Source organism: Streptomyces regalis (genome assembly GCF_001509475.1).
Taxonomy (GTDB): Bacteria; Actinomycetota; Actinomycetes; order Streptomycetales; family Streptomycetaceae; genus Streptomyces; species Streptomyces regalis.
This window is the reverse complement of sequence record NZ_LLZG01000420.1, coordinates 1-55,546: the sequence shown is the minus strand read 5'-3', so window position 1 is coordinate 55,546 and position 55,546 is coordinate 1. Positions and strand designations below refer to the sequence as shown.

Annotated in this window: 52 protein-coding genes and 5 pseudogenes; 29 read left to right on the top strand and 28 right to left on the bottom strand. The window is 70.8% G+C overall.

Translation table 11 applies throughout. From position 1 onward, the window contains the following. Positions 1-248: 248 nt before the first annotated feature. The 3 genes from ADL12_RS48415 to ADL12_RS48405 form a co-directional block, all read right to left on the bottom strand. A complete protein-coding gene (locus ADL12_RS48415) occupies positions 249-530 on the bottom strand; it encodes a hypothetical protein (RefSeq protein ID WP_159053519.1) in 282 nt (93 codons plus the stop codon). Beyond that, positions 527-736 carry a hypothetical protein gene (locus ADL12_RS48410; RefSeq protein ID WP_079052691.1) on the bottom strand — a complete coding sequence of 70 codons (210 nt, stop codon included), beginning with the start codon at positions 734-736 and terminating at the stop codon, positions 527-529. The genes ADL12_RS48415 and ADL12_RS48410 overlap by 4 nt, the downstream gene beginning before the upstream one ends. A gap of 198 nt (positions 737-934) precedes the next feature. Then, entirely contained in the window at positions 935-2,119 is a 1,185-nt protein-coding gene (locus ADL12_RS48405) for a helix-turn-helix domain-containing protein (RefSeq protein ID WP_062715620.1), read from the bottom strand. Between the two features lie 303 nt (positions 2,120-2,422). Between ADL12_RS48405 and ADL12_RS54765 the strand changes: the two genes are divergently transcribed. Both ADL12_RS54765 and ADL12_RS52220 read left to right on the top strand, forming a co-directional pair. Then, entirely contained in the window at positions 2,423-3,106 is a 684-nt protein-coding gene (locus ADL12_RS54765) for a hypothetical protein (protein WP_159053518.1), read from the top strand. 223 nt (positions 3,107-3,329) lie between these two features. Then, a pseudogene (locus tag ADL12_RS52220) lies at positions 3,330-3,485 on the top strand (RNA polymerase sigma factor); the annotation flags it as partial. Positions 3,486-3,505: 20 nt separating this feature from the next. Here the strand turns inward: ADL12_RS52220 and ADL12_RS48395 are convergent. Together ADL12_RS48395 and ADL12_RS48390 are read right to left on the bottom strand one after the other, a co-directional pair. After that, positions 3,506-4,282: an Fpg/Nei family DNA glycosylase gene (locus ADL12_RS48395; protein ID WP_062715618.1), complete on the bottom strand. Its 777-nt coding sequence runs from the start codon at positions 4,280-4,282 to the stop codon at positions 3,506-3,508. Positions 4,283-4,357: 75 nt separating this feature from the next. Further along, positions 4,358-5,392 carry a medium chain dehydrogenase/reductase family protein gene (locus ADL12_RS48390; RefSeq protein ID WP_062715617.1) on the bottom strand — a complete coding sequence of 345 codons (1,035 nt, stop codon included), beginning with the start codon at positions 5,390-5,392 and terminating at the stop codon, positions 4,358-4,360. Between the two features lie 121 nt (positions 5,393-5,513). Between ADL12_RS48390 and ADL12_RS48385 the strand changes: the two genes are divergently transcribed. Then, positions 5,514-6,170, top strand: coding sequence for a TetR/AcrR family transcriptional regulator (locus ADL12_RS48385; protein ID WP_062715616.1), 657 nt, complete (start codon positions 5,514-5,516; stop codon positions 6,168-6,170). A gap of 186 nt (positions 6,171-6,356) precedes the next feature. Further along, a complete protein-coding gene (locus ADL12_RS48380) occupies positions 6,357-7,130 on the top strand; it encodes a polysaccharide deacetylase family protein (protein ID WP_062715615.1) in 774 nt (257 codons plus the stop codon). A gap of 34 nt (positions 7,131-7,164) precedes the next feature. Here the strand turns inward: ADL12_RS48380 and ADL12_RS48375 are convergent, their stop codons facing one another. Continuing rightward, complete coding sequence (locus ADL12_RS48375; RefSeq protein WP_062715614.1) at positions 7,165-7,755, bottom strand: hypothetical protein; 591 nt, start codon at positions 7,753-7,755, stop codon at positions 7,165-7,167. 127 nt (positions 7,756-7,882) lie between these two features. On the opposite strand from ADL12_RS48375, the gene ADL12_RS57955 reads away from it, so the two are divergent. The 6 genes from ADL12_RS57955 to ADL12_RS48350 all read left to right on the top strand — a co-directional run bounded on the left by ADL12_RS57955 (position 7,883) and on the right by ADL12_RS48350 (position 12,321). Then, a complete protein-coding gene (locus tag ADL12_RS57955) occupies positions 7,883-8,008 on the top strand; it encodes a hypothetical protein (protein WP_279617202.1) in 126 nt (41 codons plus the stop codon). Between the two features lie 384 nt (positions 8,009-8,392). Continuing rightward, complete coding sequence (locus ADL12_RS48370) at positions 8,393-8,596, top strand: cold-shock protein (RefSeq protein WP_030648194.1); 204 nt, start codon at positions 8,393-8,395, stop codon at positions 8,594-8,596. Positions 8,597-8,771: 175 nt separating this feature from the next. After that, positions 8,772-10,289, top strand: a complete 1,518-nt coding sequence (locus ADL12_RS48365; RefSeq protein ID WP_062715613.1) for a DEAD/DEAH box helicase — start codon at positions 8,772-8,774, stop codon at positions 10,287-10,289. Between the two features lie 208 nt (positions 10,290-10,497). Continuing rightward, entirely contained in the window at positions 10,498-10,767 is a 270-nt protein-coding gene (locus ADL12_RS48360; RefSeq protein ID WP_062715612.1) for an SCO5918 family protein, read from the top strand. A 341-nt stretch (positions 10,768-11,108) separates the two neighbouring features. Continuing rightward, entirely contained in the window at positions 11,109-11,459 is a 351-nt protein-coding gene (locus ADL12_RS48355) for a helix-turn-helix domain-containing protein (protein ID WP_062715611.1), read from the top strand. Positions 11,460-11,637: 178 nt separating this feature from the next. Beyond that, positions 11,638-12,321, top strand: a complete 684-nt coding sequence (locus ADL12_RS48350) for a DUF4232 domain-containing protein (RefSeq protein WP_062715610.1) — start codon at positions 11,638-11,640, stop codon at positions 12,319-12,321. Positions 12,322-12,388: 67 nt separating this feature from the next. On the opposite strand, the gene ADL12_RS49365 is transcribed toward ADL12_RS48350, so the two are convergent. Continuing rightward, the gene (locus ADL12_RS49365; protein WP_063806831.1) at positions 12,389-13,009 is read right to left on the bottom strand and encodes an FMN-binding protein; all 621 of its coding nucleotides are present in this window, start codon (positions 13,007-13,009) and stop codon (positions 12,389-12,391) included. A 44-nt stretch (positions 13,010-13,053) separates the two neighbouring features. Beyond that, positions 13,054-14,385, bottom strand: coding sequence for a ferredoxin reductase family protein (locus ADL12_RS48335; protein WP_062715608.1), 1,332 nt, complete (start codon positions 14,383-14,385; stop codon positions 13,054-13,056). A 570-nt stretch (positions 14,386-14,955) separates the two neighbouring features. Here ADL12_RS48335 and ADL12_RS48330 point away from each other — a divergent pair. Both ADL12_RS48330 and ADL12_RS48325 read left to right on the top strand, forming a co-directional pair. Further along, the gene (locus ADL12_RS48330) at positions 14,956-17,046 is read left to right on the top strand and encodes a bifunctional polysaccharide deacetylase/glycosyltransferase family 2 protein (protein ID WP_062715607.1); all 2,091 of its coding nucleotides are present in this window, start codon (positions 14,956-14,958) and stop codon (positions 17,044-17,046) included. Positions 17,047-17,062: 16 nt separating this feature from the next. Then, entirely contained in the window at positions 17,063-18,277 is a 1,215-nt protein-coding gene (locus ADL12_RS48325) for an LCP family protein (RefSeq protein WP_062715606.1), read from the top strand. Positions 18,278-18,290: 13 nt separating this feature from the next. Here ADL12_RS48325 and ADL12_RS48320 read toward each other — a convergent pair. After that, positions 18,291-18,946 (bottom strand): annotated as a pseudogene (locus ADL12_RS48320) (MOSC domain-containing protein). 73 nt (positions 18,947-19,019) lie between these two features. Next, positions 19,020-19,361 carry a transcriptional regulator gene (locus ADL12_RS48315; protein WP_062715605.1) on the bottom strand — a complete coding sequence of 114 codons (342 nt, stop codon included), beginning with the start codon at positions 19,359-19,361 and terminating at the stop codon, positions 19,020-19,022. A gap of 166 nt (positions 19,362-19,527) precedes the next feature. Here ADL12_RS48315 and ADL12_RS48310 point away from each other — a divergent pair, with 166 nt between their 5' ends. Beyond that, positions 19,528-21,093 carry a serine/threonine-protein kinase gene (locus tag ADL12_RS48310; protein WP_062715604.1) on the top strand — a complete coding sequence of 522 codons (1,566 nt, stop codon included), beginning with the start codon at positions 19,528-19,530 and terminating at the stop codon, positions 21,091-21,093. Positions 21,094-21,126: 33 nt separating this feature from the next. On the opposite strand, the gene ADL12_RS48305 is transcribed toward ADL12_RS48310, so the two are convergent. Further along, complete coding sequence (locus ADL12_RS48305) at positions 21,127-21,825, bottom strand: hypothetical protein (protein ID WP_062715603.1); 699 nt, start codon at positions 21,823-21,825, stop codon at positions 21,127-21,129. 214 nt (positions 21,826-22,039) lie between these two features. Between ADL12_RS48305 and ADL12_RS48300 the strand changes: the two genes are divergently transcribed. The 9 genes from ADL12_RS48300 to ADL12_RS48265 all read left to right on the top strand — a co-directional run bounded on the left by ADL12_RS48300 (position 22,040) and on the right by ADL12_RS48265 (position 27,018). Beyond that, positions 22,040-22,549, top strand: a complete 510-nt coding sequence (locus tag ADL12_RS48300) for a DUF5994 family protein (RefSeq protein WP_062715602.1) — start codon at positions 22,040-22,042, stop codon at positions 22,547-22,549. Next, positions 22,546-22,902: a PRC-barrel domain-containing protein gene (locus ADL12_RS48295; RefSeq protein ID WP_062715601.1), complete on the top strand. Its 357-nt coding sequence runs from the start codon at positions 22,546-22,548 to the stop codon at positions 22,900-22,902. The genes ADL12_RS48300 and ADL12_RS48295 overlap by 4 nt, the downstream gene beginning before the upstream one ends. Before the next feature lie 21 nt (positions 22,903-22,923). Further along, on the top strand, positions 22,924-23,094 hold the full coding sequence (locus ADL12_RS55355) for a hypothetical protein (RefSeq protein ID WP_167364487.1): 171 nt from the start codon (positions 22,924-22,926) through the stop codon (positions 23,092-23,094). A gap of 106 nt (positions 23,095-23,200) precedes the next feature. Continuing rightward, positions 23,201-23,539: a MerR family transcriptional regulator gene (locus ADL12_RS48290; protein WP_062715600.1), complete on the top strand. Its 339-nt coding sequence runs from the start codon at positions 23,201-23,203 to the stop codon at positions 23,537-23,539. A gap of 232 nt (positions 23,540-23,771) precedes the next feature. Further along, on the top strand, positions 23,772-23,975 hold the full coding sequence (locus ADL12_RS48285) for a cold-shock protein (protein ID WP_007383480.1): 204 nt from the start codon (positions 23,772-23,774) through the stop codon (positions 23,973-23,975). A 243-nt stretch (positions 23,976-24,218) separates the two neighbouring features. Beyond that, positions 24,219-25,751: a DEAD/DEAH box helicase gene (locus tag ADL12_RS48280; RefSeq protein ID WP_062715599.1), complete on the top strand. Its 1,533-nt coding sequence runs from the start codon at positions 24,219-24,221 to the stop codon at positions 25,749-25,751. 79 nt (positions 25,752-25,830) lie between these two features. Next, the gene (locus ADL12_RS48275; protein WP_062715598.1) at positions 25,831-26,238 is read left to right on the top strand and encodes a CBS domain-containing protein; all 408 of its coding nucleotides are present in this window, start codon (positions 25,831-25,833) and stop codon (positions 26,236-26,238) included. 57 nt (positions 26,239-26,295) lie between these two features. Continuing rightward, positions 26,296-26,583, top strand: coding sequence for an SCO5918 family protein (locus ADL12_RS48270; protein WP_062715596.1), 288 nt, complete (start codon positions 26,296-26,298; stop codon positions 26,581-26,583). A gap of 54 nt (positions 26,584-26,637) precedes the next feature. Next, complete coding sequence (locus tag ADL12_RS48265) at positions 26,638-27,018, top strand: hypothetical protein (protein ID WP_062715593.1); 381 nt, start codon at positions 26,638-26,640, stop codon at positions 27,016-27,018. A 51-nt stretch (positions 27,019-27,069) separates the two neighbouring features. Here the strand turns inward: ADL12_RS48265 and ADL12_RS48260 are convergent, their stop codons facing one another. After that, complete coding sequence (locus ADL12_RS48260; protein ID WP_062715592.1) at positions 27,070-29,136, bottom strand: RICIN domain-containing protein; 2,067 nt, start codon at positions 29,134-29,136, stop codon at positions 27,070-27,072. Between the two features lie 312 nt (positions 29,137-29,448). On the opposite strand from ADL12_RS48260, the gene ADL12_RS48255 reads away from it, so the two are divergent. Further along, entirely contained in the window at positions 29,449-30,447 is a 999-nt protein-coding gene (locus ADL12_RS48255) for a LacI family DNA-binding transcriptional regulator (protein WP_062715590.1), read from the top strand. A gap of 274 nt (positions 30,448-30,721) precedes the next feature. After that, entirely contained in the window at positions 30,722-31,279 is a 558-nt protein-coding gene (locus ADL12_RS48250) for a tellurite resistance TerB family protein (RefSeq protein ID WP_062715587.1), read from the top strand. A 179-nt stretch (positions 31,280-31,458) separates the two neighbouring features. Here ADL12_RS48250 and ADL12_RS48245 read toward each other — a convergent pair whose 3' ends face one another. The 7 genes from ADL12_RS48245 to ADL12_RS48215 form a co-directional block, all read right to left on the bottom strand. Continuing rightward, positions 31,459-32,181, bottom strand: a complete 723-nt coding sequence (locus ADL12_RS48245) for a maleylpyruvate isomerase family mycothiol-dependent enzyme (protein ID WP_062715586.1) — start codon at positions 32,179-32,181, stop codon at positions 31,459-31,461. Then, a complete protein-coding gene (locus ADL12_RS48240) occupies positions 32,178-33,848 on the bottom strand; it encodes a (2,3-dihydroxybenzoyl)adenylate synthase (protein WP_062715584.1) in 1,671 nt (556 codons plus the stop codon). Before ADL12_RS48240 ends, ADL12_RS48245 begins: the two co-directional genes overlap by 4 nt. Beyond that, positions 33,848-35,950: an acetate--CoA ligase family protein gene (locus ADL12_RS48235; protein ID WP_079052689.1), complete on the bottom strand. Its 2,103-nt coding sequence runs from the start codon at positions 35,948-35,950 to the stop codon at positions 33,848-33,850. Before ADL12_RS48235 ends, ADL12_RS48240 begins: the two co-directional genes overlap by 1 nt. Further along, positions 35,947-37,548 (bottom strand): FAD-dependent monooxygenase, encoded by a 1,602-nt coding sequence (locus ADL12_RS48230; RefSeq protein ID WP_062715582.1) that lies wholly within the window; start codon positions 37,546-37,548, stop codon positions 35,947-35,949. Before ADL12_RS48230 ends, ADL12_RS48235 begins: the two co-directional genes overlap by 4 nt. A gap of 2 nt (positions 37,549-37,550) precedes the next feature. Continuing rightward, positions 37,551-38,393, bottom strand: a complete 843-nt coding sequence (locus ADL12_RS48225) for a fumarylacetoacetate hydrolase family protein (RefSeq protein WP_062715580.1) — start codon at positions 38,391-38,393, stop codon at positions 37,551-37,553. Continuing rightward, a complete protein-coding gene (locus ADL12_RS48220; protein WP_062715579.1) occupies positions 38,390-39,463 on the bottom strand; it encodes a cupin domain-containing protein in 1,074 nt (357 codons plus the stop codon). The genes ADL12_RS48225 and ADL12_RS48220 overlap by 4 nt, the downstream gene beginning before the upstream one ends. A 120-nt stretch (positions 39,464-39,583) precedes the next feature. Then, positions 39,584-40,393, bottom strand: a complete 810-nt coding sequence (locus ADL12_RS48215; RefSeq protein WP_062715577.1) for a PaaX family transcriptional regulator — start codon at positions 40,391-40,393, stop codon at positions 39,584-39,586. 153 nt (positions 40,394-40,546) lie between these two features. On the opposite strand from ADL12_RS48215, the gene ADL12_RS48210 reads away from it, so the two are divergent. Further along, positions 40,547-41,272: an alpha/beta fold hydrolase gene (locus tag ADL12_RS48210; protein ID WP_062715575.1), complete on the top strand. Its 726-nt coding sequence runs from the start codon at positions 40,547-40,549 to the stop codon at positions 41,270-41,272. A gap of 302 nt (positions 41,273-41,574) precedes the next feature. Here ADL12_RS48210 and ADL12_RS48205 read toward each other — a convergent pair whose 3' ends face one another. Then, positions 41,575-42,846, bottom strand: a complete 1,272-nt coding sequence (locus ADL12_RS48205) for an MFS transporter (protein ID WP_167364486.1) — start codon at positions 42,844-42,846, stop codon at positions 41,575-41,577. A 390-nt stretch (positions 42,847-43,236) separates the two neighbouring features. Here ADL12_RS48205 and ADL12_RS54760 point away from each other — a divergent pair, with 390 nt between their 5' ends. Continuing rightward, a complete protein-coding gene (locus ADL12_RS54760; protein ID WP_159053517.1) occupies positions 43,237-43,395 on the top strand; it encodes a hypothetical protein in 159 nt (52 codons plus the stop codon). A gap of 191 nt (positions 43,396-43,586) precedes the next feature. Next, positions 43,587-44,843 (top strand): RNA-guided endonuclease InsQ/TnpB family protein, encoded by a 1,257-nt coding sequence (locus ADL12_RS48200; protein WP_062715573.1) that lies wholly within the window; start codon positions 43,587-43,589, stop codon positions 44,841-44,843. A 119-nt stretch (positions 44,844-44,962) separates the two neighbouring features. On the opposite strand, the gene ADL12_RS48195 is transcribed toward ADL12_RS48200, so the two are convergent. From ADL12_RS48195 to ADL12_RS58870, 5 genes and pseudogenes are all read right to left on the bottom strand, one after another. After that, complete coding sequence (locus ADL12_RS48195; protein WP_063806830.1) at positions 44,963-46,459, bottom strand: FG-GAP-like repeat-containing protein; 1,497 nt, start codon at positions 46,457-46,459, stop codon at positions 44,963-44,965. 124 nt (positions 46,460-46,583) lie between these two features. Next, a complete protein-coding gene (locus ADL12_RS48190; protein WP_062715624.1) occupies positions 46,584-47,840 on the bottom strand; it encodes a sensor histidine kinase in 1,257 nt (418 codons plus the stop codon). A gap of 123 nt (positions 47,841-47,963) precedes the next feature. Further along, positions 47,964-50,201 (bottom strand): MMPL family transporter, encoded by a 2,238-nt coding sequence (locus ADL12_RS48185; protein ID WP_062715569.1) that lies wholly within the window; start codon positions 50,199-50,201, stop codon positions 47,964-47,966. A gap of 217 nt (positions 50,202-50,418) precedes the next feature. Next, positions 50,419-50,931: a hypothetical protein gene (locus ADL12_RS48180; protein ID WP_062715567.1), complete on the bottom strand. Its 513-nt coding sequence runs from the start codon at positions 50,929-50,931 to the stop codon at positions 50,419-50,421. A gap of 131 nt (positions 50,932-51,062) precedes the next feature. Continuing rightward, positions 51,063-51,203 (bottom strand): annotated as a pseudogene (locus ADL12_RS58870) (DUF2201 family putative metallopeptidase); the annotation flags it as partial. Between the two features lie 490 nt (positions 51,204-51,693). Here ADL12_RS58870 and ADL12_RS48175 point away from each other — a divergent pair. Then, entirely contained in the window at positions 51,694-53,100 is a 1,407-nt protein-coding gene (locus tag ADL12_RS48175; protein WP_159053516.1) for an alpha/beta hydrolase family protein, read from the top strand. A 52-nt stretch (positions 53,101-53,152) separates the two neighbouring features. Here ADL12_RS48175 and ADL12_RS58825 read toward each other — a convergent pair. After that, positions 53,153-53,290 (bottom strand): annotated as a pseudogene (locus ADL12_RS58825) (DUF2201 family putative metallopeptidase); the annotation flags it as partial. A 137-nt stretch (positions 53,291-53,427) separates the two neighbouring features. Further along, positions 53,428-53,725: pseudogene (locus ADL12_RS57575) on the bottom strand (AAA family ATPase); the annotation flags it as partial. 220 nt (positions 53,726-53,945) lie between these two features. Here ADL12_RS57575 and ADL12_RS48170 point away from each other — a divergent pair. Beyond that, on the top strand, positions 53,946-54,908 hold the full coding sequence (locus ADL12_RS48170; protein ID WP_062715563.1) for an expansin EXLX1 family cellulose-binding protein: 963 nt from the start codon (positions 53,946-53,948) through the stop codon (positions 54,906-54,908). A gap of 43 nt (positions 54,909-54,951) precedes the next feature. Here the strand turns inward: ADL12_RS48170 and ADL12_RS48165 are convergent, their stop codons facing one another. Then, complete coding sequence (locus ADL12_RS48165) at positions 54,952-55,287, bottom strand: hypothetical protein (protein WP_208614779.1); 336 nt, start codon at positions 55,285-55,287, stop codon at positions 54,952-54,954. Positions 55,288-55,546: the final 259 nt, after the last annotated feature.

The following is a 55,546-nucleotide window of genomic DNA, read 5'->3' as shown; positions in this document are numbered from 1 at the left end:
GCTGCCAGGCGGCCCTGTCCAGACGGCTTCTCAAACGGTGACTGTGATACCCGGGACGAGTGGGGTCACCTCGACGAAGTCGAAGTAAGTGGCTGATCCGAACACTCCGGTCTAGCAGTTCTGACGATACCGGCTGGTCAGCGAGCATGGGAATGCCCCGCCCATGCGCCACGAGGTGTGGCGTACGAACGGGGCGCTTCCGATCCGCTGAGTGTTGCTCGCCGTCCAGCGGGCCGGGGCCTTGGGGGTTACTCGTCTCGCGTCACGCTGCCGTGATCAGGCACGACAAGGCCGTCCGGCGTCGTCCGGACAAACGCAGGTGACGCCATCAGATGCGCCGCCACCTTCTGCACCACGTCGGCGTTCCACGTCCCCATGGCCACCATCGGACGACCGTCCGGCGCCACACGCGGTGCCAGCCAGCCAAGATCCCGCCTCGGAACCCCGATCGCCAGCAAAGCCTGGAACAGCGCCTCATGCGCGTCAGCGGCAGCCTTCTTGCTGCTCCTGAAGACCTCCATCGGAATCACGAGCGCCGCCCCTTGCCCCGGTGCGGGTGGTTGCGGATCTCGATGTTGAGATCCGAGACCTTGGACATGTCGCGCTTCGCGCGTGCTTCCGAACGCTGCTCGTCCAACGCCTGGCACACGTCGCAATCCGTGTCAGGCTCCGGGTCGCCGTCGAGCCTCAACGGCAATTCAACGGGCGGACTGGGGTAGGTCCTGGGCAAGGTCACCCGCGCACCCCCGCTCGCTCGTGCAGCGTGAGGATTCTGGTTGTATGGGTCATGTCGTCAACCCCTTACCGGTTGGTGGCCACGCCCCCGGACCGGTCGCACGGTCGCGGGGGTCTTCTGACCCTGGCATCGTGCCGACATGCGACGGCCGGAACTATCAGACATCGCTGATAGCTCCGGCCGTCGATTGACGCTACGTCACATTCCCAGCCACGCCCCATAGTTGCTGAAGGTCTCTGGCATCCTGCGCCTGGCTGCCTCCAGCCCGGCGTAAGTCTCGCGCACCGTGGGGTGGTACCGCGTCTGCTGCGGCGCGAGCTTGCGCGCCTTCAACAGGCTCTTGAACGCTGCCTCCGTGCGCCCCGTCCACATCTGCGCTCGCGCCACCTCGGCGTGATGGTGCGCGAGTCGGGACGGCGGCCACCCGTCCGGAATCGTGACCTCCTGCGCGGAGTGCACGGCTTCGGGATACAGGTCCAGTTCGGCCAGCACACTGACCCGGTGCACGCCGACGTTGGTTGGGCCGAAGGACAGCCAATGAACCTTCTCAGCCGGGCCGGTCCTCTCCGCGATGCGCTCTGCCTCGCTGAGGTGTCCTTCTGCGGTGTCCTTGTCCTTGTCGCGTCCCGCCAGCACGGCGGCGCCGAGGTGGAGCTGTCCGGTGACGGCATCGGTCACGAGTCCCGGCTCCGCCTGTTCGAGGGTGGCCATACCCAACCGGACCAGCCGCTTACCCGTCCGGTAGTCGCTCGCCCGGAGATGGGCGAGTGCCCGCAGGTACTGACGCATCCCGCCGAGTACGGCGTCAGAGGCCCGCTGCGCTGCCCAGTCCATACGGTCAAGCGCCACCGTGCACAGGTCGGGAAACCCGAGTTTCGTCGTCACGTCGTAGGCGGTCCGGTACGTACTCGCGAGCAGTCGCCAGTTACGGTCTGCCGGGTCTGTGTGCGCCGTCGTCGTGGCCTCATGAATCAGGCTGGGGAGATCAGCGGCAACCTGCTTGATGTTCGTCGCGCGGACCATGGCACACAGCTTCTCTGCGTGCGCCTCCAGCTCCTCAACCGGGCGCGGGGTCACGTCCGGGTCGGGGCCGAGGTCGTAGATGTTCAGGGCCTCGCGAATCGGGTTGATCAGGCCGTCCAACTGATCTTGTCGCAGCTCTTCCAGGTAGGGCTGTCCGGTCAACTCGGTGACCGGCACCGAGAGGGCGCGAGCAAGCGCGCCGATCACCGAGGGACTCGCGGGCAAGACGCCCTGCTCCACCTTGGTCAGGGTGCTGTAAGAGATGTGCGAGAGATCGGCCAACTCGCGCTGCGTCAACCGGCGGACTTTGCGCACATGCGCGATGCGTGCGCCTGTGTGCTCATCAGTGTGCGGGGGCATACTGGTCTCCGTTCTGCATCGACACCAGAACGGTACCCCCGGCCCATTGCCGGGGAACTGCGATCGGTCCTCGCCGCTCCTTGGCGAGGACCGTTGCTGTCTGAACGTGCAGTGCTACGAGGGCTACCTCAAGCCTTGTAGGCCGTCCGCCCCAGCCCTCCCCCCGGGCATCACCAACTCGGGGCCGTCGCTCTTGGTTTCGCAGCCGGCGCTGGTCGCTGCGCTTCGGGACAGGGCCCGGCATGGTGTCACCTCCCCTTGAAGCACGCACAGTGCCAACTGCCGTGCTCCATAATGGTGTTCATGTCAGCTGCCCCCACTACGACGCTGTCCGGCTTCTACAAGTCCTGCCGCCTCGGACACTCCGATCTCCTTGAGTTGTTTTCGATCGCAACCGGGCCTATCCCAACCGGATACGTGAACGTGACCACGGAGCACAACAGCACCCGCCGGGTCGCCCATTCACTGACAGATCTGATTAACGACGTCACCACAGCGCCCGGCTATGACAGCCATGCTCCATGGAACAACCTTCAGTTCGAGGCTACGGACCCCAACGGAGCACTGGAAGTCCACATCGGCATCGTCCCCGCGGGCATCCACGTAAAGGTGACGGGAGAAAATGAAATCCTTGTCCATGGGCAGCATGCGCGTATCGAGTTGTTCCTGCGCAAGCGAGGCGGCCAGGAGCATAATCGTCCACGCACTTTCGAATTCATGCTAGGAATAACCACTGCTGCCGTATTTTGGAGCCTTACGCCTGGAGCCGCCCCCATCGCCACCATCATGGCTTTGACATTTATGGTCAGCCTCTACAGCAGGCGCGCTAAGCTGAAGATCCGCGAAGACATTCCGCAGGGGTCGACTTGGAGCCGCTTCACTCCGATCGAGAAAGTCACAGTGGTTGGCATCTACGTCACGGCACTCGGAGTGGTTGGAACCTTGGCCTCAGGAGCAACAGACGTACTCGACGCCTTTAAGAAGTAAGTACGGCCAAATTCTGCTGATCGACACACCCGTCGAGTAATCGTCGCCATTTCATACGACAGAAGGTGGCACAGGTGTCTGGTTGCATTGGATAGGCTCCGGCAACCGTAAAACCCGTACACGATCCGAGCCGCTATACGCGTGCGGTTCGGCGTTTCGGGCCGAGAGGGTATGTCCCCAGGTCAAAGTGTGATTACGCTCCGCCGTAACTACGCAGTCAGCACAGCGCAGCGTGGTGGTGCTGCGGTACTGGGAGGAGCTCACCACCGAGGAGACCGCCCACGTACTGGGCATCTCCCCCGGCACGGTCAAGAGCACCCTGCACCGGGCACTCACGCTCCTGCGCCAGGAACTGACCGAGCGCGAGGCGGCCGCCTGAGCTGGGGCGGCACCCCCGCGCTACTGGCATTGCGGACACCACACCGTGCCGCGGCCTGCCATGCGGGACCGGCGTAGGGAGTTGCCGCAGCGGGGGCAGGTCGGGGCGGGGTCGTCGCGGTGGCCGGTGAGCCAGGAGTCGCGCGGTGGGACGCAGCCGGCGGTAACCGCGGAGCGCAGGGTGCGGCGCATGTGCGCGTACAGGTGACGGCAGTCGGCCTCGGTGAGATCGCCCGCCTTGGTCGTGGGGCGCAATCTCGCCCGCCACAGGATCTCGTCGGCCAGCAGATTGCCGAGTCCGGCCAGGACGGACTGGTCGATGAGGGCCGTTTTGACGCTGCCGCGACGTGCGGAGAGCGCGTCCTCGAACTCCTTGCGGCTCACCGTCATCGCGTCGGGCCCCTGGCGGTCCAGGAGCCGTGCGACCTCCGACTCGTCGTCGGCCAGCCAGAGGCCCTGCAGCTTGCGCTGGTCGCGGTAGCGGAGCTGACGGTCACGGGCCACGGTGAACAGCACGCGGTCGTGCGCCTCGACCGCGTCGTCGGGACGACCGCAGACCAGTTCGCCGGTCATCCCGAAGTGCAGCATGAGGGTGGGACCGCCGGTGCGGGCGAGCAGCCACTTCCCGTGCCGCTCCGGCTCGGTGAAACGCCGGCCTTCCACCGCGTCACGCAGCCGCCTCGTGCTCACTCCGCGCAGTACGCCGGTGTCGCGCACGTCGACGCGTTGGATGATCCTGCCCTTCGCGCAGGACTTGAGCACGTTCCGGAATCCCTCGACGTCCGGCAGCTCAGGCATGGATACGTCCTCTCCGGCCGCAACCTCCCTCAGAACATGGTCCCTCCGGGCAGGTCCTTGTGTGGGACGCCGTGCCTACGGGTTCAGCACGACCTTTCCGGCGACCGTCCCCGACTCCGCGAGCCGCAGCGCCTGCGCGGCGCGGGCCAGCGGCAGCTGGGCGGCGATCTGGGCGCTGACCTCGCCGCGCTGGAGGGCGGCGAAGACCTGGGTGAGGTCGGTGCGGAGGCGGGCGCGGAAGCGGTTCTTGGCCAGGGCCCGGCCGGCCCAGACGTTGAAGAAGTAGGCGCGGCGGCGGTTGGGCAGCGCGTTCCACGTCCACACCCGCAACAGCAGCTTGAGGACGGGCCACTGCTTGGAGCCCTCGGCGTCCCGGGTGGAGGCGCTGCCGTACGAGACGAGCGTGCCGCCGGGGGCGAGGAGGCGCCAGGAGTCGACGATGCCGCGGCCGCCGACGTGGTCGAAGACGGCGTGTACGCCGCCGCGCGGGGCGAGTGCGCGGATCCGTGCGGCAACGTCGTCGGCGCGGTAGTCGACGGGAACGACTCCCCGTTCACGCAGGGCGTCGTGGTGGCGCTCGGACGCCGTGCCGATCACCTGCGCACCCGCGGCCTGGGCGAGCTGGACCAGGACCGAACCGACGCCACCGTTCGCGCCGTGCACCACGACGGTGTGCCCCGCCCGGACGCGGGCCTTGCGGTGCAGCATCTGCCAGGCGGTGATGCCGTTGACGACGAGGGTCTCCGCCGCCGCCGCGCCGATCCCGTCGGGCACCGGCACCACGTCCGCCGCGTCGACGAGCACGTGGCTGGCCCAGCCGCCGACCTTGACCAACGCGGCGACCCGGGTGCCGGCCAGGCCCGGCTCGACGCCCTCGCCGGTCGCCTGCACCGTACCGACGAGGTCGTAGCCGGGCACGAACGGGAACGGCGGCTGGTCGTAGTAGCGGCCGCGCCGCATCTGCTGCTCGGCGAAGGAGACACCGGTCGCCTCCATCCGGATCACGACCTGGCCCGGGCCCGCGGCGGGGACGGCTCCATGCCGGATCTGAAGTCCCTCGGGCTCGACCTTGCCAGGCAGTACGACCTCGACGAGTCCTTCGGCGTTCATGGCGACCTCCACTGAGTTCCCGATGCAGTTACTTGCCTGCAGTTACTTGCCTTCACGTTCGTTAGAAGTTGTAACCCGACGAGTGCGGGAGTGTCAATAACTTCAGTGATAACCTCTAACTATGGTGAATTCGGAAGCGAAGACCCCGCGCGAGCGCTACCGCGCCCAGGTGCGTACGGAGATCAAGGAACGCGCGTGGGAACAGATCGCCACGGCGGGCGCGTCCGCGCTCTCCCTCAACGCGATCGCCAAGCAGATGGGCATGAGCGGACCCGCGCTGTACCGGTACTTCGGCGGCCGCGACGAGCTGATCACCGAGCTCGTCAGGGACGCGTACCGAAGCCTCGCCGACACCTTCCACGCGGCCGCGCAGGCCGGTTCCGGCGTGACCGGGCTGGCGCAGGCCTTGCGGGGATGGGCCCTGCAGGACCCCCACCGCTACTTCCTCATCTATGGCACGCCCGTCCCCGGCTATCAGGCCCCCGACGACACCACCGCGATCTCGTCCGAGATCATGGCGACCCTTCTGGACGCCTGCGCCGCGCTGCCCTCGGACGGCCCGTCGACACCGTTCGACGCGCACCTCGAAGGCCACCGGGACTGGGCGGGTGGCCATCCCGCCCCGCCCGCGGTCCTCCACCGGGCCCTGACCTTCTGGACCCGGCTGCACGGCGTCCTGTCCCTGGAACTCGCCGGCCACTTCACCGGTATGGGAATCGACCCCGCTCAGCTCTTCGCCGCCGAACTCGACGACTTGGCGGGCCCGCCGCGCGGCTGAAGGACGTCACTCCGGCGGGCCGCCGCTCGCCGAGTTGTCCGCGAACTCCCCCGGGATTGTCCGTGATCGGTACGAGATTGTCCGTGATCGGTAACGGACGCATCCCGTGGCCCCCGCCCCTCGTCCTGCCAGGTGGTCGCAAGGCGACCGGGCATCGGCGAGGAACTGCGCGAAAGCGGGGCGGACATGGCACGGCACGGTGGCGGGCGGGGCTGGTACGGCAAGGTGGTCGGGGCGGCGCTCGGGGTGACGGTGCTCGCCACCGGTGCCGCGGTGTGGACCGCGCAGGCCGGTGCCGTGGGCGGCTCGGCGCCGAAGGCGACCGCGTCGGCCACGCCGGGCAGTGCCGTCAAGCCGGTCGCGGTGACCATCGTGCATGCGTCGGACGCGGGGGCGCGCGGCGTCAACATCACCATCGACGACGGGCCCGACCCCGTGTGGACCCCTCAAGTGCTCGACGTGCTGCGGGAGTACGGGGTGAAGGCCACGTTCTGCGTGGTGGGGACGCAGGCCGAGGCCCACCCGGACCTCGTGAAGAAGGTGGTCGCGGCCGGGCACCGGCTGTGCGACCACTCGGTGTCGCACGACGTCACCATGGACAAGCAGTCCCAGGCCTACCAGTCGCAGCAGATACTCGACGCCGAACGCATGATCACCAAGGCGTCCGGGGGCGTACGGCCGATGTACTACCGGGCGCCGGGCGGGGCCTTCACCCCCTACAGCCGCACGCTCGCCGCCTCCCGGGGCATGCGCCCGCTGGGCTGGAACGTGGACTCCAAGGACTTCGAGCGGCCGGGCGCGGACGCCATCGTCGCCACCGTCGAGCGGGAGCTGCCCAACGGGCCGACGCTCCTCTTCCACGACGCGGGAGGCGACCGCTCCCAGACCGTCGAGGCCCTGCGCCGGATCCTCCCCCGGCTCAAGGAACAGGGCTACTCCTTCGGCTTCCCGGTGCGGTGAGCCCCGGCCCGAGCATGCGGAGAGCGGCCACTGGTCATCCGAGTTCGCAGGTGCCGGACCTCGATGCCCCGTCCTGTCCCGTCAGCTCCACGACGACCTGGCCGTCGGCGTCCTGGCTGTAGGCGATCGTGCAGGTCAACTGGCGGAGAGCGGTGCCGTCCAGGCCCTCCAGGGCGAGGGGCAGGCGGGTCGTGACCCTGCCGTCCGAGGAGTGCTCGACCTCGACGGTGCCGCCGGGGCGGGCGGCGGGGAGGGAGGTGCCCAGGCCGGCGGCTCGGTCTTCCTCCCGCGGACCGTGGAGCAACGCCGTGACGACCGTCTCCGTCGGCACCGGTCCAGCCGTGTCGCCGGCGTTCTGGTCCGCGGAGCCGGCGTCGACATATCCGTCACCGAACACGGTCGACGAGGGCCCGGTCGTCCGGATCACGGGGCTCAGCCCTCCGTCGGGGGAGCGGAAGAAGAGCAGCATGTCGTAGTCGCGGTTGAGGAAGGCCTGGAAGCTGGCGGGACCGCCCGCCTCGATGACGTCGGTCTCCTGGATACCGCAGCCACCGAGCAGCGGTACGGCCACTGCCGTGACGGCGACGGCGACGGCCGTACGTCGGCGTGTCCGCGCACGCCTCATCCGCCGGCCTCCTCCGCGTGCGCGTGGAGCGGTATCTCGACGGTAGCAGCACCAGGGCCACGCCCGTCAGCGCGCCTGCCTCCGGATCCGGCCCCCCAACGCGAACGCCGCCTGGTTCTACGGGCAGGTGCGGCCGGGCGACCCGTTCGAGATCACCGGCAAGGACACCAAGGGCGTGGTCGCGCCCGGGAACGGCTTCGGCGCGTGGAACCTGTCGTGGAGCGAGTGGCAGCAGAAGAGCGCGCTGCGCTGAGCGGGAATGTGACTCTCATCGCGGGAGGGGCGTTTCGGGGCGTTCGCCGCTGTGCCGTCCGCTGACGCCGGTGGCAGCGGCACGTCTGCCGTCGGCCGAGGTCACAGGGCTGTGGACGGGCGGGCACGGCAGGAAGGCCGCGCCCCCGGAGAGGAATATCTGTTCCCGTGAAATGAGAAATAGGCGCGGGGCCTGGCAAGTATTCCTCGAACGCCGGACGGAGTGGAATTGGCGATCGTGCAGGGCCGATCGCCACCGTGCTACTGTCGATCTCAGTTGCAGGTGTGGTTGCCAGAAGGTTCATTTTCCGACGGGTTAATCAGCACGGCGACACGGAATTCACACAGGGTGAATTCCTGAAAACGCCTCCGAAGGAGAAATGACATGGCTACTGGCACCGTGAAGTGGTTCAACGCGGAAAAGGGCTTCGGCTTCATCGAGCAGGACGGCGGCGGCCCCGACGTCTTCGCCCACTACTCGAACATCGCCACCCAGGGCTTCCGCGAGCTGCTGGAAGGCCAGAAGGTGTCGTTCGACATCGCGCAGGGCCAGAAGGGCCCGACGGCCGAGAACATCGTTCCCGCCTGACACCTGCGCCGACGCGCATACTTCGCAGCTGGGGCCCGCACCTTGGGGTGCGGGCCCCAGCTCGCTGCATTTCAGGGCGCAGCACACATCGTCTCTGGCTCGTTCTCGCGATTCTCTGCGCCGCTCGTCTGCTGCGGGAATTCCTTGATACGCGCCGCATCAAGGAAGGTCCCGCATGGATCGCACGCGCACTACCCGCACCACCCGTACAACCGGTACCACCCGTGGCCGCTCCGGCGGAGGAGCCGCCGCCAACCGCTCCGGCGGTCCGCGCCGTTCCAAAACCCACGGAACTCGACCGGCCGTCCAGGGTGAGTTCGCGCCGCCGAAGACGATCACACCGGCGCTGCCCGCCGTCGAGTCGTTCGCCGATCTCGCCATGCCCGCACGGCTGTTGGCGACGCTCGGCCACGAGGGCGTGACCGTGCCGTTCCCGATCCAGGCGGCGACCCTGCCGAACTCGCTGGCCGGCCGTGACGTACTCGGCCGTGGCCGCACCGGCTCGGGCAAGACCCTCGCCTTCGGCCTCGCTCTCCTGGCCCGTACGGCAGGGCGGCGTGCCGAGCCACGGCAGCCGCTCGCCCTCGTCCTCGTCCCCACCCGCGAGCTCGCCCAGCAGGTCACCGACGCGCTCACGCCGTACGCCCGATCCGTGAGCCTGCGACTGGCCACCGTCGTCGGCGGGATGTCCCTCGGCAGGCAGGCCGGTGCGCTGCGCGCCGGGGCCGAGGTGGTCGTCGCGACGCCCGGGCGGCTCAAGGACCTCATCGACCGGGGCGACTGCCGGCTGGACGCCGTCGACATCACGGTCCTCGACGAGGCCGACCAGATGGCCGACATGGGCTTCATGCCCCAGGTCACCGCCCTGCTCGACCAGGTGCGTCCCGACGGGCAGCGGATGCTCTTCTCGGCCACCCTCGACCGCAACGTCGACCGGCTGGTGCGGAACTACCTGCACGACCCCGTCGTCCACTCCGTCGACCCGTCGGCGGGCGCGGTCACCACCATGGAGCACCACGTCCTCCATGTGCACGAAGCGGACAAGCACCGGACGACCACCGAGATCGCGGCACGCGACGGCCGGGTGATCATGTTCCTCGACACCAAGCACGCGGTGGACCGGCTGACCAAGCACCTGCTGAGCAGCGGTGTCCGTGCCGCGGCCCTGCACGGCGGCAAGTCCCAGCCGCAGCGCACGCGGACGCTGGCCCAGTTCAAGAGCGGGCATGTGACGGTACTGGTGGCGACCAACGTCGCGGCGCGCGGCATCCACGTCGACAACCTCGACCTGGTCGTCAATGTGGATCCGCCCACCGACCACAAGGACTACCTGCACCGCGGCGGTCGTACGGCCCGCGCCGGCGAGTCCGGCAGCGTCGTCACCCTGGTGACCCGTGACCAGCGTCGCGAGGTGAGCCGACTGATGGCGTCGGCGGGCATCACCCCCCGGATCGCCCAGGTGCGGTCGGGCGAGGCGGAGTTGAGCCGCATCACAGGTGCCCAGGCGCCTTCCGGTGTCCCGGTCGTCATCACCGCGCCGCCCGTGGAACGTTCCCGCGGCGCGTCTTCCTCGTCCCCGTCCCGGGGTCGTCGAGGGCGCCGGGGCCAGGCAGGCCAGGGCCGTCCCGCCGGCGAAGCGGCGCGCCGCAGGGCACCGCGGCGGGCCGGCTCCGGCTCCGGCTCGGCTGCCTAGAGCCGAGCCGCCGGGTTCACCAGCCCGCCCCTCCCCGCCCCTGCCCATCACAGGCCCACCCCTGGAGTGGATCCCTCCCTCATGGCCGGTGCCCGTGTCGATCACCTCGTCCTCTGCGACGGGGACGAGGTGAGCACGGGCCTGATCACCCTCGCCGGCTGATCCACATCGCCGGTCACCCCGCCCTCCTCCTTCTCTGTGAGGCATCATGCGCTGTGTCATCGCCCGGTACCCGTTCGAGCTGACCAAGAGCGGGGTGCTGGCCTCGATGAAGGGCGTCAAGCCCGAACTCGTCACGGGTGAGTCCGTGACCGTCGGCCGCCGCCGCTACCCGGTCAAGCAAGTGGGCCAGGTCATCACCCGACAGGACCGCCGCGACTTCACCAGCGGCGAGGTGGTCCGGGCCATGACCAGCCTCGGCTTCACCTGCCACGAGCACCCCGAGGCCGCGCCGGTGGGCGTCCCCGCGGAGATGTGAGGGACCGGCGGGAAGCCGCCATCACCGGCCCGGAGAGGGCCCTGCCGACGCGCGTCGGCAGGGCCCTCTCCGTCGTATCGCCGCCGGCCGCTCTCGCAGGACCCAGGATGCCTATGCCACCTGATTGCTGAAATCTACTCTTGTCAGAGTAGACATTGACTCTTGGCACAGTTACGCTTTTTCTCGTCAACACGGTCAAATGAGACCCGACAGCTCTCGGTCCGGATAGCGGAAACAGAAGGTCGGCACAGCATGAGGGCCGACAGATGGTGTTGAATTCCTTCGGGGCCCTGGTGCCGTACGGCATCGGGGCCCCTCGACGCGTTGCACAACGAGGTGACATGGCAGCAGATAATCCGCTCAGCGGTCGTCTGGACGACGACGACTACCCCGCGTACACCATGGGCCGGGCCGCCGAAATGCTCGGCACCACCCCTGCCTTCCTGCGAGCCATCGGTGAGGCTCGTCTGATCACTCCGCTGCGCTCGGAGGGCGGACATCGCCGGTACTCCCGCTACCAACTGCGGATCGCCGCTCGCGCCCGCGAGCTCGTGGACAGGGGAACTCCGATCGAGGCCGCGTGCCGCATCGTCATCCTCGAGGACCAGCTCGAGGAAGCTCAGCGCATCAACGCCGAGTACCGCCGTGCCGCGAAGGCGGCGTCCGACAGTTCCGGTCCCGGTTCGAGCTGACCACGCGGGCGGGAGCGGGTCGGCTCGAGTTCGTGTTCATGTCACCAGTCTGTGACAGCGCTGTCCTGGAACGAAGGCGCCGGGATCCTTTCTGCTCGCAGCCCCCTCATAGTGATCGAACAAGCACCGAGCAGCCGAAACCGCTTCGGCCTCGACCACTGATGACCTGGGGGATTTCATGTCCGGCAACCGTCGCAAGGCCTTACTCGTCTCCGCCGCCCTCGTGGGCGGCGCCATGCTGATGACCGCGTGCCAGGACACGGACGCGGACACGGCCAAGGACACCGGCGCCACGCAGGGGTCTTCGTCCGCCACCCCGGGCGGCGGTGCGGCCACCCCGTCCGGCTCGTCGACCGCGGGCAGCGGCCAGGGCACCGACAAGGGCGCCGACACGGCGGGCAAGGGGACCGAGGACGGGGCCGGCTCCGGCGCCGACACCGGCAACGGCGGGCGGGAGCCGGTCGGGCAGAGCTGCGGCGCCAACGACATCTCCTGGAGCACCAGGTCCGAGTCCCAGGCCGGCGGATACATCCTCATCATCGCGAAGGCGAAGTCGGGGATCACCTGTTACCTGCCCGCCGCCCTGCCGACCGTGGCGTTCGGATCCGACGGCACCCAGGCGGGCCCCGCCGAGCAGGCCGTCGGCAAGCAGATCAAGCTGAGCGGGAGCACCACCGCCTACGCCGGGGTGAACCCGAAGACCACCAACAGCAACGGTGGCAAGGAACTGGACAGCATCATCGTCGGCGTCGGTGACGACGACCCCAACCCGGTCTCCCTGCCGGTCGGCACCATCACCGTCGAGGACCCGATCGTCACCAACTGGCACACCGCCCCGACAGACGCCGTTCCCTTCAGCTGAACGGACCCTGGAGCGGACCTCAGGTCACGCCGAGAAAGCGCAGAACGCCGTGTGTCAGCGGCGGGTGTCAGACGCCGGCCCGGTCCAGGGCGCTCTGCAGAGACTGTCGGTAGCCGGCGCTGGTGTACGTGGCGCCGGACACCGTGTCGATGTCCGCGCTCTGGGCCTGCAGCGTCTCCTGGTTGAGCTTGGGGACGGCCGTGGAGTTGATGTCCCGGCTGCGCGCCGTCCCGTCGGGGGACTGGACGGCGCTCGCCCCGGTGGTTCTGCTACCGGTAAGGGTGATCCGTACCTGGACCGGGCCGTACTTCGTCTCGGTCGTGGCCCCGGTGACGGTGCGGGTGGTGGGCGCTGCCGTGGTGGTCTTCGGTGCGGAGGGGGCGCTGCCGGCGCCCGTGGGGGCGGCCGACACCGTCCGCGACGGCTGCGCGCTCGCCGAGCTCGTCGAGGCAGAGGGCGGGCGTTTCCCCTCGGGCGTCTTCGACAGCGAGGGCGAGGCGGACGGGGAGGGCCGGGACGCCGACGAGGAAGGCGAGGAAGCGGACGCGGCGGCGCTCGACGTGATCGCGGGCTCGGCCTGCACCGACGACGGGTCGGTGGTCGGCTTGAGCGACAGCAGCAGCACGATGCCGGAGACGGTGCCGACGGTCGCCAGCAGCGCATGCCGGAACGGATGCTTCTTCCTCACTGGATGACCAGCGCCTCAGCAGAACGAAGTGTCACGGCCGCGCCTCAGAACTCGAACGACTCGTGGTGGATACGGCGGTGCGGGACACCCGCCTCACGGAGTGCGGCGTACGACTCCTCGGCCAGCCCCGGCGGTCCGCACAGGTACACGTCGTGTCGCGCGATGTCCGGCAGGAGCCTGCGCAGCATCTTCGCGGTGATCGCGGTCCGGCGGCCGTCGGGCCTGTTCACGGCGTACAGCAGCTGCGCCCCGCGCGCGTCCGCGATCGCCTCCAGTTCGTCCCGCAGCGCCAGTTCCTGCGCGGTGCGGGCCCGGTAGAGCAGCGTCAGGTCCCCGGGCGCGCCGGGGAGCGTCTCGAACAGCGCCCTCAGCGGGGTGATGCCGGCTCCGCCCGCGAGCAACAGCACCTTGCCACGGCTGCGGCGGGCGGCGGTCATCGCCCCGTACGGCCCTTCCGCCCACACGCGCGTGCCCGGCCTCAGTCCGGCCAGTGCCGCACTGTGCCCGCCGACGGCCTTGACGGTGATCCGCAGCAGGTCGGGGCGGGGCGGCGCAGACAGCGAGTACGGGTTGGCGCTCCAGCGCAGTCCCTTGGTGAGGAACCGCCAGCGGAAGAACTGCCCCGCCTCGGCGCCCAGCCGGTGCAGCCGCCGGCCCCGGATCAGCACGGAGACCACGCCGGGCGTCTCCTGCACGACCGACTCGACGCGCATGCGGTGCCGGAGGTTGAGCCGCACCGGGGTGAGGACGCGGTACCAGAGGAGAAGGGCGCCGGCCATGACGTACAGGGCGTACCAGGCGGTGCGGGCCGTGGCGTTGCCGACGAACTCGCTGCCCGTGGCGAGCTGGTGCCAGAAGGCGAGGTAGACCGCCGCGTAGGTGAGCAGGTGCAGGTAGTACCAGAGTTCGTAGCGCATACGGCGGCGTACGGCGCCGGCGGACACGAAGCCGACGAGGAGCAGGAGGAGCGTCCCGAGGGCCGCTTCGATCATCCTCGGGTAGTCGGTGACGACGGAGACCGTCTGCGCCACGATGCCGCTGTCCGCCTGCAGCGCGTATCCGTACAGGATCAGCACGACGTGGGAGAGGGTCAGGGTCAGCGCGTAGCGGCCGCTTCTCGCGTGCCAGCGCACCACGCGGTCGGAGCCGACCCGGCGCTCGAGGGCCGGGATGCGCGCCATCTGGGCGATCACCAGGGCGATCACATAGCCGGCGAGCAGTCCGGTGATCCGGCCCGCGTTCGTCAGCCGGTCGGCGGTGGTCGCGGCGACGGCGGGGGTGCCCCGCCACCACAGCCACAGCACGGCGACCGCCCCCGCCCAGGCCAGCACCAGCAGGGGTGCCCCGGGGGAACGACGGGGCCGGATGCGGCGCATGGCCTGCCGTCTTCCCGCCCGGCTGTGCTGGATCGTCGTCACAAGGCCGTACTTCCGTCTGCCGACTTCGGTGCCCCGGCACCGCACACCGGCCGGTGGCTGAAAACAGTCGGTCGAGGCAGCGGACAGCCTCCCTGAGATCCCCCCTCCGGGGAGGGCGTGTGAGGGCCCACTTCCCCCTATCCACCTAGTCCAGCGCACCGGCGGGGCCGAGCGTCACACCCTCCACCGTGCGGTGGCCGCCCGTCCCTTTCGGACACACCCGTGGCTTCACTCGTGGCTACACTCGCCGCCCATGCAACAGCTGGGCCGGAAGACAAATCAACAGATAACGCATGCGCCTTCATCGGGTGCCGACACCTTCGCCACCCCTGTGAAGAGCACGTGGAGCACCTTCGCCCTCTCCGCTGTCCGCGCCGTCAGACCGTCGCCTCCCACCGGTTCACGCGGTCTCCGGCACGAACTCGACCCGCCCCTGCGCACCGCGCTCGAAGCACGCACGGCCGCCCCCGACTCCCGCCGAACAGCCCCCGATTCAGCTGTGATTAACGTCACTGTGGGGAGTGTGGTGTGAGTCGCTCGGTACGACGCCGGCACGCCCGTTCCCGTGAACCCCGCCGTCACTGGCGGCTGCTGGCCCTCACCCTGGTCGTCGTCTTCGCCGCCCTGCTCTTCGAGGGCTGGACCATCCATGAGGTCGACGCCGCCAAGTCGCGGCTGCCCTGCACCAGGCCCGTACCCAGGGCCGTGGACGAGGGCGGTCCGGTCCTGCGCCGTATCAGCGGCGACGACGTCGTGTCCTCGGCCGTCCCCGCACGCACCGTCGCGCTCACCTTCGACGGCGGCCCCGACCCCGTCCGGACACCGCGCCTCCTCGACCTGCTGCGCAGGCATCACGCGCACGCGACCTTCTTCCTGTTCGGCGCGCAGGCGGCACGCCATCCGGAGCTGGTACGGCGGATCCTCGACGAGGGCCACGAGATCGGCTCGCACACGTACACCGGCGCCGACCTCGGTTCCTCCTCGCGCGTACGCGCCGCGATGGAGCTGACGCTCACCCGGAAGACCCTCGCCGGTTCGGCGGGCATCGGCACCGACCTGCTGCGCATGCCGCTGACCACCCAGGTGGACACGTTGTGCGGCGCCGAGTGGACGGCGGCCCGGCGCGCCGCCGCGGACGGCTATGTGCTGGTCGCCGCGGACCGGCCCGACCGCGACCCGGCGTACGGCATGGTCCGCCAGTTCAGCCAGACGGACCTGGCGTACAAGGAGACCAAGGACCTGCTCGGCAACCCGCACGCCGACCGGTTCACCACCGTCACGGACGCACTCGGCATGCCCTCGGCCAACACCCGGGTGTCGACGGCCGAACGGTGGCAGGGCCAGGCGTTGATATGGACCACGACCGCCGGTCACGCGTTCACGAACGCCATGACCTGGGTGCTGCTCGGGCTGGGCGTGCTGCGGCTGGTAATGCTGACCGTGTTCGCCCGCGCCCACGTCCGGCGCCTGACCCGCTTCCGCCCCGGCGCGCCCTGGCTGCGGCAGGTCGACGCACCCGTGACAGTGCTCGTGCCGGCGTACAACGAAGAGGCCGGCATCGAGTCGACCATCCGTTCACTGCTGGCGTCCACGCATCCGTACCTCGAGGTCATCGTGATCGACGACGGCTCGACGGACCGGACGGCGGACCTCGCGACGTGGATCGACGACCCCCGGGTGCGGGTGATCCGGCAGCCCAACTCGGGCAAGGCGGCCGCGCTCAACACCGGCCTGGCGCACGCCTCGTACGACATCGTCGTGATGGTCGACGCCGACACCGTCTTCGAACCCGACGCCCTGTACCGGCTCATCCAGCCGCTCGCGCACCCGGCCGTCGGCGCTGTCAGCGGCAACACCAAGGTCGGCAACCGGCGCGGGCTCCTGGGCAGATGGCAGCACCTGGAGTACGTCTTCGGCTTCAACCTCGACCGGCGGATGTTCGAGGTGCTGGAGTGCATGCCGACGGTGCCGGGAGCCATCGGCGCCTTCCGGCGGGACGCGCTGATGGGCGTCGGCGGGGTCAGCGAGGACACCCTCGCCGAGGACACCGACCTCACGATGGCCCTGTGGCGGGCCGGCTGGCGGGTGGTCTACGAGGAGTCGGCCATCGCGTGGACCGAAGTACCCACCTCGCTACGGCAGTTGTGGCGGCAGCGCTACCGCTGGTGCTACGGCACGCTCCAGGCGATGTGGAAGCACCGCGGCGCCGTCCTCGAAGTGGGCACCGCCGGACGCTTCGCACGCCGCGGACTGACGTACCTGACCCTCTTCCAGGTGGGCCTGCCGCTGATCGCCCCGGTCGTCGACGTGTTCGCTCTGTACGGGGTGCTCTTCACCGACCCCGTGCAGTCGATGGGGGTGTGGCTCGCCTTCCTCGCCGTCCAACTGCTGTGCGCCGGTTACGCGTTGAGGCTCGACGGAGAGAAACTGCGGGCCCTGTGGTCGATGCCGTTCCAGCTGTTCGTCTACCGCCAGCTGATGTATCTGGTCGTCATCCAGTCCGTGTTCGCCCTCCTGGGCGGCACCCGCCTGAAGTGGCACCGCATGCAGCGAGCGGGTACGGCCGCCACGGAGCAGCTGAGACAGCCGGTCGCCGCACGGGAGTTGTCGTCGAGGTGATCGAGGGGTGGAACCCATGAATGACTGGAACGGGGAGACCTGGAACGGGGAGACACAGGCGCCCCGAGTGATCACAGGACACGTCATCGCACACACGGAACAGACGCAACGGGCAGAACAGGTAAGACCGTACGAGGAGCCCGTCCGACCTGCCGCCCCGGGCCCGTACGAGGCGCGGCCCGGCGGTGGTCACACCCGCAGCACGCGACCCCGTTGGGTACGCCCCAGCCGACGCCGCCGTGTCGCACGCCTGCTGGCGCTCCTGCTGTGCGCGCTGTTCCTCACCGGCGGCGGCACATACGTCTGGGCCGACTTCGCGCTCGACCGGGCGGTCGACCTCGGCGAGGTCGGCGACCGTCCGCCGCCGGGGAAGGGGACCACATACCTCATCGTGGGCTCCGACAGCCGGGACGGCCTGTCCGAGCAGGCGAAGAAGGATCTGCACGCCGGCGGTGGCGGCGGCAGCCGCACGGACTCGATGATGCTCCTGCACACCGGCGCCCACGGCACCACGCTGGTGAGCCTGCCCCGCGACTCCTGGGTGACCCTGCCGTCGTACCTCGACCCGGCCACCGGCAAACGGCACCGCCCGGCGAAGGACAAGCTGAACGCGGCCTACTCCCTGGGCGGCGCCCGCCTGCTCGTGCGGACCGTCGAGCTCAACGCGGGCATCCGCGTCGACCACTACGCGGAGATCGGCTTCGGCGGCTTCGTCGGTGTCGTGGACGCCGTCGGCGGCGTGGACATGTGCGTGGACCGCACTTTGAAGGACGAGAAGTCCGGTCTCGACCTGACGAAGGGCTGCCACACCCTGGACGGCGCCCAGGCGCTCGCGTTCGTCCGTCAACGGCACCAGGAGGCCCAGGGCGACCTGGGGCGCAGCAGAAACCAGCAGAAGTTCCTCGCCGCGCTCGCCCACCAGGCGGCCGCACCGGGCACCGCGCTCAATCCGCTCCGCGTGTATCCCCTGCTGAACGCGGCGCTGGACACCCTCGTGGTGGACAAGGACATGCAACTGCGCACCCTCGCCTCGCTGTTCCGGGCGATGAGCAACGTCTCGTCCGGGAACGGCAGACAGCTCAACGTCCCCGTCGCCGGCGTCGGCATCAGCACGTCGAAGGGCAGCGCCGTGAAGTGGGACGCGGCAAAGGCGAAGCAACTCTTCACCGAGCTGAGGAACGACCGTCCGGTGAGCATCGAGGAGATCGAGGAGACCGAGGAGAAGGGCTGACCGACCGAGGGCACTACGGAGAAGCCTCGGCCGCTGTGCGCAGTTCGGAGTCGCCCCACGCCGTGACGGTCACGTCGTCCCCGACGCTCACCCTGCCGGGGCGGAGCACGGCGAACTTCGTGCCGAAAGCGACTCCGCCCGTGGTCGTCCGCCGGTAGCCGGCGAGGGTGCGCAGGGGTTCCGGGCCTGCTCTCCGCCCGGACTCCTGCTCGACCATGGTGACGGCGCAGCGGATGGCGAGCTTCGCGTAGCCCAGCTCGGTGCTGCCCGTTCTGAGGCCGTGGGCCCGGTCCTCGGTGTGCGGCTCGTCCCAGCCGTCGAGGGTGGAGCGGGAGAGGACGTGCAGCGCACAGCTGTCGGCGTAGCCGGAGGTGCCCGGGGTACGGCCGTCGGTCACCCGGTCGTGTTCCGGCGGCACCCGGACGAGTCGGCTGTCCCGAACAGGTCCACCGGGCGGCGAGCGCCCGATGTGTCCACGGGGAGGTCCAACGACTCGGCGTCCGGCGTGTGGAGGGTGAGTCGTTCGCCGTCGTCGCTGACAGCGGGCCGGATCAGGGCCAGTCGGGGGTCGCTGCGCTGGGTGCGGTACACGCCCTCTTCGCTCACGACCATGAAGCTCCGGTCGTGCGCGAGCCCGGCGGGCGTCAGCAGCGCCTCACGGGCCGACACCCCGGCACATCCCTTGACGGCCCTCCGGTTCTACTGAGGCACTGCCGGTTGCCTGTCGATACGGCCTACGGACTCAGTCCCGGTCCGGGGGCGCGCAGATGCGCATTCCCGCCTGACTGGCCGAGGCCGCGAGGTCCTGCAGCGCAGCGAGATGGCGGCTCAGGGCCTCGCGCCCGGCGGGCGTGAGCGCGAGCCAGGTTCGCGGGCGTTTGCCGACGTAGCCTTTGCGTGCCTGTACATATCCGGCCGCCTCCAGCGCGGAGGTGATCCGGCTGACGCTGGCGTCGGAGACCTGGCAGTAGTCCCGTACGGCCCCGAACTCGGCCTCGGCGCAACCCGACAGAAACGCCGTCAGCGTCAGCCGGGTGGGGTGGTGGATCACCTCGTCGAGCCCCGGCAGCCCTCTGTCACTCATCGGAGTCACCCACGTTTTCCTGGCGAGCAAGTATGCCCACCCTAGCAACTACTTTTGAGGTGCAAAAGCGACTCCTCGGAGGACCGGCCTCCGGTCTCTCAACAAGGTCGGTTACTGTGCAGGGCGAAGTGACACGAAGGGGGCAGAGCAGGCGGAGGGCAGGGCTGTGGCGGACGAAGGGCGGCTGGTCGCCGGGCGTTACCGGCTCGTCGAGCCCGTCGGCAGCGGCGGTATGGGCACCGTATGGCTGGCCGAGGACGAGGTGCTCGCACGCCGAGTCGCACTCAAGCGGCTCCACACGCATCCGCATCTGTCGGACAGCGAGGTCGCCACGCTCTACGAGCGCACCCGCCGCGAGGCGCGCAGCGCCGCCCGGGTGGTCCACCCCAACGTGGTCGTCGTGCACGACGTCGTCGAGGACGACGGCCGGCCCTGCATCGTCATGGAGTACGTCCCCGCGCCCACCCTCGGCGACGTCCTCAAGGGCGGCCACACCCTGCCGCCCGAGGAGGCCGCCCGCATCGGCCTCGGCATGATCGCCGCCGTCAGGGCCGCGCACGCCGCCGGAGTCCTGCACCGCGACATCAAGCCCGGCAACGTCCTGCTCGGCGCCGGCGGCCGGGTGGTCCTCACCGACTTCGGCATCGCGCAGACCGCCGGCGCCTCGACGCTCACGCAGACCGGGGAGATGGTCGGCTCCATCGACTTCATGGCCCCGGAGCGGATCCGCGGCCAGAAGCCCGGCCCCTCCTCCGACCTGTGGTCGCTGGGCGCGACGCTGTACCAGGCGGTCGAGGGCAGGCCGCCGTACCGCCGGGACACCGCCATGGAGACGGCGTACGCCATCGCCGTGGACCCGCTGGCGCCGATGCGGCAGGCCGGTCCGCTGGAACCGCTCATCGAGATCCTGCTGTCGAAGAACCCCGAGGACCGGCCCACGGCGGAGCAGACGGAACGGGCCCTGCAGGCCACCTGGTCCGGCGGCTCGACGACCACGCTGTCGGCCGGGGTCGCCCATGGCACCCACGGCACCCATGACGGGACCCAGGACACAGCGCCGACAGCCCCGACACAGACGTCCCCGCCACGGCCGACCCCGCCCGTGCCGCCGGAGAAGGGCCCCCGGGGCGGCCGGAAGCGAAAGCGGCGCAGCCTCCTGGCCGTCGCTGTCGCCCTGGCCGCGGTCGCCGCGGCCGGCGCGCTCTTCGTGTCGTCGCAGGACGGCGGCGACGGCGACGCGGCCGACTCACGCAGGACCAGCAGCGCCCCCACCCCGTCGACCGCCCCCTCGCCCGTCCCCGACGGCTACCGCCTGGTCCGCGACAAGCAGCTCGGCGTCTCCTTCCCCGTACCGGACGACTGGACGCGCAACAAGGGTGCGGCCGACGCGGTCACCTACACCGACCCGACCGGCCTGGCCGGCATCACCATCGGCATGGTGGACCCGGCCGGCTCGCACCCCATCGAGCACTTCAAGGACATCGAGGCGAACACCAAGGCCAACTACCCCACGTATCGCAGGCTGCGGATGCAGAAGACCACCTTCAAGGACAAGCCGGCCGCAGTGTGGGAGTTCACCTTCCATGGCCGCGCCCGCGCCTTCCGCGCCATCGACCTCGGGTACGGCACGCCGGGCGGCCGGGAGTACGACATCTACCTGTCGGCCCCGGACGCCGAATGGGACACGTTCCGCCCTGTCTTCGACAACGTGCGCGACGGGTTCGCCGACTAGCTCAGGCGAACTCGGCCTGCGCGACCGACGCCGTCACGGCCCGATGACCAGGGCACGGCACGGCGCCGCCGGGGGCGTGTCCCGGGCGTCGGCCCGCACGGAGCGCCAGCCCCAGGACCGTAGGGCCCGAAGGGTCGCGGTGTCGCCGCGGTCCACCAGCGTGACACCGAGCACGGCGGGATGGCCGGCGAGTGTGGCGGTGCGGTCGGCGAGCAACCGCCGCTGCAGGCGCCGGGCGAGGTTCCAGTCACGGCCCTGGTTCTGGGTGCGCACCCGGGAGTGGACGAGGAGCCCGGAGATCGCGAAAAGCCGCCCGGAGGCGGAGAGTTGGAGCAGATCCCGCGGGAGGTACCCGTCCAGACCTCGCCACCAGGGCCCGTTCGCGTGCACCGGAAAGCCGTAGGCACATCCCGTCAGTACGACGCCTTCTCCGCGGTGGGCGGTGTCCTCGGCGCCGGTGGTCCCGCCCGCCTCGGCCGGCCCCTGGGGCACGCCCCGCTCCGCGACCAGCAGGGCGAAACCCGGTCGCTGCACCTCGACGGAGAGTCGGTGCAGGAACAGCTCGCGAGCCTGGTTCCACGCCCGCGGATCGCCCCCGGAGAGCTCCGCGTACAGGTCGCCGAGTTCCTTGTGCCGGTCCTCTATCTGCCATCGGGACAGCGGGCGGATACGTTCCCCTTCCAGGGGCGACGGCGCTTGCCGGCCCCTCCGGTCGGGCACGTTCAGGGGCATGAGGCGGATCCTGCCCCGGGTCCGGACAGGGCCGGCCCGGCGTCGTGGTTCGCCGAGAACGGCACCGCGGGGCAACGGGCGCACGAAGAGCCCTCGGCACTTTCACCGTACTCCCGGCCGGTCCCGGGCCCGGCCCGCGCACACCGACGAGCGGGGCCGACCGCCCGCCGCAGGAGTAGCGTGGGACGAGACGACCAGGGACAAGGTGAGCACAGTGCCCGGTACCGATCCCCCACCCGCCACGGGGCTGCTCGCGGACGGCGTCCACGAGTCCGTAAGCCCCGGGACGGCGCCTCTTCGGCTGGAGACGACACATGACCGTCGGGGAGTCCTCGACGGCGCGTGGTGGCCGCATTCCCGTGACATCGCCGTCGAGCTGCCCGCTCTGGTCGGCGCGCTGACCGAACGCCTCGGACCCCTGACCCGGGTCGGCCTGGACTCGGCCGCCTGGGACGGACTGCCGACCCGCCTCGTCGTCGACGGCCGGGTCGTGCACCTCGACGCGTCGTCCGTGGGCGACCACACCGTGCTGGTCACCCGGGGCGATCAGGACCTCTTCTCCCTGCTCGTCGTACCGCCGGACGCGCCGCCCGACGCGGCGCGCGCGGCGATGGACGAAGCAGTGCGCGCCGACAACAGGAAAGGGGCCGGGCAGATCCTCCGCGACACCGGTGCCGACCCCCTCTCCCGCCCCATCGGCAGCAATGACGCGGGGCCGGCATGATCCGCGCGGCCGACGTCCGGGAGTGGCGCGAGCAAGACGTGGTCGACCCCAAGGGCCACAAGATCGGCACACTCGAAGCCGTCTACGTGAACACGACGACGGACGAACCGGCCATGGCCACGGTCCGCACAGGCCTGCCGACTCGTCAGCGTCTGGTCTTCGTGCCGCTCGACGAGGCCGTCCTGGGACCCGGCTACGTCAAGGTCCCCCACACCAAGGGGACGGTACGGAAGGCGCCTTCGATCGGGACGGACGACGTACTGCCCGCCGAGCAGGAGGAGACGATCTTCCGCTACTACGACCTCGCCTACCAGCCGGGCGTCCATGGCGAACGTCAGCTCGCGCGCCGCTGACCGCCAGGAGGTGACGGTTCGATGGTGACGTTCCTGCTGCTCCTGCTGGTTGCCATCGTCCTGGGGGTCATCGGTGCGGTGGCGGACGACCTGGGCTATCTGCTGGCCCTCGGTGTCCTGCTCTTCGTGGCCGATGTGACCTTCTTCGCGGTGCTGACATCCCGGCGTGTCCGCCGGCGTCCCATGCGCTGACCCTTCGGATCCCGGCCGGTGCGGCCGGAGAAAGTCTGTCGCCGTGGGACCACATACTCCGCCCGCCGGAGTTAGGGTTGTCCGGCGTCCGCGAAACGAAGGTGCCATGCCCGCTGAGAACGCCCCCGTCGCCGGAAACCTCGACGACGACGACTATCCCGCCTACACCATGGGACGAGCCGCCGACGTCCTCGGCACCAGCCCCGCTTTCCTGCGAGCCATCGGCGAAGCCGACCTGATCACTCCCCTGCGTTCGGAAGGCGGCCACCGCCGGTACTCCCGCCGCCAGTTGCGCATCGCCGCCCGCGCCCGTGAGCTCGTCGACCAGGGCACCCCCGTCGAGGCCGCGTGCCGCATCGTCTCCCTCGAGGACCAGCTCGACGACGCCCTCCGCCGGAACCGGGAAATGCGCCGGAAGCTGGACGGGCGCGGCGCGGATACCTAGTCCCGCGAGTGCAGAAATAATGACTGCGGCGGCATGAGAATCTCTGAACGGGTCTGAAAACACATGGGCAGCTTCCGCCCGACCTGTGTTAGCGTGATAGCAGTTGCAGTTTTGGTTGCCAGAGACTTGTTTCTTTGCAGAGCTTTCCGGATCTTTCCGGAGGGGTGATCATCGCGGCGACTCGGATCCGTAAAGTGCGGAATCCGGCACTGCCCCCCAAGGGAGATTCAATATGGCATCTGGCACCGTGAAGTGGTTCAACGCGGAAAAGGGCTTCGGCTTCATCGAGCAGGACGGCGGCGGCGCTGACGTGTTCGCCCACTACTCGAACATCGCCACCTCCGGCTTCCGCGAGCTTCAGGAAGGCCAGAAGGTTACCTTCGACGTCACGCAGGGCCAGAAGGGCCCGCAGGCCGAGAACATCGTTCCCGCCTGACACTGACGCGACATATGGCTGGGACCCGCGCTCTTGGGGTGCGGGTCCCAGCTCATTGTTGTCCCCGCGTTCCCGGCGTACCCATTGTTCCCGGAGTACCCGGAGTTCCCGGATTACTGACTGCCCCGGCTTCAGCGCCGAGCGGCCTTTCGCATTCCCTCGGCTCATTCTTGTGAATCCGCGCGCGGCTCGTCATCGCTCGGTCGGACTTCCTCGATACGCCGTATCGAGGAAGGTTCCTCAATGAACCGCACCCGTAGTACAGGCGGCAACTCAGGTCGCCTCCGTACCGGCAGAAATTCCACCCGCTCGGCGGGCAGCGCTCGCGGCAGCCGCTCGCGCGCGCAGGAGACCGGTCGGCAGAGCCCTCGTGCACGCTCCGCCGCCCGACCGCAGGAGTTCACCCTGCCGGTCACCCTCACCGAACCGCTGCCGGCGGTCGAGACGTTCGCCGAACTGAACCTGCCCGACCGTCTGCTGGCCGCGCTCGGCGCCGAGGGCGTCAGCGTGCCCTTCCCGATCCAGGCGGCCACGCTGCCGAACGCGCTCGCCGGACGGGACGTCCTGGGCCGCGGCCGCACGGGGTCGGGCAAGACGCTCGCCTTCGGCCTGGCCGTGCTGGCCCGGCTGGACGGGCAGCGGGCCCAGCCCCGGCAGCCGCTCGCCCTCGTCCTCGTCCCCACCCGGGAACTGGCCCAGCAGGTCACCGACTCGCTCACCCCCTACGCCCACGCGCTGCGCCTGCGGCTCGCCACGGTGGTGGGCGGCATGGGAATCGGCCGCCAGGCGAGTGCGCTGCGCGGCGGTGCCGAGGTCGTCGTGGCGACGCCCGGCCGCCTCAAGGACCTCATCGAGCGGGGCGACTGCCGGCTGGACCAGGTCACGGTCACCGTTCTGGACGAGGCCGACCAGATGGCCGACATGGGCTTCATGCCGCAGGTGACCGCGCTGCTCGACCAAGTCGGGCCCGACGGCCAGCGGTTGCTGTTCTCGGCCACCCTCGACCGCAACATCGACCTCCTGGTGCGCCGCTATCTCCACGACCCCGTGGTGCACTCGGTCGACCCGTCCGCGGGCGCCGTCAGCACCATGGAGCACCATCTGCTGCACGTGCACGACGCCGACAAGCACGCCACCGCGACCGAGATCGCCGCCCGCGACGGACGGGTGATCATGTTCCTGGACACCAAGCACGCGGCGGACCGGCTGGCCAAGCACCTGCTGTCCGTCGGTGTGCGGGCCTCGGCCCTGCACGGCGGCAAGTCCCAGCCGCAGCGCAACCGGACGCTCGCCCGGTTCAAGGACGGCCAGGTCACGGTCCTGGTGGCCACCAACGTCGCCGCCCGCGGGATCCACGTCGACGACCTCGACCTCGTCGTGAACGTCGACCCTCCCGGCGACCACAAGGACTATCTGCACCGCGGCGGCCGTACCGCCCGCGCCGGTGAGTCCGGCACCGTCGTCACCCTTGTCCTGCCGCACCAGCGTCGCGCGATGGACCGTCTGATGGCCGACGCCGGTATCACGCCGCGTTCCGCCCGGGTCCGCCCGGGCGAGGCCGAACTGCAGCGCATCACCGGCGCCCGGACCCCCTCCGGCGTGCCCGTGACCCTCCCGCCGGCGGTCCCGGAGCAGAGCGAGCGCCCGAAGTCCGCCGGCCGCGGTCGGCGGGGGCAGTCTGCCGGCCGTGGTGAAGGCGGGCGGGGTGCCGGACGCGGCGGTGGCGGACGTAGCACCGGACGGTCCCGTCGCTCCACCCCGAGGAACAACCCGTAGCCCAGGCATCGGGACTCACTCCCGACGGTCGGGGCCGGCCTTCGCCCGTCCTGCCCGCCCCGACGAAGAGGAGAAGCCCTTGACGCCGATTCCGCCCCGCACACGGCAGGCCGGCACGCCGGACGGCACCGGCCTGACCGCCCGGGACGCCATGCACGCTCCCGGGCCCCAGGTGGACGACCACATGACCGTCGACGTGGCCCTGTCCGTGCTCATCAGTGCCCGTGCCCCGCACCTGCTCCTGAAGGACGCCGACGGTCGGTGTGCGGGTCTGGTCACCCGGGCCCAGCTCTCCGCGCACCGCGGCGGCTCGTCGTACGGCGACCGGACGCGGCTGCGGGACATCCCGCTCGACCGCGGACCGTTCACCTCGTCCGTGGCCGTACTCAGCGAGGCGGAGGACGCCATGCGGGTCCGCACCCTGGACGTGTCCCCCGTGATCGACGAACACGGCTACGCCCTGGGCGTCCTCGCTCTCATCTGCTGACCGCCGCGCGCGGTCGGTCCCTTCCGGTGTTCCTCGCCCAACTCTGTGGAGGCATCCATGCGCTGTGTCATCGCCCGTTTCCCCTTCGACCTGATCAAGAGCGAGGTCGAGCACTCGATGAGCGGCATCACGCCCGAACCCGTCGTCGGCGTGGCCGTGACCATCGACCACCGCGTCTACCCCGTGATGCAGGTCGGGGAAGTCATCACCAAGCAGAACCGCCGCGACTTCACCGCAGGTGAGATGCGCCGGGCACTGACCCGACTCGGCTTCACCTGCCACGATGCGCCGCCCGCCGAGCCGGCCCGGGATGCGCGAGCCGACGAAGGTGCGCTGGGCTGGTGACGCCTCGGCTCCCGGCGCGCCCCGGCGCCCGTCATCGGGCTAGGCTCGTGAGACATGACTCACCCTGACGACCTGCTCGTCGCGATCGCCGCGATGGTGGAGTCGCGGCACAGCAGCCAGATGTCCCTGACCGTGGTGGTCCCGGGAGCCGTCATCACGGGACGGTTGGCCCCGGAAGCCCTGTGGAAGGAGCGGGTGGCCGAAGTCCTGCGGGACTCCGAGCACCTGGGGCAGTTCGCCGCCGCGTTCACCTCGCCCCAGGACGCCGGCGACCGCCGGCCGGAGCACGGTGACAAGCCCACCCACCTCCACTTCCACGTCGCCCGGATTCTCCAGGGCAGCTTCGGCATCCCCGACACGGGAGGCATGTACCGCGTCGCACTGGCGGACGTGAGCGCCTGGACCATCGGGGACATCGGCTATTCGGACCAGTGAAAGCCCCCGGCTCCTCCCCCTGCGCGTGGGGAGGAGCCGGGGGCTGACGCGCTACTCGGTGCGCGCGGTGTCGTCACCCGTCACGTCGGTCACCGTCCAGCGCTGGTTGGCGCCGGAGTTCGCCAACCACACGCCGACGGAGGCGCCGTCGCTCGTGGACTGGCCCCCGACGTCCGCGAGGCGGCCCGTGGCGGCGTTGACGAGGGTCCAGGTGCCGTCGCCGGTCGACGACATGATCCACTGGGCGGCGCTGTCGCAGGTGCCCTCGTCGGGCTCGGCCACCAGGGCGCCGTCGCGCACCGCCAGGCGCTTTCCTGCGGTCGCCTCCGTGAAGGCGTACCGCTTGCGGTTGTCGGTGCCGCTGATCTGCTCGAGCCTCCACTGCTGACCGCTCGGGTCGGAGGCGTTGGCGCTCTTGATGACCAGGCCGGTGCCGTTGTCGGCGATGGTGAGGTCCTTGCCGCTCTGGACGCCGGTCAGCCGGTAGGTGTGCCCCTTCTGCAGCTCGGCCGCGTCCGCGGCGACCCCGGACACGCCCTTGACCAGGAAGGACGTCACGGACTGGGCGGGCACGTTGACGGTGGCCTGCTTGCCGGTGACCCGGACCGCCTCCTGCTGCTCCAGCTTGCCGTCGGCGCTGGTCACCACCGGGGTGACGGTGGCACGGGAGGAGATACGGCCGAACTTCGACAGGTCGAGGGTGACCTCTCGCGCCTCGGTGGTGCTGTTGACGTGGACGACGGTCGCCGCGTCGCCCTTGCGGGAGACCGCCACGGTGCTGGAGGTGTCGTTCGTCTTGATCAGCCGGTCGCCGGGCTTGATGTAGTGGGTGAAGTTCCGGGCGGTGTCGAACTTGGTGTTGGTGTAGATCGGGCAGGATTCGAGCGTGTCCTTCGAGGTGCAGCTGAACGACAGCTGGATCTCGCCCCAGTTGCCGCCCTTGGCGGACTCGCCGCCCGGCTTCATGTTGTCGTAGTCCTCGACGGGCTGCCAGAACACCCAGGCGCGGGGCTCCAGTTCGCGCAGGTCGTCGACCATGCGCTGGGCGAGGCCGAGGCCGGGCCGCATGTCCGTGAAGCTCTGGCCGTCGCCCCAGTCGCCCTCGACCTCGCTCATCCACAGCGGCTTGTCGGCCGCCTTGGCCAGGTCGCGCACGGTGGTGCGCTGGCTGGTGCCGTAGGTGTGGACGTTCATCTGGCCGACGAGGTCGCGGACCTCCTGGGGGTAGGAGTTCCAGTTGGTGGCGAAGGTGCCGGGGTTGGTCTCGTCCATCGCGGAGATCTCCGCGTCGGTACGGGACTCGGCCAGGGTCGGGGCCAGCGCGCGGATCACCTTCTGCTGGAGCTCGGGGCCGATGTGGGCGCCCTCCTGACGGCCGCCGACGGGCTCGCCGTCCGCGCCGAGCTTGGTGCCCCAGTAGTTGGTGTTCGGCTCGTTGAACGGGTCGAGGGTGTCGACCTCGATGCCGTGTGCCTTCTCAAGGCGTTCGGTGGCGCCCACCAGGTACTTGGCGAAGTCGTCGACGGACTCGGTCTTGAGCTGGTCCTTGCCCGCGTCGAAGTTGCCGGAGACGTAGCCGCTCTCGGTCATGAACCACGGCGGGGAGTTGCTGAAGGTCTCCCAGTGGGTGATGTCCTTCTTGATGCGGTCGACCCACCAGCGCTGCGTCTTGTCGGCCTTGTTGTTCCAGTCGGCGGGGTCGTCGGCGTCCCACCAGTCGACGTCCTCGCGGGTGGTGCCCGCCGGGGCCTTCCACCAGCCCTCGACCGCGCCGCCGGCCCGCAGGTAGTCCTTGACGTCCGGGGCGTTGCCGCCACCGATGTTGTAGCGGGCGATGTTCAGGGCGAGGCCGTCGTCCCCGAAGAGGAGCTCGGCCAGCTTCTCGCGTATCGCGGGCGGGTAGTCGCCGGTGGCGTTGGCGAACCAGACCAGGCTGGTGCCCCAGCCCTCGAACTTCTCGTGCTTGTAGGAGGGGTCGGGCCGGACGGTGACCGCGGCGGCGGCCTGGGTCGTCTCGGCGTGCGCGGCGGGCAGCGTGGTCGTGGCCAGGACGGTTCCGGTCGCCAGGGTGACGCCGATGGCCCCCAGGAGCCTTCTCTTACGGGTGCGGTCTGCCATCTCGAGTACTCCAGCTCTTCTGCGTGCCGCGCGTCCCGGCGGACGCAGAGATCGGGGCCTACGTGGTGCGACTGGTACGGGTTCGGTGTCTTCTCGTACGATTTCGACTAGGCAATGTTTACGTAAACATCCACTGGCGGGATGTCTACACTGTCCGAATCTCAGGGGTCAAGGAGTAGTTCCGGACCGAAATTCGCGCGGGTAGTGCGGCCAGGGGACGAGGGGCAGGTGGGCGCAGTGGACGGTGGGAGAGAACCCGTGGGCACGAGCCGTACGAGAAAACGTGCCGCCCGCCCCCGCCAGGGCGCCTCCATGGCCGACGTCGCCCAACTCGCCGGCGTCTCCTCCCAGACGGTCTCCCGCGTCTCCAACGGCTTCCCCGGCGTGACCGAGGAGACCCGCCGGCAGGTCCTGGCCGCGATGCGGGAGCTGGGCTACCGGCCCAACAGCGCCGCACGGGCGCTCAAACGCGGCGAGTTCCGCACCCTCGGCGTGATCACGTTCTCCCTCTCCACCATGGGCAACATCCGCACCCTGGAGGCGATCGCGACCTCCGCCGCCCAGCACGGTTACGCCGTCACGCTCCTGCCCGTCGCCGTCCCCACCCAGGACGAGGTGAACGGCGCCTTCTCCCGGCTCGGGGAACTCGCCGTGGACGCCGTCATCGTCATCATGGAGATCCATCTGCTCGACGCGGCGACGGTCTCGCTGCCGCCCGGCGTCCAGGTCGTGGTGGCCGACTCCGACGCCGGCGACCGCTACACCGTGGTCGACACCGACCAGGCGGGCGGCGCCCGCGACGCCGTACGGCATCTGCTGGACCTCGGCCACGACACGGTGTGGCACCTGGCCGGCCCGGAGGACTCCTTCGCCGCCCAGCGCCGGGCCAACGCGTGGCGCTCCACGCTCACGGAGGCAGGCGCGGTCCCGCCGCCCCTGGTGCGCGGCGACTGGTCGGCGGAATCCGGCTACCGGGCCGGCCTCCGCCTCGCCGAACAGCCCGACTGCACCGCGGTGTTCGCCGCCAACGACCAGATGGCACTCGGCCTGCTGCGCGCCCTGCACGAACGCGGCCGGAGGGTTCCCGACGACGTCAGCGTCATCGGCTTCGACGACATCCCCGAGTCCGCGTCCTTCCTGCCCCCGCTGACCACCATCCACCAGGACTTCGCCGAAGTGGGACGCCTCTGCGTCGAGGGCGTCCTCAGCAAACTGCGGCACACCGGCACCGCACACGGCACCACCCTCGTCCCGACCCGACTCGTGCAGCGCCGGAGCACGGCGCCGCGGGCTGAGCGCCGGGGCGGCTAGGACTTCTCGTGCGCATGCGCCACCGCCCCCCCCCCGTTCGGGGAGGCGGCGGGCCCCCCCCCCAAAACCCCGGCTGGGGGCGGGGGGGACAAGAGAGGGGCGGGCCCCCCCCCGCCAGTCCACGTACACCGCAACCGCACCACCCGGCCGGTATTCGATCGGTGATCGGTGATCGGTGGCTGGAACTTCGGCGGGCTCGCAGGAGTTGCCAGGAGGACGCGCGGTACTCACGCGGACGACCGGAACGACACGGGCTCAAGCCGAGGTGGCACGGATGGCGATGTGGGATCGGATCAAGGACCAGGCGAAGGGTCTGCAGCAGCAGGCGCAGGGGGCGCGGGGCGCCTCCTCCGGTGGACACGGCCGGCCGGGTTCGGGGTCCTCCGGGGGATCCAAGGCCCAGCTGGTGAACACGCTCAAGTCCCAGCTCACCTCGCTCAAGACGGAGTTGAAGAGCGGCGCCTACCGGGACGCCAGCATGGCCATGTGCGCCCTGGTCGCCGCGGCCGACGGGCATGTCGACCCGGCCGAGCGGCAGCATGTGGAGTCGCTGATCCTCAACAACGACGTCCTGCAGAACTTCCCGTCCGAACAGCTGCGGCAGCGCTTCAACAAGCACGTCGACCAGCTGGCGTTCAACTTCCAGCAGGGCAAGGCCGAAGTCCTGCAGGAGATCGCGAAGGCCGCGAAGAAGCCGACGGAGGCCCGGGCGGTCGTACAGACCGGGTTCGTCGTCGCGGGTGCGGACGGGTACGTCGCTCCGGCGGAGGAGCAGGCCCTGCGCGAGGCGTGCTCGGTGCTCAACCTGTCACCCCAGGAGTTCGGCCTCTGACGGCCGTCTGGCCGTCACCTGAAGGGCACGGTTCACGGCCAACGGCGGCCAGGGGTACAGGGCGTCACGCAGGGTCGCTCCCGTCGACGTACTCCATCACGAGGCACGGCAACTGGGCGCCATACAGAGGGTCGCAAGCCAGGGCCGGAGGCAGGGGGCGGCAATGCGCCGCCCCCTGGTCACAGCCACGCGGGCAGGGCGACGAGATCCGGCCGCGCCGTGCGTCCGGTTGCCCAGGCCAGCAGGTCCGCGGCCGGGGCCTCGGCGAGGGCGGGCGGCTCGGGGGTGGCCGGGCCCAGGTGCCAGGTGGCGGTGCGGTCGGTCGGGGTGAGGCGGACCGCGGGGCAGCCTGAGCGGGTGGAGAGGGCGGCCGTCACGTCGTCCAGCAGGGTGTCGACCAGGTCGGCGGGCAGGTCCGCGAAGGTCACCCCGGCCGCGAGGTCGATGGCGTGCAGCCACACCTCGCGCACCCGCATCCAGGGGATCTCGGCGGCGGGAATGGTCCGGCCCAGGGCGCTTTTGACCTCGGCCCGCCAGGCAGGCGCGTCCAGGGCGGCCAGCGCCTCGTCCAGTTCCGCGGCCGTGGACTTCAACTGCACACGCAGTACGTCGGGCCCGAGCGCCGCCGAGGAATCGATCTCGGCGGCGCGCTGCTCACGGTCGGCGTACATGGGAGTGACCACACCGGTTCGCGCCCAGGCCACGAGCCGGCCCAGGGCCTCGGCGTTGCGGGCCAGGTGGCCGACGACATGGGCTCGGGTCCAGCCGGGGAGGGCGGTCGGCGCGTTCAGGTCGTCGTCGGTGAGCCGGTCGGCGGCGGAGAGCAGACGGGCCGTGCCCTCGCGCATCCAGGGCAGGGTGACCGTAAGGTCGTGACGGTCCCGGCGGTCCTGGCTCGTCATGCGGTGCTCCCCACGACCCGGGACGCGATGTCCGCCCGAAGCGCCTTCTTGTCGATCTTGCCGACCTTGGTGGACGCCAGCTCCTCGACCACCACGAGGTGCTCGGGCAGCTTGAAGCGGGCGACCCCGACCTCCTCCAGGGCGGCGCGGATCTCGTCGAGCGTCAGGTCGCGCCGGCCCGGTCCGGTGACGACGTAGAGGCAGACCCGTTCGCCCAGTTCCGGGTCGGGCATGGCCACGGCGGCGACCTGGCTGACGTCGGTGAGCCGGTAGACGAGGTTCTCGATCTCCTCCGCGGAGACCTTCTCCCCACCCCGGTTGATCATGTCCTTGTCGCGGCCCTCGACGACGAGGTTGCCCTCCGGGGTGAGCCGGCAGATGTCGCCGCTGCGGTACCAGCCGTCGGCGGTGAAGGCCCGCTTGTTGTGCTCGGGGGCCCGGTAGTAGCCGCGAGGGGTGTAGGGGCCGCGGGTGAGCAGGGAGCCGGGCTCGCCGCCGGGGACGTCCCTGTCGAGTTCGTCGACGAGCCGTACCTCGTCGTCCGGGCACATGGGGCGCCCCTGGGTGGTGCAGATGACGTCCTCGGGGTCGTCGAGGCGGGTGTAGTTCAGCAGGCCCTCGGCCATGCCGAACACCTGTTGGAGGGTCGTGCCGAGGACCGGGCGGATACGGCGGGCGAGTTCGTCGGCGAGCCGGGATCCGCCGACCTGGAGCACCCGCAGGCTGCTCATCTCCTGCGCGCCGTGCCGCTCGGCGTGTTCGAGCCAGCGTCCGGCGACGGCGGGGACGACGGCGGTGTGGGTCACCCCCTCCGCCGCGACGGTGGCGAAGGCGCGGACCGGTTCCGGGCTGGGCAGCATGACCACGCGGCCGCCGGCCAGCAGGGTGCCGAGGATTCCGGGGCACGCGAGGGGGAAGTTGTGTCCGGCGGGCAGGCCCACCAGGTAGACGGTATCGGCGTCGACGCCGCTGACCTCGGCGCTCACGCGGGCGTTGCAGGCGTAGTCGTCGTGGGTGCGGGCGATCAGCTTGGGCAGACCGGTGGTGCCGCCGGACAGCAGGAACACCGCGACGTCGCGGCTGCCGGGGGCGGCGGCGTCCAGCCGCGCGCGGTCGGCCGCCGGATCCTCGCCGGGCGCGCACAGGGCTCGTAGGTCCAGGCTGCCGGCAGCGATCTCCTCCCCCGCCACCAGGACGTGCCAGGGTCCGGGGAGCTCCTTGCCCAGCTCGTGCGCGAGCGCCTGGTGGTCGAAGTCGCGCAGCCGGTCGGGTACGGCGATGGCGGCGGCCTCGGAGTGGGCGGCGAGGTAGGCCAGTTCGAGGCGGCGGTGGGCGGGCAGCGCCATGACGGGGACGATCCCGGCGCGCAGGCAGGCCCAGGTCAGGACGGTGAACTCCCAGCCATTGGGCAGCTGGACCAGGATGCGGTCCCCGGCGGCAAGGCCGAGGTCCAGCAGGCGGGCGGCCGTCGCGTCGGCGCGGTCGGCCAACTCGGCGTAGGTCAGCCGCAGTTCGCCGTCGACGAGCGCGGTGACGTCGGGCGAGCGCTCGGCGCTCTCGCGCAGCAGGTCGCCCAGCGGGCGGCCGGCCCAGTACCCGGCGGCCACATAGCGGGCGGCGTCGGCGTCGGGCCAGGGAACCGTGCCTTCGCTGATGGGTGCGGCCATCAGTCACCACCTCCGGTGCAGTGGCTTGAAGCGGCGATACATACAGCATCCAGCGCCACGAGGCCCTGGGCGGTCAGCCGCAGTGGGTTGATTTCGATCTCGGCGAGTTCGGGGTGGGCGACGAGCAGGTCGCCGAGGGCCTCGACCACCTCGCCGAGCGCGAGGTGGTCGAGGGCGGGACCGCCGCGCCAGCCGTCGAGGAGGGCGCGTCCGGCCAGCTCGGCGGGCATGCCGGCGGCTTCCTCGCGGCTGAGCGGGGCGAGGCGGAGGGCCACGTCGGCGAGTGCCTCGGCGGTCGTACCGCCCAGGCCGGCCAGGACGACGGGGCCGAACACGGGGTCGCGGCGGGCGCCGACGACGAGGTCGACTCCTGCCGGTGCCATCGACTCGACCAGGAAGCGTCGGGCTCCCGCCGCTTCGAGCGCGTCGAGGGCGGTGTCCAGCTCCTGCGGTGTGCGGACGCCGAGGCGGACTCCGCCGATCTCGGTCTTGTGCAGGACGGCCGCGTCCAGGAGCTTGACCGCGACCGGGCCGGGCAGTTCGGCGAGCGCCCGGTGGGCCTCGGTGCGGTCGGCGCAGGCGCGGCGCGGCATGGTCGATACGCCCAGGCGGTCCAGGAGTGTCTTGGCCTGGTCCTCGTCCCAGGGTCCGGGGCCCACGTCCGGGCGCGTCGGGGCGACCGGGGCGGCCTCGGCCGTCGTACGGCTGCGGGCGCGGGCGTCGGCCAGCAGGGCGCCGGTCATGGCGGCGAGCCCGTGCGGGTCGCCGGTGACCGGGACGCCCCGGTCGAGCAGGGCACGGCGCACGCGCCGTACGCCGTCGCCCGTGCCGCCGACCGCCAGCAGCAGCGGCACGCTGTCGCCGGCCGCCGCCACGGCCTCGACCAGGTCGAACGCGCCCGGCTCGTGCAGCGCGTACCCGGCGATCAGGTCCACGGCCGCGTCGGCGGCCACCGCCTGGAGCACGGCGGCGAAGCCGGGGCCGGGGCGGCCGGTGTCCACCGGGTTGGCCTGGTAGGTCAGCGGGGGCAGGACGGCGGCGAGTGCGCGCCGAGTGTCCTCGGCCAGCTCGGGCACGGCGGCGCGGCGGCCCCGCAGCTGGTCCAGGAGCAACAGCCCCGGCCCGGCCTGCGCGGTCACCACGCCCACGCCCGGGTCGGCGGACGCGGGCAGTCGTACGAGGGACAGGGCGCCGACCGCGTCGACCAGTTCGCGTTCGTCGTCCACCAGCACGGCTCCCGCCTGGGCGAGGGCGGCGCGGGTGGTGCGCCAGGAGGTGGCGAGGGCGCCGGTGTGGGAGGCGGCGAAGGCGCCGACGTCATGGCGGCCGACGACGAGCGCGACGACCGGGCGGGTCGCGGCGAGCCGGGCCACCGCGTCGGTCAGCCGGCGTCCGTCGGCGACGGACTCGAGGTGCAGGGCGACGGCGCTGGTGTGCGGGTCAGTGGTCAGGTGCTCCAGGACGTCGGCGGCCGTGACGTCCACGCCGTTGCCGAGCCCGACTGCGAGGCTCACTCCGTGTCCGGCCTCGGTGAGCAGGAACGCCAGCGCGTGGTTCACGCCACCGCTGGCCGCCACGACCGCGATCCGGCCGGCGGGCACATCGGCGGCGCCCGGCACGAAACTCGCCGTGAGGCCCGGCGCGAGGAACCCGGAGGTGTTCGGGCCGAGCAGCCGGATGCCGGTGCGCGCGACCACGTCGGCCAGCTCACGCTGGTACCGCTCGCCCTCCGGTCCGGCCTCGGCGAACCCGCCCCCGTACACCACGGCGGCCCGCGCCCCGGCCTTGGCAGCCTCGGCGACGGCGTCCGCGCAGGCCCGGGCCGGGAGGCAGACCAGTGCGAGGTCTACGGGTCCGTGCTCGGCGGCCTCGGCGACGGAACCGTAGATCCCGGCGGACGGCTCGGGCCGCCGCGCGTTGACCAGCGCCACATGCCCGGAGAACCCGGCGACCGAACGGGCCAGCGCCGCACCCAGCTTGCCCGGGTCGCGGGAGGCGCCGATGACGGCGATGCCGCGCGGGGCGAAGAGCACACCGAGGTCCTCGTCGGTGGCAGCGCCCGGTGCCGTTTCCGGCGCTTCGTGCTGTACCGCGTCCGTCATCGGGCCACCTCCCACGCCGCCACCGTCTCGGCAGCCCCGCCCACCAGATCCGTCCGCCCGGACAGCACCGCCGTCACCGCGCGGTCGCGGTCCATCGCATCGTCCACCAGGAGCGCGGGCAGGCCGTGGTGCAGGCGGGTCCGCTCGGTGAGCAGGGCGCGGGTGTGGGCCGTACCGCCGTGTACGGCGACCAGCAGCGGACCGGCGCCGGCGAGGTCGGCGAGGAGCGCGTAGGCCGCGGCGAGGCCGGATTCGTCGTCCGGGGCCGTGATCCGGGCGCCCCAGTGCCCCGGTGTGTCGGGCGCGGACGCCCGCAGGGGCAGCGGGTCTCCGGTGCCGCCCACCGCGGTGGTGCCGTCGGGCTCGACCAGCATGACCCGGCTGGGCAGCCCGCCTGTGCCGAGGTCGAACGGGGTGTCCAGGGGTTCGGCACCGCCGTGGTGCGCCTGCCACCGGTCGTGGCTGTCGCGGACGAAGTCCGGTGCCCGCCGGGCCAGCCGTGCGTCGGTGATGCTGCGGGAGAGGAAGTGGTAGGCGAACTGCCAGGGCTCGAAGGCGTCGTGGTACTCGCCGAAGTGCTCCCACCAGCCCAGACTGGGGCGGGCCGCGCCCTGGATCGCCTCGACCGAGGGACGGGCCGCCGCCTCGTAGGCGGCCAGCGCCGCCGGGAGGTCGTCGCCCTGCTTGGTGAGGGCCGCCGCGAGCGCGATCGCGTCCTCCATGGCCATCTTCGTGCCGGATCCCACGGAGAAGTGCGCGGTGTGCGCGGCGTCGCCGAGCAGGACCACCGGGCGCGGCTCGGTGGCGTACCAGTGACGGGTGCGCCGGGTGCGGAAGTTGCCCCAGCGGGAGTTGTTCACCAGCAGCCGGTGTCCCTCGATCTGCTCGGCGAACAGCTCCTCCAGGTACGCCTTGCTGGTGAGGTCGCTCGCTCCCGGTGGCTGGGTGACGTCGAACGCGTCCAGCCCGGCCGCCCGCCAGGACTCCTCGTCGGTCTCGACGATGAAGGTGCTCACCTCCGCGCTGATGGGGTAGCCGTGCACGGCGAACACACCGTGCGGGCCGCGTTGGTGGACGAAGGTGAGCCCGTCGAACATGTAGTCCGTGCCGAACCAGATGAACTTCGCCGTCGCCGTCTCGACCGTCGGCTCAAGGCGTGCCTCGAGCGCCGTGCGGATCCGCGACGACGTGCCGTCTGCGGCGACCACGAGGTCGTAGCCGGCCAGGTCGTCGAGGCCGACCTCGGTCTCGAAGCGCAGGTCCGCGCCCAGGCCGCGCGCCCGCTCCTGGAGCAGCGCCAGCAGGGTGCGCCGGACGATCGCGGCCATGCCGTTGCCGCCGCAGCGGATCCGCTCGCCCTTCAGCCGGACCTCGATGTCGTCCCAGTGCCGGCCGTGCGCGTCCAGCGCCTCACGGAGCACGGGGTCGGCCGCGTGGATGCCGGCGAGCGTACGGTCGGAGAACACCACGCCGAAGCCGAACGCGTCGTCGGCCCGGTTGCGTTCGAAGACCGTGACCTCGACGGACGGGTCGGCCTGCCGGATCAGCGCGGCGAAGAACAGCCCTCCGGGGCCGCCGCCGACGACAGCGATGCGCATGGTCAGCCCCTCACCGGAGCGTCGCCGCTCACCAGGGTGTTACGGCACTCGCCGACGCCCTCGACCCGCGTCACCAGCTCGCTGCCCTCGCCGAGATAGCGCGGGGGCTTGCGGGCGTGACCGACGCCGCCGGGGGTGCCGGTGGCGATGAGGTCGCCGGGGACGAGGGTGACGATCCGCGAGATGTACGCCACCAGGGCCGCCGGGTCGAAGACCAGGTCACCGGTGTCGGCCTTCTGCATCAGCTCGCCGTCGACGGTGCAGCTCAGCTCGGCCGACAGCGGGGCGTCGCCGGGCTCGGCGGTCACCAGCCACGGGCCGACCGGCGTACTCGCCTCGAAGGTCTTGCCCTGCAGCCACTGCGGCGAGCGGTACTGGAAGTCGCGCGCCGTGACGTCGTTGACCACCGTGTACCCGGCGATCGCTGCCCGCGCCTGCTCCGGCGTGGCGTGCCGGACCTCGGCGCCCACGATCACGCCGAGTTCGGCCTCCCAGTCCACCGCGTCCGATCCGGCGGGCAGCACGACCGGGTCGTACGCGCCGACCTGGGAGCGGGCGAACTTCGCGAAGAGGGCGGGGTGTTCGGGCAGCTCGCGGCCCATCTCCAGGATGTGGTTCCGGTAGTTGAGCCCGACGCAGACGATCTTCTCGGGGGACGGCACCGGCGGCGCGTAGTCCAGGCCGGCCAGGTCGTGCCCGGGTCCGTCCGCGGCGGCGGCCTCCGCCCGCCAGTCGGGGCGGCGCAGCAGCGCGCCCAGGTCGGGGTGGCCGAGTTCGACGGCGGCGGCGTCGTCCACGCGGACGGCGCGGGTGCCCTCGGCGGTGCGGATGGTGGCGAGCCTCATGCGGAAGGCTCCTCTCGGTGCGTGCGGGCCAGGCCGATCGCCTCGTACACGGGGTCGTCGGAGAAACGGAAGGCGTCCAGGCCGGTGTCGGTGTCCGCCGTGATGGTCAGCGGGGCCCAGGACGGGACGGCGAACAGATCGCCCTTCGTCACCTCGTACCGCTCGCCACCGACCTCGACCGTGCCGGTGCCGTCGAAGACCTGCCAGACGGCGGAGCCGACCACGCGGGTGGTTGCGGTACGGGCCCCGGCGCGCAGCCGGTGCATCTCGGTGCGGATGGTGGACAGGGCGTCCCGGGCGGTGGCCGGGTCGGTGAACCGTACGGCCGCGTGACCGGGCTCCAGCACGCCGGGGAAGCCCTCGTCCTCCAGCTCCAGCTGGGCGGTGAGCGCGGCGTCGGTGTGCTCCCAGCGATACGCCATCAGCGGGGAGGAAGGGGTGGCGGGGGCACCGACCGGGCGCAGGCCCGGGTGGCCCCAGAGGCGTTCGTTGCGGGAGGCGGCGGGGGTCGCCCGGGTGGCGAGCCGGTCGGGCCCGAACTCGAAGAATCCGGCGTCCAGTTGGCGGACCAGCGGGATATCCAGGCCGTCGATCCAGGCCATGGGCTCGTCGGTGGTGTTGTGGTGCTCGTGGAAGTGCATGCCGGGCGTCAACAGCAGGTCGCCCCGGCGCATCGCCACCGGGTCGCCCTCCACGTTCGTCCACACGCCCTCGCCCTCGACGACGAACCGGAACGCGGTCTGCGTGTGCCGGTGCGCGGGCGCCTCCTCGCCGGGGCCGAGGTACTGGATCGCGGCCCACAGCGTGGGGGTGGCGTACGCGGTGCCGGGCAGGCCCGGGTTGGCCAGCGCGATGGCGCGACGCTCGCCGCCCCGGCCGACCGGGACGAGGGTGCCGCTGCGCTCGGCGAGTGGGTGCAGCACGGACCAGCGCCACAGGGCGGGCACGGCGTCCGGCTGCGGGACCTGCGTCATCAGGCCCTCGCGCTGGGTCCACAGGGGTGTCAGGTGCGCGGCCTCGAAGTCGGCGTAGAGCCTCTCCAGCGCGGCACGTTCGTCGGTGATCGTCACGGCGGACTCACTCCTTCGGGGTGACCTGAGCCCTAACGTACGACATTGACACGACGGACGTCTAGATTCTGAAACGCTTTTCTCCCGCGTCTCAGCCCTACACCCCAGCCCGCCCCGGCCCTACGTCCCGGTGCCGCCGCCCACCACCTCGTCGACGTGGGCCTCCGCCTCCGCCCGCAGCAGCCCGTGGGCCTCCAGGAACAACTCGTGGGCCTGCCGGCCGACCCAGCCCTCGGGCAACAGCTCGGGCGGCAGGTCGGGGTCCCGGAAGGGGAACATGCGGTAGTCGTGGACCAGGCGCATGCGCTCCACCAGCGCGTCCCGGCCGCGCAGTTCCCCGGCGCGGTAGCCGGCGAGGCGGGGGCGGTAGCGATCGAGGAGTTCGCCGTACTCCTTGCCCAGGGCCGTCAGGTCCCAGGAACGGGTGGCCATGTCCCGGTCGGCCGCTGCGCCCTCGGAGCGGGCGTGCAGTGCATCGATCCGCACCGAGGGATGGTCGGCGAAGCTCTCCCTGACCTGGGCGATCCGGTCGTGCGGGCTGATCCACACCGACGCCGACAGCAGACCGAAGCCGAGCCAGGACAGCTCTTTTCGCAGCTGCTCGCGCAGGGCCCGGTCGGCCTCGGGCACCGAGTAGATGACCATGTGCCACTGACCGTCCCACGGCCCCCGGGCCCGCCCGAAGATCCGTTCCCGGCCCTCGTCGAGCAGCCGCCAGGAGGCGTCGGTGAGGGCGTAGACGGTCTCGCGGCCCTCCCGGCTGCTGTCCAGCCAGCCCTCCTTGCGCATCCGGGCGGCCACCACACGGACCGTGCTCTCGGGGATGTCGAAGCAGTCCATGAGCGCGACCAGGCCGCGCAGCCGGACCTCGCCTCCCCGATAGCGCAGATAGTCGCCGAACAGGTCGAAGACCAGCGAACGCGGTTTCACAAGCACCTCCATGGGGCCCGCAGGACCCCACCCCTATACGCGTCAACCACTTGACGATCGTCTCACAGACGATCGATATTTCACCCATGCGACGGCCGTCTTCAGGACGGCACCCTTTCAGGGGCCCCGGCCCCCTCCGTCAAAGGAGACGGCATGGCAGATACCTTCGTCCTCATCTCCGGCGCCTGTCACAGCGGCTGGACCTGGCGCCTGGTCGCCGAGCGGCTGCGCGCCGCCGGTCACCGCGTCCTCGCCCCGGACCTGCCCGGCCTCGCCGACGGGGACGATCCGCGCGAGCACAGCCTGGCGGACGTCGGGGACTTCATAGTCGACCTCGTCGAGCGGCACGACCTGCGGGACGTCACCCTGGTCGGCCACAGCTGGGGCGGCTACCCGCTCACCGCGGCGGCGCCCCGCCTGGCGCCCCGCCTGCGCAAACTCGTCTACTGGAGCGCGTTCGTCCCGGCCGAGGGTCAGTCCCTGATGGACGAGGTCCCGCCGCACTACGCGGAGATGTTCCGGCAGATCGCCGCCGCGTCCGGGAACGACGGCATCCTCTTCCCGTACGAGGTGTTCACCTCGGCCTTCATGCAGGACGGCGAGGAGAGCGCCCAGCGCCTGGTCCACGGCCTGCTGGTGCCCCAGCCCCTGCGCTACTTCACCGAGACCGTCACCCCCGTCGACCCGGCCGCGCTCGGCGTCCCCGCCTCCTACGTGGTGGGCACCGAGGACCTGGCCCTGCCCCCGGGCGAGTACGGCTGGACCCCCCGCTTCCCACAGCGCCTCGGCCCCGACACCCCGGTCATCGAGTACGCCGGCACCCACGAGGCCCAGTTCACCCGCCCCGAGGAACTGACGGCCGCCCTGCTCAAGGCGTAGACGCTCCGCTGAGGGGGCCGCGGTGGGCCGTCGGCCGGCTGCGGCGCCCTCGTGGCTGGTCGCTCCTGTTCGGACGACGAACCGCCCCTGCCGCATCGGATACTTCTCCGACGCAGCAGGGGCGGTTCCATGTCCGCGAGGCCGGGCGCACGAAGCCGCGCGGGACTCCGCAGCCGAGCAGTACGCCGTTCAGCGGACCGGCAGCGCAGGGAAGACGTCCGGTCCGCCTGTCCCTGCCACGGGATGGCGGCCTGCGGCTCACTCTCCGCGAGCGGACGGGACCCGCAGGTCCCGGCGTCCGCTCAGGCCGCCTGTACCGCAGTGCCGTCGGTCGCGGGCGAAGGGGAAGCGGCTCGGGCGCCCTTGGGGAGCAGGAGCACCATCAGCGCGCCGACGGCCGCCGGGATGGCGAAGGCGTAGAAGTTCCACTCCATGTCCAGGTCGGAGGCGAGCAGGAAGCCACCGAAGGTCGGTCCGACGACCGCGCCGAGCCGCCCGATGCCCAGCGTCCAGCCCAGCGCGGTCGCGCGGACCTCGGGCGGGAAGTGCATGGCGACGTAGGCGTTGACCATGATCTGGGTACCGATGGTGCCGAACCCGGCGACGGCCACCAGCGCGTACATCACCCAGGCCGCCATGGGCGAGCTCAGCAGATAGATGGAGACGGCGGCGGCCACGAACGTCACCGCGGTCACCGGCTTCATGCCCAGCCGGTCACCGATCGGCGCCACCAGGACGGAACCGACGGCGGCCCCCACGTTCATCATCACCAGGAAGAGCAGCGAGCTGGACAGCGGATAGCCCGCCGCCTTCATGATCTGCGGGAGCCAGGTGTTGAGTCCGTACACGAGCAGCAGACCGAAGAAGCTGGTGACCGCGAACAGCAGGGCGGGCACGAGGTGGCGCCTGGTGAACATGGCCGCGACACCTCGCTTCACACCCGGCCCGGCGGGTGTCCCCTTGGCCGCGAGGTAGCTCGTGGACTCCGGCAGGAACCGCCAGAGCAGGGGGACGACGGTCACGAGCGGGAGCGCACCGATCCAGAACATGATCCGGAAGCCGAACTCCGGCAGCAGCGCCAGGGCCAGTACGGCGGACAGGATCCCGCCGACGGGATAGCCGGAGAACATCAGCGCGTTGTTGAGACTGCGCCGGTGTGCGGCCGAGTACTCGGCGGTCAGGGCGATCGCGGTGGGCATCACACCGCCGAGGCCGAGCCCGCCGAGCAGGCGGAAGAAGCCGAAGAGTTCGGCGCTCGGCGCCACCGCGCAGCCGACCATGGCCAGCGAGAACCAGCTGACGCAGATCAGCATCACCTTCCGCCGCCCGACGAGATCGGTCACCGCGCCCGCGACCAGCGCCCCGACCAGCATCCCGATGAGGGCGTAGCTGCCGATCATCCCGGCCTCGGTGGGGGTCAGCCCCCAGGGCTGGTACTGCAGCAGGGCCGGAACGACGGCCCCGTAGACGATGAGGTCGTAACCGTCGAACAAGATCACCGCGAAGCACAGCCCCAGGACCGTGAGTTCACTGCGGCTTGCGGCACTTCTGGAACGGACGTCTTCTGGCTTCATTGCCCTCACCACTCCCGAGCGGTTCCTGTGTGGTACGCCATCGGCGCCATCGGAGTATGTGTCAAACAAAAAACGGACGTCAATAATCTGTCACGCATTGGTTTGGTGGTTCGATGGGGACCGCTAGACCCGTGTGGCGATCAGCGCAGGTGGACGCGGCATTCGAGGTCAAGCCCGTCACGCGCACAAGGAAGAACTTGCCGACTTCTCCTGTCGGCCGTCCTTGATCTGTTCATCCCAAAGGGGGCAGAGGATCAAAGGTGCCCCCTGATCTTCACAGCCGACCGGCCGCCCATTAGTGTTTCGCCGCTGCCGTGTGGATGAGTGATGACGCCGTCCGTTCACCTAGGGGGAGAGGTCCGGCGGCCACTCATTCACTGTGGGGGCACATTGAACGCGCGTACGCGCCACATACTCGCGGCGCTCACTGGCGTCGCCGCGCTCGCGGCGGGCCTCGTCACGGCGGTTCCGGGGCCGGCGGCGGCGGCCGCCGGTTCCATGGGCGGTTCAGGGACCGCCGTCGTCCTGCTGACCGAGGGTCGCCCATGATCGCGTCGGTCTACGGCTACCGGGTTTCATCGGCAGTGCATCGACGTTCACGCCGGTGGTGAAGCCGATCTCGTGGCTGCGGCGCGGAGTGCCGCAGTGTCGTTCCGGCGGAGCCGGACTGTGCCGTGGCGGTGAGTTGGAGAACGGATGTTCCCAGAGGCAGCACGTGTGATCGTTCGTACGATCACCGCATGCAGCTTCGGTACGCCTTCAGGTTGTACCCGGAGTCCGGCCAACGCACCGCGCTGGCACGGGCGTTCGAGTGCGCCCGTGTCGTGTTCAACGACGCGGTACGCGCTCGTGAACAGGCCCGCAGGGCCAGGGAACCCTTCCCGACCGCGGCCGTGCTGTCCCAGCAGTTGATCACCCAGGCCAAGAACACATCGGAACGCTCCTGGCTGGGCGAGGTCTCCGCGGTTGTCCTGCAGCAGTCCCTGCGGGATGCCGAGGCCGCGTACAAGAGCTTCTTCGCCTCTCTCAAGGGCGAGCGCAAGGGCAAGAAGGTGGGTGCGCCCCGGTTCAAGTCCCGCAAGGACCGAAGGCAGGCGATCCGGTTCACCGCGAACGCCCGCTGGAAGATCACCGGCAACGGGCGGCTGTCGCTGCCGAAGATCGGGGAGATCAAGGTCAAGTGGTCGCGGGAGTTGCCCGTGACGCCGTCGAGCGTGACGGTGATCAGGGACGCGGCCGGAAGGTACTTCGCGAGCTTTGTCATCGACACCGATCCCGGAACCGACCAGACCCGCTGGGACGAGCCGGAGCCAGATGCCGCGATCGGTATCGACCTGGGCCTGACGCTCCCCCAGACTCCGTCCGGGGGGACCCCCATCGCCGTCCTCTCCGACGGCACGAAGATCGAACCTCCGCGGTTTCTGCGCCGGGCGGAGAAGAAGCTGAAGAAGGCGCAGCGGGAGCTGTCGCGTAAGCAGAAGGGATCGAGGAACCGGGAGAAGGCCCGCCTGAAGGTTGCCCGTGCCCATGCTCAAGTGGCTGATGCGCGCAAGGAGTTCCACCATCAGTTGTCCACGAGGCTGATCCGCGAGAACCAAGCGGTCGCGGTGGAGGACCTGGCGGTGTGTGGACTCGCGCGCAGCAGGCTGGCCAAGAGTGTGCACGATGCGGGCTGGTCCCAGTTCGTGGCCATGCTCGACTACAAGGCGCAGCGGTACGGGCGTACCTTCGTGAAGGTCGGCCGGTTCGAGCCCACCAGCCAGGTGTGCTCCGCCTGCGGGCACCGGGACGGACCCAAGCCCCTGGGCGTGCGGGAATGGACCTGTCCCTCCTGCGGCACCCGGCATGACCGGGACCATAACGCCGCGAAGAACGTGAAAGCGGCCGCCGGACTGGCGGCATCAGCCTGCGGAGCGCCGGTAAGACCAGAACCTGTTCTGGCACAGCGCGATGAAACAGGAAGTCACGGAATCCCGCCCGAGACCTGTGCCGCGTAGCGGCGCAGCAACGGGCGGGATTCCGTAGCCCGTACGGCCTGAAGAGGGCCACGCGGCGTCGTGGGGGCGTCCGGCACACTGCCGGACGCCCCCACGCGCCTTTCAGCGTGAGCCGGGACTCAGCTGCCCAGGACCGAGCCGAACTCGGCGTTCGGGTAGGTGAAGCCGAAGGCCCGCTCGCTGAAGGAGATCGCGCCGGTCGTCGTCAGTCCGGTGGCCGAGCCGCGCAGCACCCAGTCACCGCCGTCTCGCGTCGACCCGGCGAAGACGTCCTCGCCCTTCGCCGCGATCGCCAGGTCGGCCGCGCCGTTGCCGTCGACGTCGGCGATCCGCACGGCGGAACCGAACCAGTCGTCCGCCTCGGCGGCGCCGGGCACCCCGCTGGTGGTCTGGTAGAACGCCTGCGCTCCGGCGCCGGTCAGGCCGGTCGCCGTGCCCTTGAGCAGGGCCGCCCCGCCGGTCTGCGCCACGGTGCCGACCGCCTCGCCGGGCACGCCGACCGCCACATCCGCGTAGCCGTCACCCGTGACGTCGCCGACCGCGAGGGACGCGCCGAAGTTGTCGCCGGGCTCGTTCGAGCCGGGGACGCCGGCGGTGTTCTGGTCGAGGGTGGCGGTGCGGTGGGCGCCGAGGCCCTCCGGGCTGCCGTAGCGGACGTGGACGAAGCCCGCGGCGTCCGAGTACTCGCCCGCGGCGGCCGCCGACGCCGGGATGTGGCCGGTGACGAGGTCGGCGTAGCCGTCGTGGTCGACGTCGCCCGCGGCGGCCGCGACGGTGGGGGCCTCCGTCGCGTCGGCGGTGCCGGAGGCCGGGTCGGTCAGCCAGACCTCGTCGAGGCTGTCGGCGCCCCAGGTGTAGACGCCGGTGTGCTGGCAGCCGCCCGTGGTGCCGTCGCAGTTCTCGGGACCGGTGACGACGAGCTGAGCGCGCCCGGCACCCGTGAAGTCTCCGGCGGTGAGGGTGCGGGGCTCGATGTAGGCGTTGAAGTTCTCGGCGTACCGGGCGCCGGTCGGCGCCGTACGGCCCGGCAGGTCGTCGTACACCCACAGCTTGTTGCGGCTGAGCGCGGCGAGCTGCGGGGTGCCGTCGCCGTCGAGGTCGGCGACGACGACCTTCTTGCCGAAGTCCTTCTCGGCGTCCCACTGGCTGGTGGCGAGCGGACTGGCGATCGTGATGCCGTCACCGCTCAGGCCGTTCGCACCGCCCCACAGGATGGTGAGGGTGCCGTAGGAACTGCTGTTGGGCACCCGCTCGCCGGGCGCGCCGACGACGAGGTCGGTGTAGCCGTCGCCGTCGAGGTCGCCGGTGGCGTAGGTGCTGCCGAAGAGCTCGTTGGACCAGGCGTCGCCCGGGACGCCGGCGGAGTTCTGGGTGAGGGTCGCCGAACGGGCGGGGGACACGCCGTCGGCGGAGCCGTAGAGGACGGTGACCGAGCCGGCGGCCGGGTAGCTGCCGACGGGGGCTTCGGGCGTGGCCACGACGAGGTCGGCGACACCGTCGCCGTTGAAGTCGTCGGCCTTGGTGGTGACCGCGCTCGCCGTGGGGACGAGCGTCAGGGTCAGGCCCGTGGCCGCCGCGGCGACGGCCACGGCGACGAACATGGTGCGTAGGCGCAAGACTGCTCCAGGTTCGGAGGACAGAGGTAGGCGTGGGGGGCCGTGTACATGACGCTTGAGGGGAACCAAGGGTTGTACACGGGCGGACACGCCCGACACCGGCCAGGTGAAAGCCTCCTCCGAGTCAAGAAGTTCTCTCTTCTTCCGGGGCGTGCGGGTGCAGTGGGAGCGCCGTGGAGACTTCGAAGCCGCCTTCGGGGCGGTGACCGGCGCACAGCTCACCGCCGATGGAGCGGGCGCGTTCGCGCATACCCATGACGCCGAAGCCCTTGCTCTGTACGGCCTCGTAGGCTGCGGGATCCGTGGGGGGCGTGGGGGTCGTGGGACCGTCGTTGCTGACCGTGATCATCAGGCGGGAACCGGCGTACTCGAAGCGGACCTGCGCGGCCTGGGCGGAGGCGTGCTTGGTGACGTTGGTGAGCGCCTCCTGCACGATCCGGAAGGCGGTCAGGTCGACTCCCGGTGAGAGGGACTGTGGCTCCCCCTCGGTGGTGACCGTGACCTTGAGCCCAGCGGACGCGCACGCCGAGACCAGTTCGGGCATGCGGGCGAGCCCGGGCGCCGGCTCCATCGAGGCGGAGTCCGGGTCCCCGCTGTGACGCAGCAGCCCCAGCGTCGCCTTCAGCTCGCGCAGCGCGGAGGAGGTGGTGCCGGTCAGGTCGGTGAGGATCTTCTTGGTCTGCGGCGGGTTGTCGAGCGCGAGGTGCGCGGCCGTACCGGCCTGGGCGTTGGCCAGGGCCAGGTGGTGGGCGACGACGTCGTGCAGCTCACGGGCGATGCGCATGCGCTCCTCGGTGACGCGCAGGCGGGCCTCCTCCTCCCGGGTGCGCTCGGCGTGCTCGGCGCGGGCCTGTACCGCCGCCAGGTAGGCGCGCCGCAGCCGGGTCATGTTGCCGGCGGCCAGCGGCAGCAGCAGCCAGAACAACGGGCCGATCGTCCTGAGCAGCAGCGAGATGTGGTCCATGGAGTCGGAGATCGCCGCCGCGACGATCACCGCAACCAGGGTGGTGACGCCGTAGACACGGGTGGTCCGGCGTTCGGTGAGGGTGGCCAGCCAGTAGAGCGCCGCCATGACGGGTGCCAGCAGCAGGGGGGTGAGCAGATACCCGAGGGCGATCACGATCACCGCACAGACCGCGGACACGACGACGGCGATGCGCGGGTGGGTGCGGTGCTTGAGCAGGGCGAGGCAGGAGAGGCCCAGCAGGGCGGTGGCGGTCTTGTCCTGGCCCGGCGGGTCGGCACCGGGCAGGGTGAGCATGCTGCCGAGGGTCGCGCAGCCCATCAGCGCCATCACCAGCACCACGTCGATGGCGAGCGGGTGGCGGTCCGTGAACCCCTCGATGCGGTCCGCGTAGCGCCGCTCCGGGCTGGTGCTCATGGTGCTCATGGTGCTCTCCGGTCGGTGGGCTCGGTCCATGGTGGACGCCTCCGGGTGGGAACGGCCGACGGGACCACCCGTGTCCTTCGTCACGGGCGGTCCCGGTGAGGGTGGGCGGTCGGATCAGGTGCGCGCCGGTTCCAGGTCGGCCGGGGCGTCCGGGGCGTCCGGTGCGTCCGGTGCGTCCGGTGCGGGTTCCGCCTCGGACCGCCGGCTGAGCGCCTCCCCCTCCACATCGACGCGGGGCAGGATCCGGTCCAGCCACTTCGGCAGCCACCAGGCCTTGTCGCCGAGCAGGGCGAGGACGGCCGGCACGATCGCCATCCGTACGACGAAGGCGTCGAACAGGACGGCGGAGGCGAGGCCGAACCCGATCATCTTGATCATGGAGTCGCTCTCCCCGATGAACCCGGCGAAGACCGCGATCATGATCAGCGCGGCGGCCACGACCACGCGGGCGCTGTGCCGGAAGCCGGATGTGACCGCCTGCGGGGCCGACTCGCCATGGACGTATGCCTCCCGCATCCGGGAGACGAGGAAGACCTCGTAGTCCATGGCGAGCCCGAAGACGATGCCCACCAGGAAGATCGGCATCAGGCTCATGATCGGCCCGGTCTGCTCCACACCCAGCAGCTCGGCGCCGTGCCCCTGCTGGAAGACCACGACGACCGCGCCGAGGGAGGCCAGCACCGACAGCAGGAAGCCGAGGGCCGCCTTCAGCGGGACGAGCAGGGACCGGAAGACCACCATCAGCAGGACGATCGCAAGCCCGACCACAACGATCAGATACGGCACCAGCGCGGACTGCACCTTGTCCGAGATGTCGATGTTCAGCGCGGTCGTGCCGGTGACCTCGAAGGTCGCCCCGGTCTCGGCCTCGACCCCGGGACGCGCGTCCCTGATGACCGTCACCAGGTCCTTGGTCTTCTCGTCGGTCGGCGCGGTGGACGGCACGACCGAGAAGACGGCGGTGTCACCGGCGTCGTTGAAGCGGGCCGGAGAGACGGACACGACACCCTCGGTGGCGCCGATCTCCTCGGAGATCGTCGTGACCGCGCCCTTCGGATCGGCGTCGCCCTCGGCGTCCACGACGACGGTCAACGGCCCGTTGAAGCCCGGCCCGAAGGCCTCGGCGAGCGCGTCGTAGGCCCGGCGTTCGGTAGTGGAGGTCGACTTGGCCTCGTCACCGGGCATGCCCAGCTGAAGTTCCGTCATCGGCACCGCGAGCGCGCCGAGGCCCACGACGCCGAGGAGCAGCACCGGCAGCGGACGGCGCAGCACGAACCGCGCCCAGCGCGTACCGCCGTTGTTCTCGCCGCCCTCCTCGATACGGCCGCTCTTGCGGGCCTTCCTCGACAGCACGGCGTTCGGCCAGAACCCGAGGAACGCCGGGACCAGCGTCAGCGCGATCAGCACGGCGACGACGACCGCGCCCGCCGCGGCCAGCCCCATCTTGGTGAGCATCGGAATGCCGACCACCGACAGCCCGGCCAGCGCGATGACGACGGTGAGCCCGGCGAACACGACCGCCGACCCGGCCGTACCGACGGCCATCCCGGTCGCCTCCTGCGGCGTACGGCCCTTGGCGCGCTCCTCCCGGTACCGCGAGACGACGAACAGGGCGTAGTCGATGCCGACCGCGAGGCCCAGCATCATGGCGAGGGTGCCGGTCGTGGCGGACAGGCCGAGAGCACTGGCCAGGGCGAGGATCGTGGCCATGCTGACGCCGACGCCGATGATGGCGGTCAGCAGGGGCAGCCCGGCGGCGGCAAGGGATCCGAAGGTGACGAGCAGGACGACGGCGGCTATCGCGATGCCGATGACCTCGGCGGCGCCGCCCGCGCCGCCCCCGTCGTCCATCGCGCTGCCGCCGGCCTCGACGGTCAGCCCCGCGTCCCGGGCCTCGTCGAGCGCCCGCTCCAGGTGGGTCTTGCCGGCGTCGGTGAGGTCCTCGGCCGCGACCTTGTAGGTGACGGTCGCGTACGCCGTCGTCCCGTCCTTGCTCACCGCCTTCGCCTGGAACGGGTCGGCGACGCCCGCGACCTGGGAGCCGTCGCCCAGCTCGGCCACGGCCTCCTCGACGGCCTTCTTGTTCTCGGCGGCGGTCACCTTCTCACCGCCCGGCGCGACGAAGACGACCCGCGCGGTCGCACCGTCGGCCGTCGCACCCGGGAAACGCTCCTCCATCAGGTCGAACGCCTTCTGGGACTCGATGCCCGGCATGGAGAACCCCTCGTCGGAGGCTCCCGGGGCCTTCAGGGCACCCAGCCCGACGGCGGCCAGAACGGCCGCCCAGACCAGGGCGACGTACCAACGCCGCCGGAAGGCCAAACGGCCCACTCGATACAGGAAAGTAGCCACGGCAGGGGTCTCCACATCTGGGACTCGAACGTCTGCCCAGGCTGTCCGGTGCAGGGGGGTCGTGTCGTCGTGCGGCTGCCGACAATCCCGGCTACTGAGAACGCAGTACGGACCGGGCGTCAGGTCCACCCCGGGGATGGCGCCCGCCCCTGACGCCGCCGGCCCCGAGGCGAGGACCTCGGGGCCGGCGGTGTCATGACGTGGTGCAGGTGAGGGCTCAGCCGAAGAGTGCCACCCTCGGATGGACCGTGCCCTCGGCCGTCGGGTTGAGGGCGGTGACCCGGTAGACCTCGGTGAGGGTGTCCCCCGCGGGCAGCGTGCGCTGGGCGGTGGTGAGGTCGGTGAACAGGGTGCCGGTCTGGCTGCCGAGGTCGACGGCCTCCCAGCAGCCGGTGGCGGTGCGCCGCTCGACCCGGATGTCCGACGAGTCGAGGAACGGCCCGGCGTCCGGCGACTCCACCAGAAGCTGCGGGGCGATCGCGCGATCCGCCGACGACTCGTTGCGGTAGGTGAGCGTGACCTCGTGAGCGGCGTCGTCGGCGACGAGGGTGCTCGTGGGCAGGTCGACGAACTCGGTCGGTATGGCGGGCGTCTGGCCGGTCGGGGCCGTGGACGTCGCGGTGGTGGTCGGCGGGGTGGCTGCCGCGGCTGGTCCTGCCGCGGCGAAGCCGGCGAGCGCCACCATGAGGGCCAGGGCGGCGACCCTGGGGCGGCTGTTCTTCAACGACACGTTCGCTGATCCTTCGGATTCGCTCGGGTGAATGATGTTCCCCCCGTCCGTGGCTGCCGCCAGAGACATCACCAAGACTACGCAAGCCGGTTCAGGTGCGGCCGAGCAGGCTGCGGGACGGGTGTGGAGGCCTATCCGATGTCAACCACCCTTGCCCACAAGGGTGGTTGGTCCGGCACGTACTCGGGATCGTCCTCGTCGTACGGCCGGAAAGCGTGCCGCCGGGGAAACAGTCCCACCACCGTCCGGGGTCGCGTCCCGCGACGTGGTGTAGGGATGCGGAGTTCGCGACTCCGCAGCTCAATGGAGCGATGTAGTCGTTTCCGCGCCGGATGGCGGTGATGACACCCGTGAGCGGCGCGGAGAACCGGGGAGGCGGGCCGGCCGGCGCGTGCGCCACGGCGCTGAACGGAGCCGCACGGTCCGGATGGCTACACCACTCGGCGGGGCACCACCATCCGCTTGGCCGAGCCTGCCTGGCAGGGGGGCTACAAAACGCCGAAGGATGCACCTATCAACTGCCTCAGTCGACGGGACGCGCACAGCCTCCAGGCGACCGTGCCGGACCGATACGCAGCAGCCTCATCGGGAGATGCCATGCACACAGCCCCGGAGAACCACGATCGCGCGCAAAGTAGGCGTGCGAACGGGAGACTGAAGCGGTCCGGGCGCGGGCTACGTGGCAGGACCGGCGCGCGTAGGCGGTGGCTCCTGCTGAGCGTCTGCCTGATCTTGAGTGCCTTCGGCTCCGGCACAACATCGATGGCTGCTGCCACCAAGCCGTCGGCCCAGCAATGCGACGAAGTGCCGACCGGCGTCGCCACCAGCAATCACTTTCTGACATTCAGGGTGCCGCCCAGGCTCATGCCGGACCCCCAGTTCGCAGGGCGCCCGGCGAGGATCCAGGTGCATCGCGTCCGGCCGGTGTACGCGAACGGCCAATGCCCAGGGGTGACCAACAGGGCCGCGGTGCTGATCCACGGTCGTCTCCAACCGGGCCCCGCGGTGTTCGACCTGCGCCACACCGCCCCGGAAGGCGGCCGGCTCAGCACGCAGGAGGGACTCGCGCGGGCGGGAATCGACACGTTCGCCCCGAGCCTGCTCGGCTACGGCCGCTCGACGCGCTTCGAGAACGGCCTTGACGATCCCGGCAACGCGAGCCTCAGACCCTACAACGCGGACGGCAGCTGTTCCTGGCCCGAGGGGTGCGACCGCACGCACAACCCGATCTTCCCCCTCGATCAGCAGGGGATGCATCTCTTGACCAATCCGCTCGGCGGGGAGCGGCGCGCCCACTCGAGCAATGTCCGCTTCGGACGTACCGACGTCTGGGTACGCGACATCCGCCAGGTCATCGACGACGCCATCGCGCGCGCCCAGCCGACGGACGGCAAGGTCACCCTGATCGGCCATTCGCTCGGCGCGGAGCGCGTCGGACGGACGCTGTACGCGGCCAACCCGGTCCTCCCCGGAAGCGCCGAGGTCATCGCGAAGGTCAACCGTGTCGTGTTCCTGTCGCCGATCTTCGGTGGACCGACCGGACCGACAGAGGAGACGACGCCGCCCGGCGGCTTCCTCACCTTCCCGCTGCATGTGACCCCCTTCGAAGCCGCGGCCGCAACCTGGCTCATGCCGCCGGACCGCGAGGCGGCCTGCACCGGCCACGTCGTCCCAGGCAGCCCGGAGCAGCTCGCGGCGCAGCTCAGGGAGCAGGAGACCGTGGGGCGTGAATGGGGAGGAAGCGACCCCAACAACCCGACCGGCCTCAACCGCTCGCCAACGTTTTCCAGCTACGGCTGGAATACCACCGTCGCGGGACAGCTGACCCCACCCACGCTGGTCGTGCAGGGGTTCGAGGACCTTGGCGTGCCCGGAGGAGTGGCCAACTCGTCCGCCATCTTCAACGCCCTCCCCGCGTCGATGACGAACAAGGTGCTGGTGCAGGTGCGGTGCGCAAGCCACGCCCTACAATTCGAAGGCTGCTCCGGCCCACGCTGCACCCCGGCATCCGGGACGCCCTACGGCGGGCTCCCTGGCGAGCCCTGGGCCGGCCCCCATGCCACGCTCAAGGCGGCACTGAGCGAGTGGATCAAGAACGGGACCTTCAACGGATCCGCGAGCGGGCAGTTCACCGTCGACGAAAGCGGCGTGGCCAGCGCCAGCCCGTAGGGGCGCTCCAGGCCGTGAGCGAGGTTTTCTGACAGAGCGTTTGGTCCGGTGACGCCATCGTCGGCACCCGCCTCGACTCCACGACGTGCAGGGCGAACAACGCCGTGGCCAGGTAGGGCCGGATCCGGGCGGCATGCAGCCGGGCGGCGAAGAGCTTGTCGCGGTCCAGTCGCCGGGGTGGGGGTACCACCCCCCACCCCGGCGACTCCGGGCATGCCTTGAGGCGGGGCTGGGGGCGTCCCCGGACCACCCGTGCTCATCGGACCACCCCCGCTCATCGGACCACCCCCGCTCATGGGACCACCCGTGATCATCGGCCCCCTTCCCGGCGACCCCCGTGGTTCGGTGCGCCGCGTGGTCGGCTCGCCGGGACAGGGACACCACTCCGGCGAGCTGCTCGATCGACGGCGGTACGTTCCAGTGCTCCTGGCGCAGTGAGGCGAGCGTGGACGCGGGGACGACGACCAGGTCCGGGGCCCCGGTCTCCACCGCCCGCACCAGAAGCGCCCACACCGCATCCCAACGGGCCCTCTCCGGGCGCGCCCGCACCGCCTCCACCACACCGTCGAGCGCGGCCTGCCGCAGATCCCCCCCTCTCCGGCAGCTCGGCACCCGTCGGGTCGGCCGTAACGCTGCCCGTTTCGAGCCGCCAGGAATTTTCCGTACCGGCGAGCGAGAGGGCGGCAAGCCAAGTGTGCCGAACCTGCCGGACCTGCCGAACCTGCCGAACCAACCGGCAACCTTTTCGGCCCCGGCGGCCACTGATGCATGGGCACCTCCCCGCACGGGAGCCCCACGCCCCACTCACGTGCTCTGCCTCTGCCGAACCGCGTAAGGACTGATCCGTGGCATCCCCTTCCCACCGCCGCTCCCCGAGCAAGCGACGCACGGGCCTCGTCCCTGCCGTCGCAGTGGCGGCCGTCGTGCTCGTCATATCCCTGATCATGGCCCTTCGCCCCGACGGGGACCCCACGGCCGGGCATGCCGCGACCGCGCCCGTCGCCGGCAGCCAGTCGACGACTCCGCAGACGGCGCGCAGCGCCAGCCCGAAGCCGAAGCCCAAGCCGAAACCAAAGGCGAAGCCGAAGCCGAAGCCATCCAAGGCGTCCCCGACCGCACCGTCCGCCAAAACCACCCCACCATCCCCCTCCGCCAGGACGGCTCCCCAACCGGTCTCGGCCTCCGCACCGTTGGCGGGACGGATCCGCCCCGAGGGCACCTACGAAGGAGTGGCCACCTTCTACGACGCCGGAGACGGCAACGGCGCCTGCCTCTACGGCCCGACCGACGACCTCATGACCGCGGCGATGAACCACACGGACTACGAGACGTCCAAGGCGTGCGGGGCGTACGTACGCGTCCGCGCGGCGAACGGCGCCTCCGTCACGGTCCGCATCACCAACGAATGCCCCCTTCCCTGCGCCCCCGGCCAACTCGACCTGAGCGCACAGGCCTTCGCCAAGCTCGCCATCCCCTCGGCCGGCCGGATCCCGGTCACCTGGAGCCTGCTGAGCCCCAGCACGTCCGGCACGATCTCGATCCGCTACAAGACCGGGTCCAGCCCGCACTGGTGCGGCATCCAGGCGGTGGGGCACCGCAACCCCGTGGCCCGACTGGAGGTCCGCGACGGCGGCGGCTGGCGCCGGCTGGCGCGCACCGAGTACAACTACTTCCTCTCCGAGCAGGGAAGCGGATGCGGCGGCGCGATCAGGATCACCGACATCTACGGAGAGGCGTTGACGGTCGACGCCCTCGCGATCCGGCCGGATGTCCTGCAGCCGACCCGGCTCCAGTTCGCCGCGCACTGACAACAGACCTCCCGGATCAAGGCCGTGCCTCTCGGGTGGCCGCTCAGGTACCGAGGCTCTTGATGGTCGCCTCCACCAGGCGGTTGCCCTGGGGGGCGTACCACGAGGTGTACGACGACAGCTTGGCGACCGCCGCGCCCAGCCACTCCGGATCGCCGAGCCGGTCCAGCGCCTTCGCCTCGGTGAGCTGGTCGAACAGGGCCTTCAGCACGATGACGTGGCCGGCCTTGTAGCGACGCAGGTGATGCGTGTGCCGCACCTTCCACAGGTCGTACGGATGGCGCACGATGCCGTGCAGTGAGCAGCCGTCGCGGCCCATGTCGGCGCCGGGCGCGAACCCTCCGACGAAGCCCCCACAGGGTGTGGCGTGCCACCTCACCTGATTCTTGCGAGGATGCCCCGGCGTTCACGCCGGGGAGGAATCGCTTCCCGTGACGGCGACGCGGAGCGTCGCCGTGTCCGCTCTCCTGGGGGGCGCGGAGCGCCCGCAAAGCCGCTGATGGAGCCGAAAAGCGAACGGGTGTGCCCGTGTTCGCCGTTGAGGGTGACTTTGCCGTAGTGGGGTACGGGTGTGCGCATGCCGCACGTACGGTCTCATCGTGGAAGCTGGGCGATCGGGCGGGGCGTGGGAGGGGGGA

What these genes read in the sequence shown, in the direction of transcription:
- ADL12_RS48230 (WP_062715582.1), bottom strand. Translation starts at nt 37,548, where the DNA reads ATGCGCATCGCTGTCGTCGGCGGCGGCCCCGGAGGGCTGTTCTTCGCC.
- ADL12_RS48375 (WP_062715614.1), bottom strand. Translation starts at nt 7,755, where the DNA reads ATGAGGCGTGCGCGGACACGCCGACGTACGGCCGTCGCCGTCGCCGTC.
- ADL12_RS55355 (WP_167364487.1), top strand. Translation starts at nt 22,924, where the DNA reads ATGGTGACGTTCCTGCTGCTCCTGCTGGTTGCCATCGTCCTGGGGGTC.
- ADL12_RS48270 (WP_062715596.1), top strand. Translation starts at nt 26,296, where the DNA reads ATGCGCTGTGTCATCGCCCGTTTCCCCTTCGACCTGATCAAGAGCGAG.
- ADL12_RS48175 (WP_159053516.1), top strand. Translation starts at nt 51,694, where the DNA reads ATGGCTGCTGCCACCAAGCCGTCGGCCCAGCAATGCGACGAAGTGCCG.
- ADL12_RS48380 (WP_062715615.1), top strand. Translation starts at nt 6,357, where the DNA reads ATGGCACGGCACGGTGGCGGGCGGGGCTGGTACGGCAAGGTGGTCGGG.
- ADL12_RS48290 (WP_062715600.1), top strand. Translation starts at nt 23,201, where the DNA reads ATGCCCGCTGAGAACGCCCCCGTCGCCGGAAACCTCGACGACGACGAC.
- ADL12_RS48360 (WP_062715612.1), top strand. Translation starts at nt 10,498, where the DNA reads ATGCGCTGTGTCATCGCCCGGTACCCGTTCGAGCTGACCAAGAGCGGG.
- ADL12_RS48200 (WP_062715573.1), top strand. Translation starts at nt 43,587, where the DNA reads ATGCAGCTTCGGTACGCCTTCAGGTTGTACCCGGAGTCCGGCCAACGC.
- ADL12_RS48390 (WP_062715617.1), bottom strand. Translation starts at nt 5,392, where the DNA reads ATGAACGCCGAAGGACTCGTCGAGGTCGTACTGCCTGGCAAGGTCGAG.
- ADL12_RS48405 (WP_062715620.1), bottom strand. Translation starts at nt 2,119, where the DNA reads ATGCCCCCGCACACTGATGAGCACACAGGCGCACGCATCGCGCATGTG.
- ADL12_RS48335 (WP_062715608.1), bottom strand. Translation starts at nt 14,385, where the DNA reads ATGCGCCGCATCCGGCCCCGTCGTTCCCCCGGGGCACCCCTGCTGGTG.
- ADL12_RS48365 (WP_062715613.1), top strand. Translation starts at nt 8,772, where the DNA reads ATGGATCGCACGCGCACTACCCGCACCACCCGTACAACCGGTACCACC.
- ADL12_RS48285 (WP_007383480.1), top strand. Translation starts at nt 23,772, where the DNA reads ATGGCATCTGGCACCGTGAAGTGGTTCAACGCGGAAAAGGGCTTCGGC.
- ADL12_RS54765 (WP_159053518.1), top strand. Translation starts at nt 2,423, where the DNA reads ATGTCAGCTGCCCCCACTACGACGCTGTCCGGCTTCTACAAGTCCTGC.
- ADL12_RS48235 (WP_079052689.1), bottom strand. Translation starts at nt 35,950, where the DNA reads ATGACGGACGCGGTACAGCACGAAGCGCCGGAAACGGCACCGGGCGCT.
- ADL12_RS48255 (WP_062715590.1), top strand. Translation starts at nt 29,449, where the DNA reads ATGGCCGACGTCGCCCAACTCGCCGGCGTCTCCTCCCAGACGGTCTCC.
- ADL12_RS48250 (WP_062715587.1), top strand. Translation starts at nt 30,722, where the DNA reads ATGGCGATGTGGGATCGGATCAAGGACCAGGCGAAGGGTCTGCAGCAG.
- ADL12_RS48210 (WP_062715575.1), top strand. Translation starts at nt 40,547, where the DNA reads ATGGCAGATACCTTCGTCCTCATCTCCGGCGCCTGTCACAGCGGCTGG.
- ADL12_RS48190 (WP_062715624.1), bottom strand. Translation starts at nt 47,840, where the DNA reads ATGAGCACCAGCCCGGAGCGGCGCTACGCGGACCGCATCGAGGGGTTC.
- ADL12_RS48240 (WP_062715584.1), bottom strand. Translation starts at nt 33,848, where the DNA reads ATGGCCGCACCCATCAGCGAAGGCACGGTTCCCTGGCCCGACGCCGAC.
- ADL12_RS48395 (WP_062715618.1), bottom strand. Translation starts at nt 4,282, where the DNA reads ATGCCTGAGCTGCCGGACGTCGAGGGATTCCGGAACGTGCTCAAGTCC.
- ADL12_RS48280 (WP_062715599.1), top strand. Translation starts at nt 24,219, where the DNA reads ATGAACCGCACCCGTAGTACAGGCGGCAACTCAGGTCGCCTCCGTACC.
- ADL12_RS48305 (WP_062715603.1), bottom strand. Translation starts at nt 21,825, where the DNA reads ATGCCCCTGAACGTGCCCGACCGGAGGGGCCGGCAAGCGCCGTCGCCC.
- ADL12_RS48315 (WP_062715605.1), bottom strand. Translation starts at nt 19,361, where the DNA reads ATGAGTGACAGAGGGCTGCCGGGGCTCGACGAGGTGATCCACCACCCC.
- ADL12_RS48245 (WP_062715586.1), bottom strand. Translation starts at nt 32,181, where the DNA reads ATGACGAGCCAGGACCGCCGGGACCGTCACGACCTTACGGTCACCCTG.
- ADL12_RS48370 (WP_030648194.1), top strand. Translation starts at nt 8,393, where the DNA reads ATGGCTACTGGCACCGTGAAGTGGTTCAACGCGGAAAAGGGCTTCGGC.
- ADL12_RS48350 (WP_062715610.1), top strand. Translation starts at nt 11,638, where the DNA reads ATGTCCGGCAACCGTCGCAAGGCCTTACTCGTCTCCGCCGCCCTCGTG.
- ADL12_RS48295 (WP_062715601.1), top strand. Translation starts at nt 22,546, where the DNA reads ATGATCCGCGCGGCCGACGTCCGGGAGTGGCGCGAGCAAGACGTGGTC.
- ADL12_RS48265 (WP_062715593.1), top strand. Translation starts at nt 26,638, where the DNA reads ATGACTCACCCTGACGACCTGCTCGTCGCGATCGCCGCGATGGTGGAG.
- ADL12_RS48355 (WP_062715611.1), top strand. Translation starts at nt 11,109, where the DNA reads ATGGCAGCAGATAATCCGCTCAGCGGTCGTCTGGACGACGACGACTAC.
- ADL12_RS48385 (WP_062715616.1), top strand. Translation starts at nt 5,514, where the DNA reads ATGGTGAATTCGGAAGCGAAGACCCCGCGCGAGCGCTACCGCGCCCAG.
- ADL12_RS48325 (WP_062715606.1), top strand. Translation starts at nt 17,063, where the DNA reads ATGAATGACTGGAACGGGGAGACCTGGAACGGGGAGACACAGGCGCCC.
- ADL12_RS48225 (WP_062715580.1), bottom strand. Translation starts at nt 38,393, where the DNA reads ATGAGGCTCGCCACCATCCGCACCGCCGAGGGCACCCGCGCCGTCCGC.
- ADL12_RS48205 (WP_167364486.1), bottom strand. Translation starts at nt 42,846, where the DNA reads ATGAAGCCAGAAGACGTCCGTTCCAGAAGTGCCGCAAGCCGCAGTGAA.
- ADL12_RS48260 (WP_062715592.1), bottom strand. Translation starts at nt 29,136, where the DNA reads ATGGCAGACCGCACCCGTAAGAGAAGGCTCCTGGGGGCCATCGGCGTC.